The organism is Polaromonas sp. P4_F4 (assembly GCF_056401355.1).
The window spans coordinates 451,676-508,075 of sequence record NZ_JBFUJO010000001.1 but is presented as its reverse complement, the minus strand read 5'-3'; the positions used below and the strand labels follow the sequence as shown (position 1 = coordinate 508,075).

Genomic DNA, 56,400 nt, shown 5'->3' with positions numbered 1-56,400 from the left:
TGATAAAGATGTCATCCAGGCTGTTGTTGATGCTGTAAGTACCGATGCAGCAGAAAAAGAGAATCGCCGGAAACAGTACGGTGTAGGGAATCTTGAATATCGAAAGCCAGTAGCGCACCAGGGGCACGTTGAGGACGACCAGGAAGCAATTGCCCACCCACATGCTGGCCACCAGACCCCAGAACAAATCGGGGTGGCTGGCGATCATGTTGGGGCCGGGCTGGATGCCCTTGACGACGAAGGCGGCCATCATCAGGGCCATGACTGCGTTTTCGGGGATGCCAATGGCCATGAGCGGGATGAAGCTGGTACGTGCCGCCGCCTCGTCGGCAGCCGCTTGTCCGGCCACGCCCTCGATGCATCCGGTGCCGATCTCGTGCTTGTATTTGCTGAATTTCTTGTCAGCTGCATAGGCTGCGAACTGGGCGATCGTGGGGCCGCCGCCGGGCAGGATGCCGAGGATCGAGCCAATCACGCTGCCGCGCAAGGCACTGGGAATGATGCGCTTGAACTCGGGCCAGGTTGGCATGAGCTTGATCTTGCCGTTGAACGGGGTGAGCACGTTTTTGTTGTCGAGATTTTTCACGACCTCGGCAATGCCGAAGCACCCCAGGGCGATACTGATCAGGCCAATCCCGTCCATCAGAAACGGCAGGTTCATCGTATAGCGTGCCACACCGCTGTTCACGTCGGTACCGACCATCCCAAGCAGCACGCCGATCATGGCCATGGCCAGGCCGTTGAGCAAGCTGCCGCTGCTGACAAAGCTCACACAGAAAAAACCCAGCAGCATGAGGGCACAGTAGTCGGCCGGTCCAAACAGGAAGCCCACCTCCCCCAGTGCTGGCGCCATCGTCGACAGGACCACAATGGCCACGGTGCCGCCAATGAAGCTGGAAATGCCCGCGGTAAAGAGTGCAAGGCCTGTTTTACCCTTGAGGGTCATCTGATAGCCATCGATGCAGGCGACGATGCTGCTCGCGTGCGGAATCTTCATGGTGATGGCGCTCACGCTATCGCCGTATTGCGCCCCGTAATAAATCCCGGCCAGCATGATGAGCGCGCCACCGGTGGGAATGGAATAGGTCAAGGGCAGCAACAAGCTGATGGTGGACAAAGGGCCCAGTCCAGGCAGCAGTCCGATGAGCGTGCCCACCGTGCAGCCAAGAGCGCAATAAAGGAGGTTCTGCAGCGTCAGTGCCTGATCGAAACCAAGCGAGAGGTTGTGAAGGAGTTCCATATCAGTAGAGCGGCAGGCTAAGGCCGAGCAGGTATTTAAAGGCAAAGGCCACGGCGATCAGGCCGGCGGAGATCTTGATATTGCGGACCACGGAATACGAGGTACCGGCCAAGGTGGAGCAAAACACCAAAAATACGATGGCCAGAATCATGTTGATGTACAGGGATATCACCGCAAATCCGACAAGGCTCAGCAAAATGAGGGCGATGTTTTTGACGCTGTAGTCCAGGGGGACGGGATCGACGAAGTGCGAACGCACCACCGAGAGCAGGCCGATCACAAAAAGACAGGAGCTCACCATCAGGGGAAACAGGCCGGGCCCGGACCTGCTTAATTCGCCCATCGTGTAATTCAGCGATACCAGGCCAAAGAGCAGGGCAACCGCCATGAGGCACAGGCCTCTGACGAAATTTCGGTTATTGATGTTCATATCAAGCGACTCCGGGGCTGCGCCGGGTGGGGCGTTGTCATTAACTGGGGATGCGTCATCCAGGTCTCCTTGTGGTTTGTCCCGTGCTGTCCGGTCATGCAACTGCGCAGCCGGCGAGGCGTTTGGGTTGGAGGGGGATGTTAGGGAGCGAGGCTTCCAATCGGCTTTCGTTTTGCGCGCCACACCTCAAAATACGTGTTATCACTAACGGGCAGCGACGGTGCTGCAAGCCGCCATCCTGCAGCCCGCCATGGCTTGGCGGGCAGGTTTGCGATTGCTGCGTGCAGGTGCTGTGTGGTACCGGGCGGCACCCGTGAGGCAGGCCTCAGTGGTCCAGCCGCGAGCGCTCAGCTCTGGCGGTTGGATGCCAGTGGCAGGCGCAGGATGGCACGCAAGCCGGTGGTGCTTGAGGCTGTGCCCGCGCTATTGGCAGGGATGGCAGGGATGGCAGGGAGGGCAGGGAGGGCAGGAAGGTCTGCAAGCTCGATATCGCCGCCGTTACGCCTGGCATAAGCGCGTGCGATGGCCAGGCCCAGTCCGGCCCCGCGCGGGCCTTTGTCAGGGCCCGGGCCGGCTTGGTGGAAGCGTTCGAAGACCTCTACCCGCCGCGTCCTGGCAATGCCTGGGCCGTCGTCGCGAACTTCGGCCAGAGCCATGTCATCCTGGGTGCTCACCATCACGGTAATGTGTCCGCCTGGTGGCGTGTACACAATCGCGTTGTGCACCAGGTTGGCAAGCGCCTCGTGCAACTCGGGGCTCCTGGCCAGCACCGGAACCGCGGGCGCCGCCGCAGGCAGCCCGGCTGGAGAAAATGCATGATCCAGGACGTCCTCGGCCGGCATTGGCGTGGCCGGCAGTTCTTCCCGGGCGTCCACCCAGCCCAGATCCTGATTTTTCTCGTGGGCCAGTGTCAGGTACTGCAGCACGACGTCTCTTGCAATGGCGTTGAGGTCCACAATACCCGGCGCGTCGGTGGGCGGTGTGTAGTCACTCGCATGGGCCAGCGACAGCAGCTGCTCACACAGGCGCCTGCTGCGCGAGATTTGGGTGACGATGGCTCGCAAGGTCTCGTGAAGCTGTGCGGGATCTTTTTCGCGCAGCGCGACGCCTGCCTGGGTCAGCATGATGGCCAGCGGCGTGCGCAACTGGTGCGATGCATCGGCCAGAAACTGTGACTGCTGGTCCAGCAAGTCCCGGTAGCTGGCAATGTGCTGGTTGACGGCATCGACCAGCGGCGCCACTTCATGGGGAACACTGCTGGTGTCCAGCGGCTTGAGATCATTGCCCTTGCTGTGCAGCACAGACTTGCGGAGCCGCTCCAGCGGCTGCAGAGACCAGATCACTCCCAGCCAGACCAGCAGAATCACCACCAGCACCATTCGCGCATCGCGTATCAGCTCCTGCCGCAGAGACGCCGCTTGCGCCTGATCCCGCGGCCCGGTGCTTTCCGCCGCCTGAATCAGCAAGTCAAAGGGCTGGCCACGCCCGTCAACGACCTGGCTTTGGAGTGCCACCACACGGACCGGGTAGCTCCGGTAGTAACTGTCGTACCAGACTGTGGATGAGGACCCGGCAGGGGAGGAGTCAGGCGGCGCAGGCAGGTCTGCTTCGCCCAGCAAAGTCAGTTTGCGCAGGGGCGCTGCCGTGTCGACCTGTGCAGTCCCACGGGGTGTCAGACCAACGTGCAGGTGCTTGTGCAGTGGACTGGTGGCGTCGAACATCGTTTGCACCACAGACGGTGCATTCAACCGGAGCGAGCCGTCCTGCGCAAGTGACAGGCTGCTTCGCAGGGCGGTCACTGCCTCGAACATGGGCTGGTCGTAGGCGTCCTGTACCAGGTTTCTCAATGCACGGTAGTCGTTCCAGCTGTCAAGGGCCAGCAGGCCCAGGATTCCCGGGAGCAGCAGCGTCAGCAGGCGCGCGCGAATACCGAATCGGTCGGGGTCAGTCCGCAGCGTCTTCATGCACGGTGCTTTCCAGCATATAGCCAAGGCCGCGCACGGTGACAATGCGCACGTCGCCACCGGCCAGCTTGCGGCGCAGCCGGTGAAGTACCAGTTCGATGGCATCCGGACCCGCGTTGCTGTCTGTCGGAAAGACCTTGCCCGAGAGCTGTGACTTCTCTACCGGCGAACCGCTGCGTGCCAGCAATACCGACAGGGCCGCGCTCTCGCGTGGTGTGAGCTGAAGCAGCGAGCCGGCCAGGGTGAAGGCCCGGCTGTCATGGGCGCATGACAACGAGCCGCACTGCAGCGGCGTATGGGAGCGCCCCCGGCTGCGCCGAACCAGCGCAGCGAGGCGGGCTTCCAGTTCTTCGATCGCGAAGGGCTTGGTCAGAAAGTCGTCTGCCCCGACGTTCAGGCCTTTCACCCGGTCCTGCAGCGAGCCCTGTGCGGTCAGCACCAGCACGGGTGTGCGATTGCCGGCTTTGCGCATGTCTGCCAGCAGGGCCAGCCCGTGTTTGTCGGGCAGTCGCAGGTCGAGCACCACAGCGTCATAGTCGTTACCGGCCAGCAGCGACTCGGCTGTGGCGGCATCCGGCGCATGATCCGGCACGAAGCCGGTCTGCTTGAATGCACGCACCAGCCAGGACGCCATCTCGGCTTCGTCTTCAATAAGCAGCAGACGCATGTCAGTGCAGGTTTGCGGGGAACTCAGCGCAGAATATCCCCAAGGCACAGGTACTTCATTTCCACATACTCTTCCATGCCGTGGCTGGAGCCCTCGCGGCCCAGGCCCGACTGCTTCACGCCGCCGAAAGGCACGTGTTCGGAGGCGATCACACCCACGTTGATGCCGACCATGCCGTACTCCAGCGCTTCGGCCACACGGTAGATGCGGCCGATGTCGCGGCTGTAGAAATAGCTGGCCAGGCCAAATTCGGTGTTGTTGGCCGCGTCAATGGCTTCCTGCTCGGTCTTGAAGCGGAACACCGGTGCAAACGGCCCAAAGGTTTCTTCCCGGGCGCACAGCATGTCGGCGGTGGCTTCCGAAATCACCGTCGGTTCGAAAAACTGGCCTTCCAGCTTGTGGCCGCCCACCTGCAGCTTGCCGCCCTTGGCTATCGCGTCGGCCACATGGCGTTGCACCTTGTCTACGGCAGAGTCCTCAATCAGCGGGCCCTGAACCACACCGTCTTCAAAGCCGTTGCCGACTTTGAGGGTTTTGACTTTGGCAGAGAATTTTTCAACAAACTGGTCATACACGCCATCCTGCACATAGATGCGGTTGGCGCAGACGCAGGTCTGGCCGGCGTTGCGGTACTTGCTGGCAATGGCGCCTTCGACAGCCGAGTCCACGTCGGCATCGTCAAACACGATGAAGGGCGCGTTGCCGCCCAGTTCGAGGGAGAGTTTTTTGACGGACGGGGCGCTTTGGGCCATCAGGATGCGGCCGACTTCGGTGGAGCCGGTGAAGCTGATGTGACGCACCACATCGCTGGCGCAGAACACCTTGCCGACGGCAATTGAATTGGCGCTGTCGGCAGTCAGCACGTTGAGCACACCCGCCGGAATGCCGGCGCGCACGGCCAGCTCGGCAGCCGCCAGTGCGGTCAGCGGCGTGAGTTCGGCGGGTTTGATGACCACCGGGCAGCCTGCGGCCAGGGCCGGGGCGACTTTGCGCGTGATCATGGCCAGCGGAAAGTTCCAGGGTGTGATGGCGGCGCACACGCCGATGGGCTGCTTGATGACCATCAGGCGGCGGTTGTTGTCAAACTGGGGCAGGGTTTCGCCGTTGACGCGCTTGGCTTCTTCGGCAAACCACTCGACAAAGCTCGCACCATAGGCTACTTCGCCTTTGGCCTCGGCAAAAGGCTTGCCCTGCTCGGCCGTCATGATGCGACCCAGGTCTTCCTGGTTGGCCATCAGCAGCTGGTACCACTTCAGCAAAATGGCGTGGCGCTCCTTGCCGGTTTTGCTGCGCCAGGCGGGCCAGGCAGCGTTGGCTGCGGCAATGGCGGCCTCGGCGTCTTTTGGCCCCAGGTTCGCCACGTCGGCGAGTTTTCGCCCGTTGGACGGGTCGCTGACGTCGAAACGCGAGGTGCCTGCCACCCATTGGCCGTTGATCAGTGCGTCGGTCTTGAAGAGGCTCGGGTCTTTGAGAAGGGAGATGGGAGAGGTTTTCATGTCCATGGGTAAATTCCTGCAAAAAGGGGCGGGTGATGGGACGATTTTGACTGTTTTCAGGTCGGGTTGTTTTCAGGGGCTTTTCGACGGCCCAGGGGTGTTTTGTTCTTCCCAATTCACAATCCGTGCGACCTTGCGATCGAGCACCATGTTGCGCACTAGTGCCAGATCACCTGGGTACTCTACGCCGCAGACCTGCGTTCGCTGTTGGTGGGGGAAAAGTTTGAGAAATGCCTCTTTCTGTGCCTTGCCATTTGCCCTGCCGCAGCGAGAAGTAAGCCTGCACGGAGAGTCGTCTCAGCTCCGGCGTCCGCGCAGCCATTCCAGCAGCACGAGCAAGGTGGTGGTAAACAAAATAAGCAGGGTGGCCACGGCCGCGATCGTGGGCGAGATATTTTCCCGGATGCCGGTGAACATTTGCCTGGGCAGGGTTGCCTGTTCGGCGCCGGCCAGAAAAAGTGTGACGACCACTTCATCAAACGAGGTGGCAAACGCGAACAGCGCACCCGAGATGACACCGGGCGCAATGACCGGCAAGGTGATCCTGAAAAATGTATTGACCGGCGTCTCACCCAGGCTCAGTGAGGCGCGCACCAGGTTATGGTTGAAGCCCGACAGGGTCGCCAGCACCGTGGTCAAGACAAAAGGGGCTCCCAGCGCGGCGTGTACGGCGATCAGTCCGATGTAGCTGTCTGTGAGTCCGAGCGGTGCAAAGTACAGGTAGGTCGCGACGCCCACCACCACAATCGGAACCACCATGGGCGCGATGAGAATGCCCATGAGCAGGCTTTTAAAGCGGAAGTTGGTTCTGGACAGACCCACGGCGGCCAGCGTGCCCAGCGCAGTGGCAATCACGGTTGCCGCGGGTGCCACGATGAAACTGTTTTTGGCGGCCCTTACCCACTCCGGTGACTCCAACAGGTTGCGATACCACTTCAATGACCAGCCCGGTATGGGGTAAGTCAAAAAAGAGCTGTCGGAAAATGACAGCGGCACCATGACCAGCACGGGTGCCAGCAGGAAGGCGAGTGTGGCAACGCAGGCGGCGCGCAGCAGCCACCAGCCGGCCTTGTCCGGCAAGGTGGCATAGCGCGGGAACACGGGCCCTTTGATTTTGAACATGATGTATTGACGCCTGTAAGAGGATATCAACCGAGGTTGAGTTCGGATTTGCCGATGCGCCGGTAAACGCCGTAAAGAATCATGGTGGCCGTCAACAGCAGTGCCCCCAGGGCGCAGGCCATGCCCCAGTTGACTTCCACGTTGGTGTAGCGGGCGATGTAGTAGCTCAGCATCTGGTCGTCGGCGCCGCCCAGCAGCGCGGGGGTGACGTAGTAGCCAATCGACAAAATGAAGACCAGCAAGGCGCCGGCGCTGATGCCGGGATAGGTTTGCGGCACGTACACACGAAAGAACGCTGACAGGGGCGCGCTTCCCAATGACACCGCGGCGCGAATGTAGGTCGCGGGCACGTTCTTCATCACGCTGTAAAGCGGCAAAATCATGAAGGGGAGCAGGATGTGCACCATGGCAATCACCACGCCGGCGCGATTGAACAGCAGGGGCAGTGGGCTGTCGATGAGGCCTATGCCCATCAGCCCGCGGTTCACCAGACCTTCGGATTGCAGGAGAACGATCCAGGCCGCGACACGAACCAGGATTGATGTCCAGAAGGGCACCAGCACGAGGATCATCAGCAGGTTCGCTTTGCGTGCCGGCAATGACGCCAGCCACCAGGCCAGCGGGTAAGCCAGCACCAGGCAAAACAGCGTGACGACAAAGCTGATGTAAAAAGTGCGTAGCAAGATGGTGCCAAACGCGCGCTGGTCTTCGGGCATGCGTTCCACCGCACCCTGGCTGCCGCGTCGCAGGTCGACCGAAGCGAGCAAATAATCGGGCGTCCAGCGCGAGCTGTTTTTGGCGATGGCCTGCCAGAAGGGTTGTTCTCCCCAGCGCTGATCGAGCTGGAGAAGTTTTGCCTGAATCTCCTCCGGAGAACCCGTGACGGGCAGCGCACGGTACGCCCCCATCACCAGGGAGCGCGCTCCCGCCACTTCGGAGTTGAGCCGCCGCGCCAGCGCACCGGCATCCGCGCTGTCTGAAAGGTGGCCGAGGTCTTCCACCAGCGCCGCGTAACTTGCCGGTGCCGGTGGAGTCTGAGGGTTCCAGCCCTGGAGGCTTTGCACCGTCCGCGGCAGGGCTGCCACGACCTCGGGGTTTTCAACGGCGCGCTGCAGCAGGGCGGCAATCGGAATCAGCAAGGTCAGCAGCAGAAACACCAGCAAGGGCATCGTAAGCGCAAAGGCGCGCCATTTTCGGCGGGCATCGGCGCGCGACAGTGCCCGGCGCAACGCCCAGGGGTCGCCAACCTGAAGGACGGTGCTGGTGATACTGCTCATGGGGTGTTGCTCCTGCGGCTTATTGCGTGGCCCAGGCGGCAAAGCGTTTTTCAAGCGCCTCACCCTGATCGGCCCAGAAGCCGACATTCATCTGGATGGCCTCTTTCGCATTGGCCGGTGATGTAGGCAAGTCGTCCAGCACCTTTTTGTCGAGCTTGCTCAGGGCCTTGGTGTTGACCGGGCCATAGGCAATGTTCTGGGCATACACGGCCTGCGTGGCGGGCTGGCTGGCAAAAGCGATGAACTTCATGGCAGCGTCCTTGTTTGGCGTGCCTTTGGGGATGACCCAGTAATCCAGGTCATAAATGCCGCCTGGCCAGTAAATCTTCAGGTTGCGGCCTTCCCGGTTGGCGGCGTCAATGCGGCCGTTGTACACGGTGCTGAGTGCCACGTCGCCAGCCACCAGAAATTGCGCGGGTTGGGCGCCGGCTTCCCACCACTGGATGTTGGGCTTGAGCTCGGTCAGCTTGCGAAATGCGCGGTCGGCGCCGTCCTTGGTAGCCAGGACCTTGTAGACGTCAGCGGGTTTGACACCATCGGCCATCAGGGCGAACTCCAGGTTGTAGCGGGCTCCCTTGCGCATACCGCGCTTGCCCGGAATCTTTTTGACATCCCAGAAATCGGCCCAACTGGTGGGGGCGGTTTTGGTTTTTTCAGCATTCCAGGCCATCACGGTGGACCAGACAAACACGCCCACGCCACATTCCGTCACGGCGGCGGGCAAAAAGTCAGCCTTGGGGCCGATTTTGCTGAAATCCATCTTTTCAAACAAACCTTCGTCACAGCCCCTCTGAGCATCAGGAGCTTCGACCTCGACAACGTCCCAGGTGACTTTCTTTGTCTCGACCATGGCCTTGATCTTGGCCTGTTCACCGTTGTATTCGACGGCAACAACTTTGGTGCCTGCTTTTTCATAGGGCTCGTAGTAGGCTTTTTTCTGCGCATTGGCGTTGGCGCCGCCAAAGTTGACGACGGTAATTTGCTGCTGCGCCAATGCGGGCAGCGCCAGGCACAAAGCCGCGCTGACGACAATGATGTGTTTCTTCATGGTGCTATTTCCTCGGTGGTTGATGAAAAGTGAAAGTGAAGGTGAGCGAGAACGTGAAGGTCGAAAACCCGTGAAGGGAGAAAGCGGTTACACCGCATAGATCCGCGTAAACGCAGCCGGAAATTCGAGATGAACGGCATCGCCGGACTGCGGTGGCGCCAAACCGTTCAGGAGGGTCAGGGGCAGCTTGACCGTGGCTTCTGCCTGGCCGGGGCCGACTTCGCACAGCAGGCGCAGGTGATCGCCAAAGTAAATCACGCGTGCCACGCGTGCAGGCAGCACATCGGCAGATGAGGCGGGCGTCTGGCGGTGCAGCACAATGCGCTCCGGCCGGATGTAAGCTTCTACCTGCGCACCGGCGTTCGGGTGATTGACGTTGATGCCGTGGAGCACGCGGCCATCCGGCAATTCAATGCCGGCCCGGCTCTCGCGGCCGGGCTGCCCGCCAAAAAGTTTTCCTTTGAGCAGGGTGCTGTCGCCCACGAAACCGGCGACGAAACGGTTTGAGGGTGCTTCATACAGTTCTTCCACGGGGGCCAGTTGCTGGATCGCGCCGTCGTTGAAGACGGCCACCCGGTCGCTCATCGTCAGGGCCTCGCCCTGGTCGTGGGTGACATAGACAAAAGTCACGCCCAGCTGCCGGTGCAGTTCCTTCAGCTCAATCTGCATGTGCTCGCGCAACTGCTTGTCCAGCGCACCCAGCGGCTCATCCATCAGCACCAGCTGGGGTTCAAATACCAGTGCCCGTGCCAGTGCGACCCGCTGCTGCTGGCCGCCGGAAAGCTGTCCGGGCAGCCGGTCTGACATCCCGGCGAGGCGAACCATGTCCAGGGCGCGCTGCACACGACGATCCTGATCGGCCCGGGATACCTTGCGCACCGTGAGCGGGTAGGCCACGTTCTGCCCCACCGTGAGATGCGGGAACAGCGCATAGTTCTGGAACACCATGCCGAAATTGCGTTTGTGGGGTGGCGTGCCCGTGATCTGCGAGCCGTTCAGGAAAATCTCGCCCGCCGTCGGGGATTCAAAACCGGCCAGCATCATCAGCGTAGTGGTTTTTCCGGAGCCGGATGGCCCAAGCAGGCTCAGGAATTCCCCGCGATGAATGTCGAGATCGAGCTGCTGCACAACAAGCTGCTCGCCGTCATAGGTTTTTTGCACGCTTGAAAAGCGTACGAGGAAATCGTTTTTAGTCATCGTCGTTCCCGGGCTGGCCATGCACGCCGGTCATGCACATGAGCGCAATGCGGAAAAGCTGTCCGCCAGAATGTCCAGGCCCTCGTCCAGCAAGGCGTCGGTTGCGGTGAGGGGAACCAGAATCCGGATCACATTGCCGTAGATGCCGCACGACAACAGGATCAGCCCGCGCCGCGCTGCCTCGGTCACCACGCGTTTGGTCAGTGCCGCGTCGGGACGGGTGGGGTCCCCGTTTTCGAAGAGCTCTATGGCCACCATGGCGCCCAGGCCGCGCACGTCGCCAATGGCCGCTTCTTTCTCCGCGATGGCGAGCAGACCTCTGACCAGATGGGCACCAAGGGTCTTGCTGCGCTCCAGGAGTTTTTCATCCTTGAAAACCTTGAGCACGGCCAAGGCTGCCGCGCAGCCAATGGGGCTGCCTGCGTAGGTGCCGCCCAGCCCGCCGGGGCCGGGTGCATCCATGACCTCGGCGCGGCCGACCAGGCCTGATAGGGGGAAACCACCCGCCATGGATTTGGCGATGGCAATCAGGTCGGGCGCCACGGGCCACTGTTCGCTGGCAAACCAGGTGCCTGTGCGGCCTGCGCCGGTCTGGACCTCGTCGGCGATCAGCAGGATGCCGTGCCGGTCGGCCAGCGCCTTCAGGCGGCTGATGAATTCGGGCGGGGCAATGTAAAAGCCTCCTTCGCCCTGCACCGGTTCAATGATGAAGGCCGCCACGCGCTCGGGTTCGACGTCGTTTTTGAGGATCTGCTCGACCGAATGCAGCGCTTGGTCGATGCTCACGCCGTGCAGCGCGTTGGGGTATTCCGCATGAAACACTTCGCCGGGGAAGGGGCCGAACCCCAGCTTATAGGGCGCGACCTTGCCGGTCATGCCCAGCGTCATGTTGGTCCGGCCGTGGTAGCCACCCGTGAAGGCGATGATTCCGGGGCGCTTGGTGTAGGCCCGCGCCACCTTGACCGCGTTCTCGACCGCCTCGGCGCCGGTGGTCAGCAGCAGGGTCTTTTTGGCGAAATTGCCGGGCGCCAGGGCATTGAGCTTTTCCGCCAGTTCAACGTAGGGCTCATAGGCGACCACCTGAAAGCAGGTGTGCGTGTAGAGGTCGAGCTGGGCCTTGACCGCGGCAATGACTTCGGCATGCCGGTGGCCGGTGTTGAGTACGGCGATGCCGCCGGCGAAGTCGATGTAGCGGCGGCCTTCGACGTCCCACAGTTCGGCATTTTTCGCCCGGCTGACAAAAATCTCGTGTGCCTGGCCTACGCCACGGGTCACGGCGGCTAGGCGGCGCGCCATCAGGGCGGCATTGCTGGGGGTCTGGGTTGGCTGCATGTTCAGGTGATTTCAGGTTGTAGGAAGGAGATGGGTGGACTTTAGAAGTCGAGGGCAGGCCCGTCCATGTACACCGCCGCGCTGTTTTCAACACACTGTGCGGGTCTAGAATCCTGTACATGGATTCCCCAACCCGGTGCATGAGGTTCGCGATGCACAATCTGCCTTTTTTGATTTTTTGATGCTCACACTTCGCCCGGAACTACAGACCCCACTGGTGAGCCAGATCGTTGACGGCCTGCGGGGCATGATTGCCGGGCAGGCGCTGAAACCGGGCGTCAAGCTGCCTTCCATCCGCGGTTTTGCCGCGATGCATGGCGTCAGTGTCTTCACGGTGGTGGAGGCTTACGACCGCCTTGTGGCCCAGGGCTGGTTGGTTTCCCGGGCCAATGCCGGGTTTTTCGTCAAACGCAGGGGCGATGATGGTGCATCCGGTGCGCCATATGCGCAGCCCCCGCAGCCGAAATTTGACGCGCGCTGGTACCTCAAGCAGATTTTCGAGAACCGCAACCTGCCGATGAAGCCTGGTTGCGGCTGGTTGCCGCATGATTTCCTGTTCGGGGACGCGCTTCGCCGTAGCATGCGGCACCTGTCGGCAGACGGCTCCTCCCTCGAGGGTTACGGCCTGCCCTGTGGGCATATGGCTCTGCGCATGGTCATTGCGGAGGCGCTGGCCGAAAACCAGATATCGGTCGAGGTGGACCAGGTGCTGCTGACGCAAGGGTCCAGCCAGGCACTGGACCTGGTGGCCCGGCAATTGATCAAGCCGGGTGACACCGTGCTGGTGGACAGCCCCGGTTATCCCAACCTGATGTTCATGCTGCGTTTTCTGGGCGCCAACCTTGTCGGTGTGCCGCGTACCCCCACCGGGTACGACCTGGCTGCACTGGAGGCGCTGCTGGCCGTGCACAAGCCCAAGGCTTTCTTTACACAGCCCCGTCTGCAAAGCCCGACCTGCTCGATTGCCTCGGCGGCCCATCTGCACCGCTTGCTGCAGCTGGCCGAGACGCACGGGTTCACGCTGGTGGAGAACGATATTTACGCCGACATGGACCCGGTGTCGCGGTCCACGCTGGCCAGCCTGGACCAGCTGCGGCGCGTGGTCTACATCGGCAGCTATTCCAAAACCATTTCGCCCAATTTGCGTGTGGGCTACCTGCTTGCGCGAGGCGACCTGATCGAGGACCTGGCCCAGCTCAAGATGATTTCGGGGCTCACATCCTCGGACATCGCCGAGCGGCTCACTTTTGGGGTGGTCACCGATGGCCGCTGGCGCAAGCACCTCAAGTCGCTTCGCGAGCGCCTGGCCCAGGCACACCGAAAGACAGAGAAAAGCCTGACCGGTCTTGGGTTTGAGCTCTTTCATGAGCCGGGGGCCGGCATGTACCTGTGGGCCCGGCACCCTGATCTCCCCGATAGCGCCGTGCTTTCCCAGGACGCGACGACCGAGGGCATCATGCTCGGGCCGGGGCAACTGTTTTTGCTTGAACCCCATCCCACGGGCTGGCTTCGCTTTAACGTGGCTTTCAGCGACGACGAGCGTTTATGGCGGTTTTTGTCCCGACGAATTGATCTGGGCCGGCAAGCTGCCCAGTAACTGCTGGGGCCGAGCCAAAGCGCGGCCAGCCAGGTGGTCGTCCACCATGCCAGTAGTTTCACCGGTTTTCGAATAAGGCGTCACCCCGGAACTGCCGCAACTGTGGTTTTCAGTTGTCAATCACGCGCCGGGCAAACCGTTCAAGGTAGTCCATCAGTTGGTCGGCGCCGCGCATGGCCGCTGTCTCGTCGCCCGTGGCGATACCCTGGGCCAGTTCCATGTGATAGCGGGCGCCTTCGGTAATTTCCCCTTCGTGCTGGTAGGCATACCAGAATCGCCGGCATTGCACGACTAGCGGCACCACGCATTTGACCGCCGAATGATTCTGGCTGGCATGGTGATTGACCTCGTCGAGTTCATGGTCGGCCCGCATGTAGTCTTCGAGGTGGCCGCGTGCCGCCGCCTTCACCATTTTTTCGGCGCAGCGCACGATCGCCAGGCGCTGCGGGGCCGTTGCGCGGCGCGCAGAACACGCGGCGATGAGGCGTTCGAGCGCGCGTCGCGTCTGGATCACATCCAGATGGTCCGCCAGATCGATGTGAGAGACCAGCAGTCCACGTCGCGGCTGCTGGTCGATGAGTCCGATCGACACCATGCGCAGCAGCGCCTCGCGCACTGGCGTGCGGCCGAGTTGGGTCAGCTCTACCAGTTCCGCTTCGACCACCGGGCTGCCCGGCTCGAGCCGGAGCGTGGAGATCAGCGCCTCGATCGCATCGTAGGCGAGATCAGCGGCGCGACGCTTTGGCGGAGAAAGGAGTCTAGGCATCGAGGGCTATGACATGGTGGCGTTTGCGTTTGAATTGGCGGCGCTGCAGCAGAGCTTGCCACTCACCGACCAAGCCTCTTCGGAAGAACGAGACGCATACGATGAAGGTCAGGCCTATGATAATTGTAACGACACCACCGAGCTGGGCCAGGTGGTTTTGCAGGCTGACGACCAGCGTGGCGCCGACCACCGGCCCCCAACCCGTGGCAAGGCCGCCGAGCAGCGTCATCAGCAGTACTTCGGTCGAAGTCGAGAGCATGACATCGTTGAGCGCCGAGAGCTGGAGTACCAGGGCCTTGAGCGAACCCGCCAGACCGGCGAGCGCGGCCGACAGCATGAAGGCGTAGAGCTTGCAGCGGTCGGTGTCGTAGCCTAGCGAGATGGCGCGCGGCGCGTTGTCGCGCAAGGCCTTCAGCACCTGGCCGAACGGGGAATGCACGATGCGGTGAATCAGCAGGAATGCCAGCACGAATACGCCGAGCGTGAAGTAGTACATGTGGTTGTCGGCGGACAGATCGACGAGCCCGAGCAGCTTGCCGCGCGGGATGCCCTGCATGCCGTCTTCGCCGCCGGTCCAGGGAATTTGCACGGCGAGAAAGTAGGCCACTTGCGAGAGCGCGAGCGTGATCATCGAGAAATAGATGCCGGTGCGCCGGATGGCCAGCTTGCCAATCACCCAGCCGATGCCGGTGGCGACCACCACACCTGCAAGGATTGCGAGTTCGACCGGAAAGCCTTTGTCCGCAAATCGGATCATGAGGATGCCGGTGGTGTAGCCCGCCCAGCCGAAAAAGGCGGCATGACCGAACGACACCAGGCCGGTGAAACCGATCAGCAGGTTGAAGGCCAGTGCGAACAGCGCATAGCACAGCACTTTCATGATGAAGACCGGGTAGGCGATCTCCGGGAAGGCCGGCACCAGCAAGGCCGGTACCAGCAACACGAGCAGGAAGCGGATGGAGGTGGGAATCGTCCGGAGGCGTGAGGCGAAGAGTGTGGATGGAGTCGATGGGTTCATTCAGTTCTCCTTGCCGAAAAGGCCGGCGGGCCGGCTGAGCAACACCAGCGCCATGATGACGAACACCACCACGGTGGCGGCTTCCGGGTAGAACACCTTGGTCAGTCCTTCCAGCAGGCCCAGGCCGAGCCCGGTGAAGATCGCACCGAAGATCGAGCCCAGCCCGCCGATGACCACCACCGCGAACACGATGTTGAGGAGGTTGGCGCCCATCAGCGGATTCACCTGCATGATGGGCGCAGCCATCACCCCTGCAATGCCCGCCAGCGCCACGCCGAATCCGTAGGTCAGCGTGATCATCAGGGGAATGTTCACGCCAAACGCCTGCAGTAGCTTGGGGTTTTCGGTGCCGGCGCGCAGCAGCGCGCCGAGCTTGGTTTTCTCGAACAGGTACCAGGTCACCGCGCAGATCACGAGTGAAGCCACGACCACGAAGCCGCGGTAGACCGGCAGATACATGAAACCGAGATCCACGCCCCCCTTGAGCAGGTCCGGCGGGTCATAGCTGGCGCCCGAGATGCCGTAGAAATGGCGCAGCGCACCTTCGAGCACCAGCGCCACGCCAAAGGTCAGCAGCAGCCCGTAAAGATGGTCAAGGTGATACAGGCGTTTGAGCAGCGTCTTTTCCAGCAGCACGCCCAGCGCCCCGACGATCAGCGGCGCCAGGATCAGCGCCGCCCAGAAGTTGATCCTGAATTCCGGACCGAGCAACAGGGGCAGTTGCGAGAACCCCATCCACGCCAGGAACGCAGCCACCATGAACTGCGCGCCATGCGCGAAGTTGATGATGTTGAGCAGGCCGAAGATGATGGCCAGCCCCATGCTGAGCAGTGCGTAAAAGCAGCCGTTGATGAGCCCGACCAGCAATTGGGCCAGAAGGGCTTGTGAGGAAATATCAAACATGGTGTGTGCGTTAGAGCTGGAGGCGCGGCAGCCGCACTCTTGTTGGAGGGGCGGCTGCACGCAGTGCCTGGTAGTGCTTGGTTAGTGGCTGATAGCGCAGGCCGGATTGACGGGCGGAAATACATCAGCGCCTTTGAGCACCGCCTTGACCTTGTAGTAGTCCCAGGGTGCCTTGGATTCGGCCGGACTCTTCACCTGCAGCAGCAGCATGTCGTGCACCAGCGCGCCGTCTTCACGCAGTTTGCCGTTGCGAATCACGGCGTCGTTGATCGTCATTTTGCGCAGTTGCGTCATCACCGCCTTGGCTTCGTCGGTGCCGGCGGCCTGTACGGCCTTCAGGTAGTTGAGTGTGGCCGAGTAGACGCCAGCCTGGGCGGCCGTCGGCATGCGCTTGTGTTTGTCGAAGAACTTGCGCGACCAGGCGCGCGATTTGTCGTCCAGGTCCCAGTAAAAGGCTTCGCTCAGGTACATGCCCTGGGCCTTGTCCAGGCCGATGCTGTGCACATCTGAAATGTAGGTCAGCAGCGGCGCCACGACCTGCTTGCGCGTGATGCCGTATTCGTTGGCCTGTTTGATGGCGTTGATCGTGTCGTTGCCGGCATTGGCCAATGCAATCACATCTGCCTTGGATGCCTGCGCCTTGAGCAGGAAGGAGGAGAAATCATTGCCCGGGAAGGGATGGCGCGAGCTGCCGACGACGCTGCCACCACTGGCTTTGATGACCTCGGTGGCGTCCTTCTCCAGCGAGTGCCCGAAGGTGTAGTCGGCGGTGATGAAGTACCACGACTTCTTGCCTTCCTTGACCAGCGCGCGCGCCGTGCCTGCCGCAAGCGCATAGGTGTTGGTGGTCCACTGTGCGTTGAGTGGCGAGCATTTCTCACCCAGAATCGCCGTGGCGAGCCCCGAGGAGGGCATGCTCACACGATTTTTCTGCTTGGCAATTTCCATGACCGCCAGCGCGGTCGAAGAGGTCGGGAAATCGGTCACCATGTCCACCTTGCCCTGGTCGAACCAGCCGCGCGCAAGGTTGGCTGCCACGTCCGGCTTGTTCTGGTGGTCGGCGAAGACGAGTTCGACGGGCTTGCCGAGCACCTTGCCGCCCATTTCCTCGATGGCCAGACGAGCGGCAACGACCGAGCCCTGGCCCGAGAGGTCGGAGTAGACGCCCGACAGATCGTTGAGCACGCCGATCTTGACCACGTCGTCGCTGACCTGGGCGTGTGCCGCGAAGCCCATGCAGGCGACGAGGCAGGTGGTGAGTTTGTTGAGATTCATGAGGAACTCCATTGAGGATTGAAAGGAGAGGGGTGGGGGAGGGAACTGGGAAGGAAATGGGAGAAATGGGCCAGGTCAAATGCCCAGCAACTCATTGAGACGGTCCTGCTTGGCATCGACTTCGCTGCGCTCGATCATCTCGACAACCCGGCCGTGTTCGATCACGTAGTGGCGGTCGGCCAGGTGTTTGGCGAAGCGAAAGTTCTGCTCGACCAGCACCACCGTGAAACCTTGCGCCTTGAGGTCGCGGATGACCTGGCCGAGCTTTTGCACGATCACGGGTGCGAGCCCTTCGGTGATTTCGTCCAGCAGCAAGAGCTTGGCGCCGGTGCGCAGAATGCGGGCCATGGCGAGCATCTGCTGCTCGCCGCCCGACAGGCGTGTCCCGGGGCTGTGGGCGCGTTCCTTGAGGTTGGGAAACATGGCGTAGATCTGTTCGAGCGTCATGCCGTTGTCGCCGACCTTGGGCAGCAGCGTCAGGTTCTCCTCGGCAGTCAGTGATGCGTAGATGCCGCGCTCTTCCGGGCAGTAGCCGATCCCGAGGCGTGCGATGCGGTGCGGCGGCAGGGCGATGACTTCCTTGCCTGCCACATGGATAGAGCCCGCGCGCTTGTCAATCAGGCCCAGGATCGCGCGCAGTGTCGAGGTGCGTCCGGCGCCGTTGCGGCCCAGCAGTGTCACGCATTCACCGGCGCGGACTTCCAGGTTGATGCCTTGCAGCACATGCGACTCCCCGTACCACGCATGCAGGTCGCGGATGGACAGCATGGTTTGACTTGAATCAGACATCTTCTTCGGTCCCCATATAGGCTTCCCGCACCGCAGGATCGACCGACACAGCGGCATACGGTCCTTCGGCCAGGATTTCGCCGCGTTGCAGCACGGTGATCGTGTCGCTGATGTCGGCCACGACTTTCATGTTGTGTTCGACCATGAGGATGGTGCGGTGTGCCGACACTTGTCTGATCAGGTCCTTCACCCGGTCCACGTCCTCATGCCCCATGCCTTGCGTGGGTTCGTCAAGCAGCAGCAGCTCGGGGTCGAGCGCCAGCGTGGTGGCGATCTCCAGCGTGCGCTTGCGCCCATAGGGCAGGTCGCCGGCCAGAAATGAGGCGAAGGATGCGAGCCCCACCTGCTCCAGCAAGGCCATCGCGGGCGCATCGAGTCTATGCAGCGAGGCGCTGGACTGCCAGAACCGGTAGTCAACCCCCAGCTTGCGCTGCAAGGCGATTTTCACGTTTTCCAGCGCAGTGAACTGCGGAAAAACAGCCGATATCTGGAACGATCGCACGATGCCGCGGCGCGCGGTCTGTGCCGGCTTTTCCTGCGTGATGTTCGTGTCGTTGAACAGGATGTGTCCTTCGGTCGGGATGTGGAACTTGGTCAGCAGGTTAAAGACGGTCGTCTTGCCGGCGCCGTTCGGCCCGATCAGCGCATGAATGGTTCCGCGTCTGACGCGCAGGTTGACGTTGCGCACGGCGACGAAGCCGCGGAACTCCTTGGTCAGTCCCCTGGTTTCAAGAATGATGTCTTTGTTCATGTGGATGGTTGAAGTTCTGGCGCGTTAGTGAGGTTGCGTGGAGGCGTGACGCGTCAGCGTGGCAATGCGCGCAGGCGAGATCGGCATGCGTGGTGCGGGCTGTGGCCAGCCAAACAGGAATTGCGTGGCGCCGCCACAGACGCGGCCCTGGCAGGCGCCCATGCCGCAGCGGCTGTGCAGTTTCGCGGCGGTCCAGCTATCGAAGCCGCACAATTGCTCATGGCTCACGTCTTCACAGCGGCACACCAGCGTGTCGGGCATGGCCAGTTGTTTCAAGCCTGGATGGAGCGCGAAGCGGTTGTGCAAAGCCGCAGCAAAGGCCTCCCAGCGCTGCCGCTGGGGCCACAGCCGCCGGGCCAGATCCAGCTGCCCCATGGCCGCGTGGCCGGCAATGGCTCCTTGCACCAGTGCGCGCTCGCTGCCGCCGAAGCCGGTGCATTCACCGGCGGCGTAATGGTCGGGCAGGCTGGTGGTCTGCCAGGGGTCGACCGCAATGGCATGTTGCGCATTCAGGCTGCAGCCCAGGGCCTGGCCGAGCTGGGTGTTGGGAATCAGGCCGAAGCCGCAGGCCAGGCGGTCGCAGGTGATGTCCAGTGTGCGAGAGCCTTGCTGAAGGCGCACCGATTCCACGCGGCCCTGGCCCGAAGCCGCCACGACGTGGCTGGACAGGCGGTAGCCCGGATGCAGGAGCGTCAAGGCCTGCAGGGCCTTGCCGGGCCAGCGCACCAGCGAAGCGGCAAAAGCGGCCACCGCGCTGATGGACGCCTGTTCGGCCACCCGCAGCACCTGCGCACCGGCGGCCTGGGCCGCGGCCGCAACTGCCAGCAACAGCGGGCCGCTGCCCGCCACCACGATGCGCTCGCCACGCACCGGTAGGCCACCCTTGATCAGGGCCTGCAGTCCGCCAGCACCGGTGACGCCGGGCAAGGTCCAGCCCGGAAACGGCAGCAGCAGTTCGCGCGCGCCAGTGCACACAATCAGCTTGTGGTAACCCAACTGCCAGCCTCGATCGGCGTCTTCCAGCAGCAACTGCTTGGGCTGCGGCACCGCCACGATGCGGGTGCCGGACAGCAGCCGCACATTGGGGTGACGGGCCAGGGCTTCACGCCGCTGCAAGGCGGCCCGGGGCAGATGGGCGCCTGGGCCGTCGCGCCAGATCTGGCCGCCGGGGGCTGGGTTGTCGTCGATCAACGTGATGGCCGCGCCCGTGGGGGCCGCAGCCAGCGCCGCAGCCATGCCCGCCGGGCCGGCGCCTACGATCAACAGATCGCAATGCTCCGGGGATGTGGTGGCCATGGTTCAGGCTCCCGTCAAGGCTTCAGCTGCGGCTGCGGTCTGTACCGCCATGCCCTCAACGCACAACGTCTGGCAGGCCAGGCGGCGCTGGCCGTTAATCAGCACCCGGCACTCCTGGCAGATGCCCATGCCGCAGAACGCTGCGCGCCGCTCGCCGCTGACGGAAATGCGCGTGATGCCGTCGCCCGCGATGTACAGCGCTGCGGCCACGGTGACACCCGCGGGCACACGTTGTGGCTGGCCGTTAAGGCTGAATTCAATCGAGCTGTTGAGGCTGTTCATTGGGTAACCTTCGCGCGATGCGCTGCGGTGCTATGAGCCTTGGGAGCGGCCCTGCGGCTCATGCTGCTCATGCGGCCATTCCAAAGCGCTGCGGCAGGTAGGGCGTTAGGTCGAGTTCGGCCCGGCTCCCGGTGATCTGTGCGGCCAGCAGGCGGGCGCTGGCCGGGGCCGTCGTCACGCCCAGGCCTTCGTGGCCCACGGCCAGCCAGAGCCCGGGGCGCTGCGGATGCGGCCCCAGCAGCGGCAGGCTGTCGGGGGTGGCGGCGCGCAGGCCGGTCCAGCAGCGGATGGCGTTGAGATCGGCCAGGGCGGGCATATAGCTCACCGCGCGCTCCAGCATCTGCGCCAGCATGTCGGCATCCACTTCGGGGGTGCTGTCATCGAACTGGCGCGATGAGCCGATCAGCAGTTGCCCGGTCGGGCGCGGCTGCAGGTTGAATGCCACCGAGGGGCCAGTGCTGTGGTGTGCGCTGGTGACATAGCCCAGTTCCACCAGCTGGTGACGGACCTGGCCCGGGTAGCGGTCGGTAATCAGCAGATGGCCCTTCTTCGGTCGGATCGGCAGTTCGGGGCACAGTTGTGTGGCATGGATGCCGTTGGCCAGCAGCACGGCGTTGGCGTCAAGCCAGCTGTTGCCGGCCAGCCGCACGCGCGGGCCCTCAATTTCCAGCACTTCGGCGTGTTGCATGCGGATCTGCTTCGGGTATTGCGCCAGCAGCCAACGCGCTGCGTTGGGCGCATAGACCACGCTGTCGCCTGGCACCTGCAGGGCACCACACAGGCCGGGGCGCAGAGCCGGCTCCAGGGCCTGCAGTGTTTGCGCATCAATGAGATCACAGGCCACGCCGTGTGCGCGCAGCCGCTCCTGCTTGTCGTGAGCCGCCGCCATTTCCTCGTCGTTCGCGGCCAGCCACAGCGTGCCGCAGGGGTGCCAGGCACAGTCCGCGGCCATCGCGTCGGCCCACTGCCGCCACACGCCAAGCGAATGGCGGCTGAGTGCGAGTTCGGCGGGGTTGTCGTCCATGATCACCAGATGGCCCATGCCCGCCGCCGTGGCGCCGCCCCGGTGGTCGTCGAGCACCAGCACGTCCAGTCCGGCACGCGCCAGCTCGTGCGCGCAGGCCGCGCCGACGATGCCGGCACCAATGACGATGACGTCCGCATCCATGGTCAAGTTTGAAGCCGGATGCCCCAGCCAAAGGGGTCGTCGGCCTCGATCAGCAGCGTGGCTTCTGCGCTCATATGGGCGCGCCCGCGCAGCGTAGGGATGATGTGGTCGCCATCGCGCTCAAAGCTGGCTTCGAATTGGCTGCCGATCACGCTGGCCTGGCGCCAGATTTCACCCGGCGCGAGCTTGCCGTCGGCCGCCAGGCAGGCGATCTTGGCGCTGGTGCCGGTGCCGCAGGGTGAGCGGTCGTAGGCCTTGCCGGGGCACAACACGAAATTGCGGCTATCCGGAATTTGGGCCCCCACGCTTGTCGCTTCGCGTACTGCGCTGCCCCCCGAGGGGGCTAATTTTCCTAGGGGCGGCCCGTCGGAAAATTGGCTGCTACCCACGCTGGCCTTCGGCGATGGGTTGCCGGCGGAGGGCGACCCTTCTGCAAACAGTTCGATGTGGTCGATCTCGGCACCCTCCGCACCGGTGATGCCCTGCGCCGCCAATGCTTCGCGCAGCGCCCAGCTGTAGGCGGTGAGGGCGTCGAGGTTGTCGCTGGCCACGCGCTGGCCATGTTCGCTGACCAGGAAGAACCAGTTGCCGCCCCAGGCCACGTCGCCGCGCACTGTTCCGTGGCCCGGCACGGTCACGGCGACCTGGTGCAGATGGCGCCAGGCGGGCACGTTGCGCACGCTGACCGAGCGGTCCGCATGCAGCGTGGCTTCGACCGTGCCCACTGGCGTCTCGATGCGGTGTACGCCCGGCTGAATGCGGCCCATGTGGGCCAGCGTGGCCACCAGCCCGATGGTGCCGTGGCCGCACATGCCCAGATAGCCGGTGTTGTTGAAAAAAATCACGCCGGCACTGGCATCGGCGGCGACCGGCGTACACAGCAAGGCACCCACGATGACATCGCTGCCGCGCGGCTCCAGCACCGTGGCGGCGCGCCAGGCATCATGCTGCTGCGCCAGCACGGTGCGGCGCTCGGCCATGCTGCCGCTTCCCAAATCGGGGAAGCCATCAATGACCAGGCGCGTGGGTTCGCCGCCCGTGTGGGAGTCGATGATCTGGATGCGTTTCATGGGTGTTTCAGTCATGCCGTTGAAGATTCGTGCCGTGAGATGCATAAGAAAACATTGAAAACAACAGGGCAGGTGAGATTGCCCTATTGCTTCAATTCAGCGGCTCAAGAAAACAGGCCGCATCAATAACTTGCCAGTGGAACCGGCAAAGCATTCTTGAAGGTGAAAACCGTTACAGGAGCCTGTTTCATATTGCCTTTTTCGTCGTAGGCATACGTGCCGGCGACTCCCTTGTAACTTGATTTATAGATTTCTGCGCCGACTTTGTTCGGGTCTGTCGAGTTGGCTTTTTGCATGGCCTCGCCAATGAACAAGGTCTGGTCGTAAAACGAAGCCGCATAGGCATCCGCATCAAGATTGAAACGTTTTTTGTATTTCGCTTTGAATGCGGGGCCATCCGTGGCTTTTTCAAGAATCGAACCGCCTTGCGCGCAGAAAACGGTATCGTTGACAGCGTCCGCTGCAAGTTTTCCCATTTCCGGGCTGCACAGCGTATCGCCGCCCAATAACTTTGCGGGCATCGCCAGTTGCTTCATTTGCCGCGTTAGCGGTGCAGCTTGCGGTGCATAGCCACCAAAGAAAATAACTTCGGGCTGTTTGGATTTCAGGTTGGTCAATATCGATGAGAAGTCAACCGATTTGTCCGTGGTGAACTCTTGCCCCACGACGGTGAGGCCCAGATTCTTGGCTTCCTTGACGAATTCATCCGCCACACCCTGGCCAAACGCGGTGCGGTCATCAATCACGCCAACTTTTTTGGCCTTGAGCACTTTGGCCGCATAGACCGCCATGCTGGAGCCAATTTGGTTGTCAGCGGCAACGATGCGGAACAGGTTTTTGTAGCCGCCCTGGGTGACTTTGGGATTGGTGCCGACCGTGGACATCATGGCGCCACCCTCGCTATAGACTCGCGACGCAGGAATGGCAACGCCTGAACAATAGGGGCCCATGACAAATTTGACGCCGCTGTCCACCAGTTTCTGGGCGGCGCTAACGCCTGACTTGGCGTCGCACTGGTCATCTTCGGAGTGCAGTTCAAATTTGAGCGCTTTGCCCGCAACCATGATTTTCCTGGCATTGAGTTCTTCAATCGCCAGGCGCACGCCATTTTCATTGTCTTTCCCTGCAAACGCGTTGGCGCCTGACAGCGGACCGGTGTGGCCTATTTTTACCACCTGCTCCTGGGCATTCGCATGGCCTGCAAGTGCAATCGCCATCACGCCAAGAAGCGGAATCATGCTTGGGTTGATTGTCATACCTGTCTCCTAAAGTTTCGGGTCGTTAAAAGGGCTGCCGTCAGGCAACCGACTGGTATTGAGCCGGTCGTGTCGCCAGCGCTTTGTTCACGATCGTTTCAATGGCTTCGCGCTCCGCACCTATCAGGGGCAGGCGCGGACGGCGCATGTGCTCGGTGCTCACGCCGGCCAGTACGTCGATCAATTTGAGGTTCTGCACCAGCTTGGTGGACACGTCCAGGTGCAGCATCGGCGTCATCCACTGGTAGAGCTTGAGTGCCTCGGCGAACTTGCCGGCTTTCATCAAGTCGTACAGCGCCACGGTTTCGCGCGGGAAGGTGCAGCCGACGCCGGCGAGCAGGCCGTCGCAGCCCAGCGCCAGGCCTTCGTAAGCCAGGTCATCCACGCCCAGGAAGAGCTGATAGCGGTTGCCCACCGTGTTGCGCAGGTCGGTGATGCGGCGTATGTTGTCGGAGCTTTCCTTGATGGCGACAATCCATTCGCAATCGGCCAGCTCGACCATGTGTTCGGGCTTGAGGTCCACGCGGTAGGCGACCGGGTTGTTGTAGACCATGATGGGCTTTTTAGCGGCCTCGGCCATGGTGCGCACATTCAGCATCGCCTCGCGAGCGTCGGCCACGTAGATGACCGAGGGCATGACCATAAACCCGTCCACGCCAAGTTCGTTGGCGCCATGGATGTAGCGCAGCGCTTCGCGGGTGCTGGTTTCCGACACGTTGGCGAGCACCGGGACGCGGCCCTTGCTGGCTTTGATGGCGATGTTGGCGACCTGGAGTTTTTCTTCGAGCGTCAGCGTGCTGGCTTCGCCCAGCGAACCGCAGGTTACGAGGCCGTGAATGCCGTTGCGGATCTGGAAGTCGATATGCTTGGCCGTGCCTTCGGCGTCAATGCTTTCGTCGGCGTGGAATTTGGTGGTGATGGCGGGAAAAATACCTTGCCAGAGGGGGTTTTTCAAGGGTGACTCCTAAGTGAGAGGGTTGAAACCGAATGGGGCAGTTGGTTGAAATTAGCAACTGGTAAATATATTAATAAGATATTTAAAATATCTTATTAGGGTATTAAGCAGATTGCGTGCCAGCCTTTTTTACGGTAATGGAAGGGATTTGCAGCGTCAGAATGCAGCGCACAGTCCGGTTTGGTGCCAATGGGGCGCATCAGGCACCTCAGTGGCGCGCATGCCGCCCACGGAGGCCATGCTAGAGGGCCGTCGGGGGCGGGGCAAGCCGGTGGGACCCAAGTCCATAAATTGAATGTTCAGGCAAATCAGGCATTTAGGGTTCGACGCAATGGGTACGACCGAGGTCGCCGGTGGCCAGGGAACTGCTGGCCGATGTCTACGCCGGCCAGCAAGCGGTGGGCTACCCGTCTACATTGATGACGACGAGGCTCACGACATCTGGAATGAGCTCGCTGCAGGCGCTGCCAGCAACGCGGCCCGGGTGCTGGACCCTGCTGAAAAGCGGCCTCCGCGCCAGGCCTGCCGCTTGCAGGTGGTGCAAACTTATAATCAACGGTCCGATGCAACAGCGCCAGCGCTGACTGCGCGCAAGCCCGATCAAGTCCGATCAAGGGGGAGCCGGATACCTTTCAGCCATTGAGTCCACACCTCGCCTATGACCACGCCTCATTTCACCGTTGCCGACATCCGCAAAAGCTTTCTTGACTTCTTCGCGTCCAAGGGCCACACCGTGGTGCCGTCCAGCTCGCTGGTGCCGGGCAACGACCCGACGCTGATGTTCACCAACTCGGGCATGGTGCAGTTCAAGGACGTGTTCCTGGGCACCGACAAGCGCAGCTACGTGCGTGCCGCGAGCGTGCAGGCCTGCCTGCGCGCCGGCGGCAAGCACAACGACCTGGAAAACGTCGGCTACACCGCGCGCCACCATACTTTCTTCGAGATGCTGGGTAACTGGAGCTTTGGCGACTACTTCAAGCGCGAGTCGCTGAAATGGGCCTGGGAACTGCTGACCGACGTCTACAAGCTGCCGGCCGACAAGCTGTGGGCTACCGTCTACATTGATGACGACGAGGCTTACGACATCTGGACCAAGGAGATTGGCCTGCCGCCCGAACGCGTGGTGCGCATCGGCGACAACAAGGGCGCCAAGTACGCCAGCGACAATTTCTGGATGATGGCCGACACCGGCCCCTGCGGGCCCTGCAGCGAGATCTTTTACGACCACGGCCCCGAGATTGCCGGAGGCCCGCCGGGCTCGCCCGAGCAGGACGGCGACCGCTATATCGAGATCTGGAACAACGTGTTCATGCAGTTCGACATGCAGCCCGACGGCTCGGTCAAACCTCTGCCCGCACCCTGCGTGGACACGGGCATGGGGCTGGAGCGCCTTGCCGCCATCCTGCAGCATGTGCACAGCAACTATGAGATCGATGTTTTCGATGCGCTGATCAAGGCCGCCGCCCGCGAAACGGGTGAGAAAGACCTGAACAACAAGTCGCTGCGCGTGATTGCCGACCACATCCGGGCCACGGCGTTTCTGGTGAGCGACGGCGTCAACCCTTCCAACGAAGGCCGCGGCTATGTGCAGCGCCGCATCGTGCGCCGCGCGATCCGCCATGGCTACAAGCTGGGCAATAAGACGCCGTTTTTCCACAAGCTGGTGGCCGACCTGGCCAGGCTGATGGGCGATGCCTATCCCAAGCTCAAGACCGATGAGGCGCGCATCACTGCCGTTCTCAAGGCCGAGGAAGAGCGCTTCTTCGAGACGCTGGAAATCGGCATGCAGATTCTGGACACGGCGCTCGCCGGAGGCGCCAAGGTATTGCCCGGCGATGTCGCCTTCAAGCTGCATGACACCTATGGCTTCCCGCTTGACTTGTCGGCCGACGTTTGCCGCGAGCGCGGCGTGGACGTGGACGAGGCCGGCTTCAACGCGGCAATGGACAGGCAGAAAAACCAGGCGCGCGCCGCCGGCAAGTTCAAGATGGACCGCGCGCTCGAGTACACCGGCAGCGGCAATACCTTCACCGGTTACGAGCGTCTGGAAGAAACCGCAAAAATCGTGGCGCTGTACGCAGACGGCGTGCCCGTCGCGGCCCTGACAGCAGGGCAAAGCGGCGTGGTGGTGCTGGACACCACCCCGTTCTATGCGGAAAGCGGCGGTCAGGTCGGTGATGAGGGCGAGCTGATCAGCGGCTCGGCGCATTTTGCCGTGGGCGACACGCTCAAGATCAAGTCGGACGTGTACGGTCACCATGGCACGGTGGAGCAGGGCACACTGAATGTGGGTGATCATGTCAACGCGCGTGTCAATCTGGCCGTGCGCGCCGCCACCGTGCGCAACCACAGCGCCACCCACCTGATGCACAAGGCCTTGCGCGAAGTGCTGGGCGAGCATGTGCAGCAAAAGGGCAGCCTGGTGAATGCCGAGCGCACGCGCTTCGACTTTGCGCACAACGCACCCGTGACCGACGAGCAGATTCGCGAGATCGAAGCGCGCGTCAATGCCGAGATCCTGTCCAACGTGGCGACCGACGCCACCGTGATGGATATGGAAGCCGCGCAGAAAAGCGGCGCCATGATGCTGTTTGGCGAGAAATACGGCGACAAGGTGCGTGTGCTGAGCATTGGCTCGAGCAAGGAGCTGTGCGGCGGCACCCACGTGACGCGTACCGGTGACATCGGCCTGTTCAAAATTGTGGCCGAGGGCGGCGTGGCCGCCGGGGTGCGCCGTGTCGAGGCCGTCACCGGCGAGAACGCGCTGGCTTACCTGCAGTCGCTCGAATCCACGGTTCAGGCCGCCGCTAGCTCGCTGAAGGCCAGCCCGTCCGAGCTGCAAAACCGCGTTGGCCAGGTGCTGGACCAGGTCAAGTCGCTGGAGAAAGAAATCGCCGCCCTCAAGGGCAAGCTGGCGTCATCGCAGGGCGATGAGCTGATGGCGCAGGCGATCGACGTCAAGGGCCTGAAGGTTCTGGCGGCCCGGCTGGAGGGCGCCGATGCCAGGACGCTGCGCGAGACCATGGACAAGCTCAAGGACAAACTCAAAACGGCCGTTATCGTGCTGGCCGCGGTAGAGGGCGACAAGGTCCAGATCGCTGCGGGCGTCACGCCTGACAGCGTGGGCAAAGTCAAGGCCGGTGAGCTCGTCAACTTTGTGGCCCAGCAAGTGGGCGGCAAGGGCGGCGGCAAGGCTGACATGGCCATGGCAGGCGGCACGGACGCGTCCAAGCTGGGTGATGCGCTCAAATCGGTGCAAGCCTGGGTGACTGAGCGCGTCTGAGCGCACCTGGCCAGGACCGGGTTCAGGCAGCGGGGTGGCTCGCTATCTTATGGGTAGCTTGCTCCCCTTGTCATGAATGGCTTACAGGCCAATAACGAGCCAAGCCTTAAACCGCTGCCCAGAACACGGCAAACCAGTGCTTCGGGTCGCTCCAGTGCTCCACATGCCTGAACCCGGCCTGGTGCAGCAGTGCCGTCATGCCCTCCAGCGTGTATTTGTAGGAGTTTTCGGTGTGGATGCGCTCACCGGCGCTGAACCGGCGCTCATGACCCGGCCAGCGAACGGTCAGGTCGCAGCTTGCTTTCAGATGCATTTCAATGCGTGATTGGGCCACATTGAACAGCGCCACATGCCGCCATTGGCGCACCTCAAAATCCGACTGCAGCAGTGTGTTGACGTTGAGCAGCAGGTTTTTATTGAAAGCCGCCGTCACGCCCAGCGCATCGTCGTAAGCAGCTTCCAGTGTGGCGATGTCCTTGACCAGGTCAATCCCCAGCAGCAGGCCGCGTGCCTTGCCCCGTGCGGGGTCGGCCATGTGCTGTAAAAACTGCAAAGCCTGATCCGGCGAGAAGTTGCCCAGGCTGGAGCCCGGGTAGAAAAATACCCGGTCGTGGCTTTGAATGGTGTCGGGCAAAGCCAGGTCGGCTGAAAAGTCCATGCCCAGCCCGACGATGTCCAGCGTGGGGAAACTGGTTTGCACCCGTTCGGCCGAAATCCGTAAAAAATCCACCGAAATATCCACCGGCACGTATTGATTTGGCGTCAGATGCGGAATCAGTGCCATCGCCTTGGCGCAGTTGCCCGCGCCCAGGTCAATCAAGCACGGCTTGGTGATGCCAGCCTCAGCAAGGGCGTTGGCCATCAGCGTGTAAGACACTTCAAAAATACCCGCCTCGGTACGGGTGGGGTAGTACTCGTCCAGCTCGGTGATGGCTTCAAACAGTTTGGAGCCCAGCGCGTTGTAGAAAAATTTTGGCGCAATACTGGCCGCTGCCGCACACAGCCCTGAGGTCAATTCTTGCGCCGTGCTGAGGCTTCGCCCCGGCTGCAGTTCGGCTTGACGGCCATAGAGGCTGTAGAGGTCGATGAACTGCGGGGACGCTGGCTGCAGTGCAAGCGACAGGTCGGGAGTGTTGAGTGGGAGTTTCAAAATCGACTTCGAAGCTGAAAATGACTATAGATTTGAAAGCGGTTTGGCTGCTGCGTTTGTAGGACTTAATCGCTTTGAGCGCAAGAGGGCGGGCCGCTCCACGCCCCCTTTTATCAGCCCGTGAGCGTGCTGTTCAGTGCGCAAAGGGTCAAACACCAGGGGCAGCTGCGGCAACTGCGGCAGCATCGCGCAGGCATTGCGCCAGCTGGCTGACCATCGGCTGGCTGGCTTTTGCGGTTCGCTGGAGTATGCCGACCTCACGATAAAACGTGTGTTCTCCGAGTGAAATGGCCCGCACATTCCCGGGCAGCGGAAGATGGGCTTCGACCATCGGTATCAATGCCACCCCCAGGCCATTGGATACCAGCTGGATCAGGCCCTGAATTTCGTCGAGTTCGATCGATTCGTGTACGGGCAGCTGCATGTCGCGCAAAAACCGCTCAACCATGCGCCCCCCGAAAGACTTTCGTTCATAACGGAGAAAGGGGTGTTTCTGTATCAGCTTGCGCCAGTCATTGCCTCTGAGGGCGGCAGGCACGACCAGCATGAAAGGCTCATGGATCAGCGCCTCCCAGGTCAATTCGGGCAACATGCCGAACGGCGGCCGGATCGTAATGGCCACATCGATCTCCCCGGCGTCGAGCTGGTCCATCAGATGCATGGACACACCCGGCGCCAGGTTCAGGCGCAGCTTGGGATACTTCTGCCGCATCGGCGCAAGCGCGCGAGGCAACAGCGAAGATTGAACCGAAGCGATGGCCCCGATGCGCAGCAGGCCATCGGCGCTGTCATCGTCCGGCAGGTCACCGAGTTTCGAGAACAGGGCAACGATTTCTTCGGCTCGCGCCAGCGTCATGGCTCCGGCCGCGTTGAGCGTCGCAGCGCGCCGGGTGCGGTCAAAAAGCTCAAAGCCTAGAGATTCCTCGAGGCGCTTGATCTGGCTGCTGACGGCGGACTGGGTCAGGCCAATACGCTCGCCCGCCGCAGCAAACGTACCGTGGCGGACAACCGCGATAAAGGTGCGTAGTTCTGTGATCACGTTCGAATCATCGATTATTTTGTTTCTCAGTGCAAATATATATCGCTTTTCATGATCAGTTAACGCTTCTACAGTGCAGACATCTTTTCAAACCCGCCTTAAAGGCCCCAACATGACGACACCCCACGCTGCCAATCCACCGTTTCATCTTGCATTTCCCGTCCATGACATCGCCGTGGCGCGCCAGTTCTATGGCGACTTGCTAGGCTGTCCCGAAGGCCGCAGCTCGACGGAATGGGTGGACTTCAACTTTTATGGCCACCAGATCGTGGCTCATCTCGCACCGGATGAGTGCGGCCACAAACAAACGAGCGCGGTCGACGGTCATGAGGTTCCCGTGCGTCACTTCGGCGCGGTGCTGTCGATGTCGCAATGGCAGGCGCTGGCCGACAAACTCACCGCCGCGGCCACCCGCTTCGTGATCGAGCCCAATATCCGCTTCAAGGGCGAGCCTGGCGAGCAGGCCACCATGTTCTTTCTCGACCCGTCCGGCAATGCCCTGGAGTTCAAGGCCTTCGCGACGCTCGACAACCTGTTCGCCAAATAAGATACAGGAGCCATTGATGAACAAAACCATGTCTCTCAAAGCCGCTGCCCTGGCCGCAGCGACGCTCGCGATCGCTTGCGCTCATGCCGAACCGGTGAACATCCTCAAAAAGATCAGGGAAACCGGAACCATCACCATGGGGGTGCGCGAGGCCTCGGGTGCGATGTCTTACTCGCTGGGCGACGGCCAGTACGCCGGCTTTCACCATGATGTCTGCAAAAAGGTTCTTGCCGATATCCAGAAACAGGCTGGCTTGAAAAAGCTTGACATCAAGTACCAGCTCGTCACGGCGCAAAACCGTATTCCGCTGGTGCAAAACGGCACCGTCGATATCGAGTGCGGGACAACGACCAACAACGCCACCAGGCAAAAAGATGTCGCGTTCGCACCCACGCTTTACATCGAGGAAGTACGCATCGCGGTAAAAAGCAGTTCAGGCATCACCAGCATTGCCCAGCTGGCGAATAAATCGGTCTCGACAACGTCGGGGGCTACTTCCGTCCAGTTGCTGCGCAAACATGAGCGCACCTCAGGCATTGATTTCAGGGAGTTGTTTGGCAAGGACAACAGTGAGGGCTTCCTGCTGCTCGAGAGCGGCCGTGCCGACGCTTTTGTTGCCGACGGCCAGATACTCGCGACCCTGATTTCGCAGTCCAAGCAGCCGGGCAACTACCGCATCCTGAACGAAGTGCTGAGCGTCGAGCCGATTGCCATCATGCTGCCCAAGGATGACCCACTTTTTAAACAGGCGGTCGATGCCAGCATCAGGGCCCTGGCCAAAAGCGGCGAGGTTGCGGCGCTGTACGACAAATGGTTTGTGCAGGCGATTCCGCCCAACAATACCCGGGTCGGGCTGCCGGCATCCACGTTGACCAAGGCGGCCTGGGCCAATCCGAGCGACAAGCCGCTTGAGGACTATGTGAAGAAATGAGGCAGGCAAAACCTCATGCGGCCATTGGCTGCCGCGTTTGTGGGAGTTAATGGTCTTGAAGGCAAGTGGTGATCGGTTTTGTTACGCTCTGGGGACGCAACCTTCTTTTTTGGCGCTTTTCTGCCAAATTTGGTACCCGATTTTTCGTGACCCAGTCTGCCATGTCCACAGCCATCTTTTCCCGCCGCGTTTTTCTGCGAAGTACGCTAGTGGCCGCCGCCGGCGCAGCCCTTGTGCCTGTGGCCGATGCCCAGGGCCTCACTGGACCGGCCTATGAGGTCAGCACATGGGCCGGCCCGGTGTCTGCGTTCGGCCTGCTGGACACCACCGGCAAAACCTGGCAATTGGCCGATTTGCGCGGCCGGGCGGTGCTGCTGAATTTCTGGGCCAGCTGGTGCGAGCCTTGCCGTGCCGAAATGCCCACGCTGCAGCAGGTGGCAGACCTCTATGGCCCTGACAAGCTGCTGGTGCTGGCCATCAACTTCAAGGAACCCGCCGCACGCGCGATTCAGTTTGCCAAAACCACGGGGGTGACCATGCCGGTTTTGCTGGACAGCGACGGCCGGACGGCGCGCCAGTGGGGCGTGAAAGTGTTTCCCACCACCCTGATGCTGGACAGCCGGGGGCAGCCCCGGCTGCGCGTGCGGGGCGAGGTGGACTGGACCAGCAGCGCAGCCGAGAAGCTGATTGCCGGGCTGATGAAACCCTGATGCTGTCCGGGGTGACTCTTGTGGGTTGCCTTGTCTTTCGCGCCAGCGATAATTGGCGGGCTGCTCGCGCCGCTTGCCAAACTGGCCAGGGCTCGACCCTGAACATCTCGGGGCACCTTTACCTGCCCCGATGCACGTTACCCTTTTTCATCCGGAGATCTCTTCATGACCACCGTACGCCGTACCTTCCTCAAAAACACCGCGGCTGCCGCCATGGCCGCAGCGCTGCCCAGCCTCAATTTTGCGCAAACGCCTGCGCAGCGCAGCCACTTTGCGCCACAAAGCGGTGCCTGGCGCACCTTTGAAGTGACCACCCGGGTGGACATCCTCAAACCCCAGGGGGTGACCAAGGTCTGGCTGCCGATTCCCTCGGTCAACAGCGACTACCAGCGTAGCTTTGAAAGCAGCTTTTCAAGCAACGGCACGACCGACCTGACCGACGACGGCAAGGACGGCGCCAAGATGCTTTATGCCGAGTTTGCAGAAGGCGAAGCCAGGCCCTTCATCGAGCTGACCAGCCGCGTGCAGACCCAGGGCCGCGCCGTGGACTGGTCGCAAAAAACCGCCAGGCCAGAAGACGCCGACACGCTGCGTTATTTCACACGCCCCACCAAATTCCTGCCGACCGACGGCATCGTGCGCAAGACGGCACTCGACGCCACCAAGGGCGCCAAAACCGATGTGGAAAAAACCCGGCTGATTTACGACTGGATCGTGGCCAACACCTACCGCGACCCCAAGGTGCGCGGCTGCGGCGAAGGCGACATCAAGACCATGCTGGAAACCGGCAACCTGGGCGGCAAATGCGCCGACCTGAACGCGCTGTTTGTCGGCCTCTGCCGCTCGGTGGGCATCCCCGCACGCGACGTGTATGGCATCCGCCTGGTGCCGTCGGCCTTTGGCTACAAGGAGCTGTCAGGCAACCCGGCCAGCCTGAAGGGCGCGCAGCACTGCCGCTCCGAGGCTTACCTGAAAGGCTACGGCTGGGTGGCGATGGACCCGGCCGACGTGGCCAAGGTCATGCGTCTGGAAACCGCCGACTGGATCAAAACCACGGTCAACCCGGTGGTGGCCCCGGTCAACAAGGCGCTGTTTGGCGGTTGGGAAGGCAACTGGATGGCCTACAACACCGCCCATGATCTGGCTTTGCCCCATTCCACGGGTGAGAAGCTCGGCTTTTTCATGTACCCGACAGCAGAAAACCCAGCCGGGCGCTTTGACTCGTATGCACCGGATGATTTCAAGTACCAGATCACGGCCAAGGAAATCAGGGCTTGAGGCTGATACTGCGAACTGGCTTGTAGCCCGAAATCGCTCAAATGGCTGCTCACACGGCGTCGACGACGCGCCCCGGATTGAGTATCTGTCCCGGATCGAGCAGTTGCTTGAGTTGCCGCATGACATGGAGCTCTGCTGCGTCGCGACTGTGGTGAAGAAAAGGCTTCTTCACCACACCGATGCCATGCTCTGCAGAGATGCTGCCGTCCGCGAGCCCTACAGCCTGATAGACCAATTCCTCGAGTGCTTCGAGTTGCGTCGCGTCCGGGATCGGCCCACTGATCAAATGCAGGTTGCCGTCGCCGAGATGTCCGAAAAAGAGATGCTGCTGAGTCGGGTACTTCTGCTCCAGCAACGCGCGCAACTGGCAGACCAGGTCGTCCATTTTGGGGACGGCAACGCTGACGTCAAATGCGGCACACGGGCGCAAATGCGATAGCAGTTCACTGATTCCTTCGCGAAATGCCCAGAGCTGCGTCGCCTGCTCGACGGATTGCGCCACGACTGCATCGGCCACCAGCCCGTTCTCCATCTCCGTTTCCAGGAAGCGCTCGATGGCAGCAGTGCTCGCGTCAGGGTCGCCGCCCAGTGTTTCGATCAGTACATAGAGCGGATACGGCTGGGTGAAGGGCGACGTCCTGTGGATGGCCTTCGCGCTGGCCTCGAAGAAATCGCTCCACATGAGTTCGAACGCCGACAGCTCTGGAAGTTTGCGCCTGGCCTCTCGCAGCAGCTGCGTTGCGGCCGTGAAATCCTTGACCGCGCACAGCACCGTGCAACTGGACAGCGGCGCCGGCGCCAGCTTGAGAGACAAGCGGGTGATGATGCCGAGCGTTCCTTCTGTTCCGACGAACAGATGCTTCAAATCAAAGCCCGCGTTGTTCTTGATCACCCGGTCGAGCATGGTCAGCAGGGTTCCATCGGCCAGTACAACTTCCAGTCCCAGCACTGATTCGCGCATCATGCCGTAGCGCAGGACGCGATTGCCGCCTGCATTGGTGGCCGCATTGCCACCGAGCTGGCAAGAGCCGCGGGCACCCAGGTCGAGCGGAAAGAACCAGCCTTGTTGAGTGGCGGCTGTTTGCAGCTGCTCAAGCGTGACGCCTGCCTGAACCACCACGGTACCGCCCACCGAATCGAAATCCTCGATGGCGTTCAGGCGTTGCAGTGACAGGATGATCTCGCCGTGTTGCGGGTTTGCACCGCCGGCCAGCCCCGTCAAGCCACCCTGGACGCAGAGCGGCTGACCCAAGCGCATGCACATGCGCACCGCTTGAGCCACTTGTGCAGGTGTGCGGGGCAGCAGCAGCGCAGCCGGCGTCAACGCCGATGCTGCACCACTCCAGTCCGCAGTCTGGCGCTCAAGCACCGCAGCGCCCGTCAGCACGCAGTCTGCACCGAGTTCGGCGATCAGCGCGGCAATGGCATCACCGCCCGCAAGCTGCTGGCGATGTCCTTGTTGCGCGTGGATATTTGTGGGTGTGTTCATGGCTTTAAGGGCGTTGCTGGGGGGTGTTGTCAGGGGGTGTTGTCAGGGCTGAACGTAGGCGGTCTTGACCGTTGTGTAGAACTCCGCCGCGTAGCGCCCCTGCTCGCGCGAACCATGGCTGGACCCCTTGCGCCCGCCAAAGGGCACATGGGGATCGACGCCAGCGGTCGGGGCATTCACCATCACCATGCCAGCCTGCAGCTGACGCTTGAAGTGCGCGGCATGGCGCAGCGAGGTGGTACATACCCCGGCGGACAGGCCGAACTCGGTGTCGTTGGCCACCGCCAGGGCTTCTTCGGCGTCCTTGACCCGGATGACACTGGCCACCGGGCCAAATATCTCTTCGCGGTTCAGGCGCATCGCGTTGCTGGTTTCGGTGAACAGCGTGGGTTGCAGGTAATGCCCGGGCTCGCCCTGGGCATTGACTTCAAACGCCGCGCCGCCAAAAGCGAGCCGCGCGCCTTCGTCCTGGCCGATGGCGATATAGGCCAGGTCCTGCGCCAACTGGCTGGCATCGACCACGGGGCCGATGTGCGTGGCGCTGTGGCGTGCGTTGCCCACCACCAGGCCGTGCAGCCTGTCCACCATGGCGCTGACGAAGCGGTCGTGAATGCCCTGGGTCACCACCAGGCGCGAGGACGCGGTGCAGCGTTGTCCGGTGCCGTAGAAGGCGCCGTTGATGGCGACGTTCACCGCCACGTCCAGATCGGCATCGTCCAGCACCACCAGCGGATTCTTGCCGCCCATTTCCAGCTGGAACTTGGCCATGGGGCCTTTGCGGCCCACACAGGCCTGGGCCACCTTGCGCCCGGTGGCGTCGGATCCGGTGAAGGTCACGGCTGCCACGCGTGCATCGTTGAGCAAGGTGTTGCCGACGTCGCGGCCGCGGCCCATGACCAGGTTGAAGGTGCCGGCGGGCAGCCCGGCCCTGCTCAGTATCTCGGCCAGCGCCCAGGCGCTGCCTGGCACCAGATCCGCCGGTTTGAACACCACCGTGTTGCCATAGGCCAGGGCCGGCGCAATCTTCCAGGCCGGAATCGCCATCGGGAAGTTCCACGGCGTGATGATGCTGATCACGCCGACCGGTTCGCGCGTGATCTCAACGCTCATGCCCGGCCGCACCGAGGGCAGCAGTTCGCCGCCGGGGCGCAGCACTTCACCGGCGAAGAACTTGAAGATGTGGCCGGCGCGCACCACCTCGCCGACGGCTTCGGCCAGGGTCTTGCCTTCCTCGCGGGCCAGCAGTTCGCCCAGCTCGGCGCGGCGCGCCAGGATTTCAATGCCCACGGCCTCCAGCGCCTCGGCACGCTGTTGCACGGGAAAGGCGGCCCAGGCGGGGGCGGCCGCATGGGCGGCCGCAATCGCCATTTCGGCCTGTGCGGTGGTGGCGCGGGTGTAGCGGCCGATCAGGTCGCGCGTGTCGCTGGGGTTGATGTTGTCCCCGGCGCCGTCGCCCGCCAGCCATTCGCCCGCGATGAAGTTGAGTTTCATGCCGGTTCCTCGGGATAGAGTTTGTGAACGCGGCCAAACAGCCGTGCCAGCCCCAGCAGCGCATCGATACTCGGCGTGGGGACGTTCAGGCGCAGGCCTATCTCGTGCACCGCGGTGACGATGCTGTCGAGCTCGATGGCACGCCCGGCTTCTGCGTCTTGCAGCATGGAGGTTTTGAATGCTCCCAGCCTGGCCGTGATCGCGTGGCGGTCCTCCGGGTTTTGCGTGATGTCGCAGCCGATGTGCCGACCGATCGCGGCGGCCTCGCGCATGGCGCTGGAGCAGAACTCGCGAACCAGCGGGTCGGCCAGCAGGCGGTCGATGCTGGCCCCGGTGATGGCTGACACCGGGTTCATGGTCAGGTTGCCCCAGAGCTTGTACCAGATGTCGTAGCGCACGTTCGGGGACACGGTCACATCGAAGCCCGCGCCGCTGAGCAACGCGCCCACGCGCGTGGCCCGCGTCGATTCGCCGCCGGCCGCCTCGCCCAGGATCAGGCCCTGGCCCATGATGTGCTTCACGATGCCGGGGGCGCCGCGGCTGGCGCTGGCATGGACCACACAGCCCAGCACGTGTTGCAAGGGAATGAAACTGGCAATGGTGCCGCCGGGGTCTACGCTTTGCAGCGGCGCGTCGCCGATGGCCGTGCCCATGCCAAACCACCACGGCACGCCGTTCATGGCGGGCAGCACCACGGTGTCAGGACCGATCAGCGCCGCAATGGAGGGCGCGACGCTCGATAGAACCGGCCCCTTGAGCGCAACGATCACCAGATCCTGCGGACCCAGCTCGCCCGCCTGGTCTGACGCCCTGGCCGGCGTTTGCAGCAATTTTCCGCCCTGATTCAGGCGCCAGCCGTGCTCGCGCAGGGCTGCGAGTGTGGCGCCCTGCGCGAGGGCGCTGACATCGCATTGCCCGGCGGCGGCCAGACGCGCACCGATGAAGCCGCCTATGGCGCCGGCGCCCACGATGGTGACTTTCATGTGTTTTTCTCGGCAGCGATCCGGTAGTTGTCCTTGAAGCGTTCCGGCACCCGTTCATCAAAACCAAAGGCCACGCGTCGTACCTCGGGGCTGTCGGTGGGCTGATGCCCCACACCCAGGGCCGATGCGCGTGGCGCGGGGATGGCCACCACCGTGCCGGCCAGGCGGCCCAGCCCGGTGATCTCGCACTCCACCAGATCGCCGGGATCGACCGAGCGCGAGTGGCAGGGTGTACCCATCAGGATGACGTCGCCCGGCAGCAGGGTGATGTGGCGGGCAATGTCGGCAATCACGTAGTGCGGACCCCAGATGGTCTCGTCGCCGATGTGGGCTTCCTGCACCACCAGGCCGTTGCGGTAGGTGCGCAGGGTCTGCTCGAACAGGTTCACGCCCTTGACGATGCCGGGGCCGATCGGCAGCAGGGTGTCGGCGCCCTTGACGCGCAGCATGCTGCCCTGGTCGGTATCGCGGTAGTTTTGCAGGCCCATGTCCAGCGCCGGGCAAAAGCCTTCAATATAGTCCCAGGCCTCGTCGGGCAGCACGTTGCGGCAGGTCTTGCCGATCACCACGGCGTACTCGCCCTCGTAGTTCAGGTACAGGCTGTCGGCGGGCTTCAGAATTTCGCAGCCATGGCCGTTGATCGAGGTCGGCGGCTTGGTGAAGTAGGTGGGGGTCTCGGTCGGTTTGGGCTGCTTGCGCGTCTCGAAGCTGCGCGAGCTGTAGGAGATGTGCACGGCGATGATCTTGCTGGGCGCGACCGGCGGCAGGTGCTGCACCGTGGCGGGGTCGACCACGCGGCTGTCGTCCAGGCGCAGCAGGCCTTGCCCGGGGCCGTCTTCGATGATGGTGCCCCAGTAGGCGCTGCCGCCCACCAGCACGCGGCGGCGCTCCACGCGCGGGCCGCGCATCACGGCAGGGAGTTCTTTTAAGGGGAATTCAAAGTTCATGCTGCCTCCTGGTCAAACCACATATGGATATTCCCTGTGCCGCGGGCGTTTTCATAGGCCGACAAAGGCTCGCCCTTGGCCCGGCAGGCCGCCCCGCCCATGGCGCCCAGCATCTGCAGGTAGTGCGCACCAAAAGCCTCCCACGGTTTTTTGCGGTACTCGTCGTCCCAGCGCTCCAGCACGCTGTCGTGGCGGCCTTGCTCCATCAATGCGATGGCCCCCTTGTCGCTGGCGATGTTCTCGGGCCGCGAGACATTGCTCTCGTGGAAGATGCGCGGATGGTTCGGCTTCCAGTCAATCGGGTTGAACTTGTGGCTGAGGGCGCCGGAGGCCAGCAAGACCACCTTCAGGTCGCTGCGACGCACGGCCTCGCCAATCGCCTCGCCCGATTTCAGGAAGTGCTTCCAGTCGCAGTTCTGGCAGGAACTGACGGTCACCACCGGAATATCGGCCAGCTCCAGCCGCAGGTGCTTGACCAGGTTGATGGTGGCATATTGCTTGCCCAGCTCGGGGTGGTTGATGACGCGGTTGTAGCCGCCTTGCTCGCGCGACACGGCTTCAATCGCGAGCGCCAGTTCGGGGTGGCCGCGGTAGTCGTAGGGCACGCCGTGCAAATACCAGGGCATTTCGTCCGAGATGTAGTTGCCCTGGTAGCGCGCCGCGCCGTCCACCATGTGGTAGCCGGTGGTGAACCAGTGGCTGTCAAAGACCACCACCACATCAGGCTTGGCTGCAGTGATCTTCTCGCGTAGCCGGGCATAGCCGGGGATGAGGTCTGAATCCGAGCCCGCGCCCTGCAGCACGCGAAACTCTTCGCACTGCATCAGGCCGGGGTGGTGCGAGACGAGGGCGGCGCCCACGATATGTCCCATGGTATGTTTCCTTTGAAATTAACGGTGGCTGAAGCTGGCGCGGAAGGGCTTTTTCGGCACCACCACGTCCTTGATGTCGCAGAAGAATTCAAAGCTCCAGTTGCCGCCTTCGCGGCCAATGCCTGAGCGCTTGATGCCGCCAAAGGGCGCGGCCAGGTCGCGGATGCCGAAGCTGTTGACCCAGATGAAGCCGGTGCGCACCTGCTGCGCAATCGCCGTGGCGTGTTCGGTCTCGCCGTAGCAGACGCCGCCCAGGCCGTAGTCGGTGCCGTTGGCCAGCTCGATCAGTTCCTCGTCGCTGTCGAAGGTCTGCAAGGTCAGCACCGGGCCGAACACCTCGTTCTGCACGATCTCGCTGTCCTGGCGCACATTCGTCAGCATGGTGGGCTGGTAGTACTGGGCACCGAAGGGATGCGGCGCGCCGCCCCACAGCAGCTCGGCGCCGTCGGCCAGCGCGCGTTCGACAAAGCCTTGCACGCGCTCGACCTGGCGCGGGTGGATGATGGGGCCGACCTCGGTGGCGGCGTCGCGCGGGTCGCCCACCGTGAGCTTGTCCACATAGCCGCGCATGGCGGCGACAAAGGCATCGCGAATCTTGCTGTGCACCAGAAAACGCGTGCCCGCCAGGCAGACCTGGCCGGCGTTGCGGTACATCAGCGCGCCGGTGGCGGCGGCGTTGTCGATGTCGGCGTCTGCCAGCACGATGAAGGGCGACTTGCCGCCCAGCTCCAGGCTGCAGGGCACGAGATTCGCGCCGGCGGCCTGGGCAATCCGTTTGGCGGTGGGCACCGAGCCGGTGAAGGACACGCGCGCCAGGCGCGGGTCGCTGACCAGCGCGGCGCCGGTGCTCGCGCCGCTGCCTTGCACGATGTTGAACACGCCCGGCGGCAGGCCGGCGGCGTGGGCGCAATCGGCCAGCAGGCTGCTGGTCAGCGGCGCCCACTCGGGCGGCTTGACGATCACCGTGTTGCCGGCTGCCAGCGCCGGGCCGAGCTTCCAGGTGGCCAGCATCAGCGGTGCGTTCCAGGGCGTGATGATGACGACCACGCCGGCCGGGTCGTGGCGCACGATGTGGTGTGCCTGCTCGGTGTCAATCGGATGGTCTTGCAAGGTGAGCGCGTGCTCGGCAAACCAGCTGATGTTGAGCATGGCGCGCGGCACCACGCCGTGCTGCATGCGCGACAGCAGTACGCCGGCGTCGGTCGATTCAAGCTGGCAAAAGGCCTCGGCACGCTGGCCGATCTCGGCAGCAAAGCGGTCCAGATAGGGCTTGCGCTCGGCCGCCGTCAGGGCCGCCCAGGCCGGGAAGGCGTTTTGCGCGGCCTGAATTGCGGCGTCCACATGCGCCGGCCTGCCTTCCGATATTTGCCCCAGCAGGCTTTGGTCGATTGGGCTGTGCAGGTCGAACAGCAGGTCGGACGCGACGCGCTGGCCATTGATGTAGTGATGCGGCGAGACGCTGTGGCCCGCTACGGTGAGGGTTTCTGTAGACACGGTTTACTCCTGAATTAATAGCTGCTTGTGCAGGCGGTATGAGGGCTAGAGGCTAATTTCATTGAAATTTCAGGACCTTGCCGGGGTTCATCAGCCCTTGCGGGTCCAGCGCCTGTTTGACGCGGCGCATCAGCTGCAGCTCCAGCGGCGACTTGTAACGCGCCGACTCGTCGCGGCGCAGCACGCCCAGGCCGTGCTCGGCCGAAATTGATCCGTCGAACGCGTGTACCGCGTCATGCACCAGCTGGTTCAATGGGCCTTCGAGCGCCAGAAATTCGGCTACCTGTTGCGGTCCGCTGCCAGGCAGCGGCGAGGCGTTGTAGTGCAGGTTGCCGTCGCCCAGATGGCCGAAAGTGACCTGGCGCACCTGCGGGTACCGGGCGGCGATCAGCGCGTCGGTGCTGGAGATGAAGGCCGGGATGCTGGAAATCGGCAGCGAAATGTCGTGCTTGATGGTTTTGCCTTCTGCCCCTTGCGCTTCGGAGATGTTCTCGCGCAGCGCCCACAGCGCCTCGAACTGAGCCAGGCTGGTGGAAAGCGCGGCATCCAGCACCCATTCGCTTTCCATGGCGGCCTCTAACAGGCCTTCCATGGCTTGTGCCGCCTGTGTTTCGTCCGTGGTGGCAGACAGCTCCAGCAGCGCATACCAGGGCGAAGCCTCTGCCAGCGGGCGGCGCGTGCCGGGGATGTGCTGCAGCACCAGCTCAACGCAGGTGTCGCTGAGGATTTCAAAGGCCGTCAGGCCCGCGCCGAGGCGCGCTTGCGCCAGGGTCAGCAGATTCAAGGCTTCCTGCGGACTGGGTACGGCCACCAACGCCACCACCTGCGCGGCAGGCAACGGGAACAGCTTGAGCGCGGCGGCGGTGATCACGCCCAGCGTGCCCTCCGAGCCGATGTAGAGGTCGCGCAGGTCGTAGCCGGTGTTGTCCTTGCGCAGGGGGCGCAGGCCGCTCCACAGTTCGCCTTCCGCCGTGACCACTTCCAGCCCCAGGCACAGCTCGCGCGCATTGCCGTAGCGCAGCACTTGCACGCCGCCGGCATTGGTGGCCAGGTTGCCGCCAATGGTGCAAGTGCCCTCGGCGGCCAGACTCAAAGGGAACAGACGCCCGGCTTCTTTCGCCGCCTCTTGCACCTGCAGCAGGGTCACGCCGGCCTCGACCAGCATGGTGTTGTTCAGCGGATCAATGGCGCGGATTTTGTTGAGGCGCGTGAGCGATAGCAACACCGGCAAGGCCTGGGGCAGGGCCTCCGGAACCGAGCCGCCGGACAAGCCCGTGTTGCCGCCCTGCGGCACCACCGGCACGCCGTGCGCATGGCACCAGGCGACGATGTTCGCCACCTCTGCGGCATTGTCGGGCTGCGCCACGGCCAGCGCCTGGCCGGTCCACTTGCCGCGAAAGTCGGTCAAAAAGGGCGCAGCGTCAACACCGGTGAGCAGGCGGCCACGAAAGGCGGCGCGAAGGGAATCGAGCAGCATGTCAGTACACCCCGCTACTGGAGGCCGGTGCGGACACCGCGGTTTTGAATTGCGCCGCCAGCGCTGCGGTGGCGCGCACCAGGAGCGTGGTGTCCACGCCGACTGCGATAAAGCGCGCCCCCACGTCGAGGTAGTGCCGGGCCAGGGTTTCGTCGGCACACAGAATGCCGGGCGCCTTGCCGGCGCGCAGGATGCAGCCAATGGCCTGGTCGATGGCAGCCCGCACCTCGGGGTGCGCGGGCTGGCCCAGGTAGCCCATGGAGGCCGACAAATCCGCCGGGCCGATGAACACGCCGTCCACCCCGTCTACCGCCGCAATCGCCTCGATGTTCTGCAAAGCGGCCAGCGACTCGACCTGCACCAGCAGGCAGACGCGCTCATTGGCTTCCTGCAGATAGTTGGGGTAGCGCGACCAGCGCGCCGAGCGGGCGATGGCACTGCCGACGCCGCGCACGCCCTGCGGCGGGTAGCGCATGGCGCGCACCAGCGCGGCGGCCTGCTCGGCCGACTCGACCATGGGCACCAGCACGGTGGTCGCGCCGATGTCCAGCACCTGCTTGATGAGGGCCGCGTCGCCGTGCGGCACACGCACCACCGGATGCGTCGGGTAGGCCGCCACGCTTTGCAAGGCGCCCAGCAAAGTGCGTAAGTCATTGGGCGCGTGCTCGCCGTCGAGCAGCAGCCAGTCGAAGCCGCTGCCGGCGCAGAGTTCAGCGGCATACGGGTCGGCCAGGGCCTGCCACAGGCCGATTTGAACTTCGCCCCAGGCCAGGGCTTGTTTGAATAGATTGTCAGGAGTTTGCATGGACCAAAGCCTCACATGAAGCGAAAGGAGATCGCACCCAAAGGGCCGTAATCGGCGTGAAAGGTATCGCCCGCCGCGCCGGCCACCGGGCGGGTGAAGGAGCCGCCCAGCACCACCTCGCCGGCGGCCAGGCCTTCGCCATGAAGCGCCAGTTTGTTGGCCAGCCAGGCGACGCCGTTGGCCGGGTGGTTCAGCACGGCGGCGGCCAGGCCGCTTTCTTCGATCACGCCGTTTTTGTAGAGCAGGGCGCCGCTCCAGCGCAGGTCGACCGCATCGGGTTTGACCGGACGGCCGCCCATCACGATGCCGGCATTGGCGGCGTTGTCGGCAATGGTGTCCAGCACCTTGCGCGGCGCCTTGGTGACGCGGTCGAGCTGCTCGATGCGGGCGTCGATGATCTCCAGCGCGGGCACAACGTAGTCCGTGGCGGCCAGCACGTCAAAAATCGTCACGTTCGGGCCGTGCAGGTCCTTACCCAGGATGAAGGCCAGCTCGACCTCGACGCGCGGCAGGATGAAACGCTGCACCGGGATGTCGGCGCCCTCGGGGAACAGCATGTCATCAAGCATGGCACCGTAGTCCGGCTCGGTGATCTGCGACGAAATTTGCATGGCGCGCGAGGTCAGGCCGATCTTGTGGCCCAGGATGCTGCGGCCCTCGTCCAGCTTGATCTGCACCCAGGCACGCTGGATGGCGTAGCTGTCGGCCATCTCCATGCCGGGGTAGCGTTTGGAGAAATGCTCGACCTGCACGCGGGTTTTTTCCGCCTGGTGCAGTTCGCGCGCCAGGGCCTGGTGGATGTCGGGGGTCAGCATGCCGGTGTCTCCTTGCTTGTCTTGGGTGAGTCTGGGCCTGGTGTGCTGCCTCGCTCTATCTGGAACATAAAACCGCGTCTTTTCACCCAGGATGTCGTTACAAATCCGCGCAATAGCGGAGCTATTGCTGTGGTTTGCGCCTAATCCTGGGCAAAAATCCATCGGTTTTATTTGTTCCATCAAGAGCGATGCAGCACACTAGGATTCGGCGGTGAAACCAATCGCTTTCACGATCGGGCCCCACTTCTCGGTGTCGGCCTTGAGCATGGCGGCCAGTTCCGCCGGACTGGACGATCGGGCTTCCAGGCCCATGGCGGCCAGGCCCTCGATCACTTCCTTGTTGGCCAGGGCGGTGCGAATGGCGGCGTTGGCTTTTGACACCACGTCCGCAGGCGCTTTTCCCGGCAGGTAAAAACCAAACCATTCACCGAAGACCAGGTCCTTGAGCCCTTGTTCCACCAAGGTGCTGGTGCCGGGGGTGAATCTATTGCGGCTGGCCCCCGAGGTGGCCAGCAGGCGGACCTTGCCACCGCTCAAATGCGGCAAGAACTCGCCCACCGGCGCCGACACGGCGGCGATCTGCCCACCCATCATGTCCAGGATGGCGGGCTGAGAACCGCGGAAACCGATGTGCTGCAAGTTGACCTTGCCGGCCCGGCCGATCAGCTCGCCAACAAAATGCGGTACGGAGCCCGGCGCCGGCGAGCCGAAGTTGGCGCTGGCGGGGTGGGCTTTGCACCACTCCAGGAATTCGGGGACGGTCTTGACCGATGCCGGAACTTGGGGGCCCACGGCGAAACCCATGTCGAACACCACGCCCAGCGATACGGGCGTCAAGTCAGCCACCGGGTCGTACTGCAGCTTTCTGTAGGTGTGCGGGTAGATGCCCAGCATCGACATCGGCGTCGCCAGCAAGGTGGCGCCGTCCGGAGCCGAGGCTTTCAGCGCCAATATGGCGATCTGCCCGCCCGCACCGGTGCGGGTGTCGACGACCGCCGCCTTGGCGTAGCTGCCGTTCAGTTGGGTGGCGGCCCGGCGGGCCAGCGTGTCCACCGTGCCGCCGGCCGCGAAGCCTGTCAGGATTTTCGCGGTTTCGATGGTTTGCGCCCGGCTGACCAGGGGCAGGCTGCCGGCGGCGGTGGCCAGGGCGAGGTGCAACAGTTCGCGGCGAGAAGTTTTCATGGGAGGTCTCCTGTCTGGTTGGTGGAACAAAGTGAAGGATCTGGCGAGAGATCAACTTCAGAGGCAGGCAGTTTGCAAGAGTGAACGCGCAACAACAAACGATAAATATTGGTGTATTGCTTAGGTTTTCTTCATAATCAACCCATGTCCTTGCCCCGCTATACCCTGCGCCAGCTCGATGCCTTCGTGACCGTGGCCGAGCTGCTGAGCTTCACCGCCGCCGCTGACCGGCTGGCGCTGAGCCCTTCGGCGGTGAGCCAACTGGTGGTCGAGCTGGAGTCCAGCCTGGACTTCAGGCTGTTCGAGCGCAGCACGCGCAAAGTGGCCCTGTCGGCGGCTGGCAAGGAGTTTTTCAGTTCGGCCCAGACCGTGCTCAAACACCTGCGCCTGGCCGAAGTGGCCGCTACCGACCTGCGCAACCGGGCAGCCGGGCTGGTGCGGGTGGCGGCCCCCATGGTGATCGCCAGCGCCATCCTGCCGCCCATCATTCGGGCCCACAGCCAGGACCGCCCCAAGCTCGTTGTGCGCATTCGGGACGCGGCGGTGGAGCAACTCACCGACATGGTGGCCAGCGGCGAGGTCGATCTGGCCGTCGGCCCCGACCGCCAGAGCAGCGACAACGTGCTGCGCATCAGCCTGTTCAGCAGCCCCTGGGTGTTGTGGTGCGCCAAAGACCATGCGCTGGCGGCCAAACGGGTGCTGCAATGGAGCGATTTACGTTCTCACGCATTGGTAACGGCGGGGCGTGACCACGAACTTAGCGTGGCGCAAATGGGCGCGGCTTTGCCAGAGGATGAGCGCATCAGCCCGCACGATGTGGTGGACAACATCTCCACCGCGCTCGGCCTGGCTGCAGCAGGCCTGGCCGCCACGGTGTCGCCCGCCTACGTGGCGCCCTGGGCCAAACGGCAGGGCCTGGTGATGCGCCGCATCGTGGAGCCCGAAGTCATGCGCCAGGTCTGCCTGTACCGGCCCGCCTATCGGATAGCGTCGCCCGCGACCGAAAGCTTTGCGGAATACCTGATGGAACGGCTCATGAAGGTACGCCAGGCCGCGACCCATGTTTCGTAACTTGTGTGTTTACGTATTAGGCTCTAACAAGTTATGGTTTAACTTGGCAGCATTGAACTGCCGCCGCCGATTTGCAGCCGACGCCTTCCTGGTCCGGCAGGCCCAGAACCCGGTTCAGGCCAATGACAAACAGAGCCTGCTCTGAAACTGCCTGGCCTGCCCGGTCACCGGGTCGGTAAAGGCAATCGATTTGGCCAGCAGTTGCAGGGGCAGGCCGTAGTCGTCCTCGGGTGTGGTTTCGACGGGCGGGTACATCCGGTCGTTCATGATGGGCAGACCCAGCGCGTTCATGTGCACACGCAACTGATGCTTTTTGCCGGTGACCGGGCTGAGCGCATAACGCGCCTTGTCGCCTTTGATTTCCAGCACATCAATACAGGTTTCGCTGTTGGGCTCGCCCGGCACTTCGCGCTGGCGAAAGAACGGCTCGTCCTCCACGATGCGGCTTTTGCGGGTGATGGGGAATGACAAATCATCGCGCCACGGCGCAATGGCTTCGTAGTGTTTGCTGACGCTGCGATGCCTGAACAAGGCCTGGTAGGCATTGCGCTCGGCGGGCTGAACTGAAAACAGCACCAGGCCCGCGGTTTCCCGGTCAATGCGGTGAATCGGGATCAGGCTGTCAATGCCCAAGCTGTTTTTAAGCCGCACCAGCAGTGTTTCTTGCAGGTAGGGGCCCGAAGGTGTGACAGGCAAGAAATGCGGCTTGTCGGCGACCACCAGGTGTTCGTCCTGGTAGAGCAGGATTTCTTCAAACGGAATGCGGGGCTCGTCGTCCAGGGCGCGGTAATAGTACAGCCGCATGTGGCCGCGGTAGGGGCGCCCGGGCGTGACGGCAACGCCAAATTCATCGACGACCAGGCCATCCCGCATGCGCTGAAGCCAGACCTCGCGCGTGATGGCGGGGAAGCGCTCAAGCAGAAAATCAGTGATGGTCGGCCAGTGACCCGCAGGCAAACCGACACAACTTGGGCTGACACCATCGCGGGTTGGCAGTCCATGCGGGGGCAGTCTGTTTACATCGTCGGACACAGAGGGCTCAAATACGCGTGAACACCACATCCCAGACACCATGCCCGAGCTTGATGCCGCGGTTTTCAAACTTGGTCAGGGGGCGGTAGTCGGGCTTGGGGGCGTAACCGTCACCCGACGTGTCAGCCGTGTTTTTCAGCAGGGCTTCGGCGCTCAGCACTTCGAGAATCTGCTCGGCATAGGGCTGCCAGTCGGTGGCGCAGTGCAGGTAGCCACCGGGTTTCAGCCTGGCCGCCAGCTTGGCAATCAGGGGCGCCTGGATCAGGCGGCGCTTGTTGTGTTTCTTTTTATGCCAGGGGTCTGGAAAGAAGATGTGAACGCCGTCCAGGCTGCCGGCTGGCAACATGTTGTCAATGACTTCGACGGCATCGTGCTGAAGGATGCGGATGTTGCCCAGGGCCTGCTCCTGGATACGCTTGAGCAGCGCGCCGACGCCGGGGGTGTGCACTTCGCAGCAGAGGAAATTTTTGTCGGGACTCAGTGCCGCAATGTGCGCCGTGGCCTCGCCCATGCCGAAGCCGATCTCCAGGATGGTGGGAGCCACCCGTTCAAAGGCGGCGGCGAAATTCAGGGGCGCAGGCGTGTAGGGCAGTAAAAACCGGGGGCCCACGTCTGTAAACGCCTTGGCCTGGCCGGCGGTCGTGCGGCCGGTGCGCCGGACAAAACTCCGGATGTTGCGGGGATGGCTCGCGTCGGTGGACGGGCCCTCGGGGAAGTCGGTGGCGTTGGGGGCGGGGTTTTCAATCACAACGCGATTTTAGTGCGCCGCGTCTGGATGACGGCTTGCCCATTGGGGCACCGCCTGCTGCAGCCATGCTGCCGGTGTGCCGGCTGCGGCATTGCCCTGCAGGCCCAGCAATTGACCGGCCTGCTGAAGCACGGCAAGCGGGTGGCTGGTGTCCAGCGGCTGGGCGCCGTTTTGTTTGGACAGCTTTTCGCCGTTGCGCCCCAGCACCAGGGGGGTGTGCAGATAACGCGGCTGGGGCAGGGCGAGTGCGCGTTGCAACAGGATTTGCCGCGCCGTGTTGTCGGCCAGATCCTGGCCGCGCACGATGTCGGTCACGCCCTGGGCTGCGTCGTCCACCACCACGGCCAACTGGTAGGCCCAGAGGCCATCTGCGCGCTTGAGCACAAAATCGCCGACTTCGCGGCTCACGTTTTGCGCCTGGCTGCCCAGCAGCCGGTCTTGCCACACCACGTCGCCACCTTCTTTTGCGATGGCTATTGATGGAACAGCGCGTTGTGTCTGAGGGGATCCTGCCAGCGGCATGTTTTCCCGAGGTGTTTCCGTGAGGAAGCGCCAGGCGCGGGCAGGACGGCCGTTCAGGCCCTGTCGGCAGGTGCCCGGATAAACCAGCTCGCCGTGGCGTGCCCGCGCTTGTCCGCTGGCCGCAAGTGCGCGTGCAATGTCCTGCCGCGTGCAGGCGCAGGGGTAGGCCAGGCGCCGTGCCACGAGCTGATCCAGCGCGCTTTGGTACAAGGCGCTGCGCTGTGACTGGTATACCGGTGCTTCATCGGGCAGCAGCCCGCAGGTTGCGAGCTGCGCAAGAATGGTCTGGTCCGCACCCGGCACACAACGGGGCGTATCGACATCTTCGATGCGCACCAGCCACTGCCCGTGGTGAGCGCGGGCATCGAGCCAGCTCGCCAATGCCGCTACGAGCGAACCTGCATGCAGCGGGCCGGTTGGCGAAGGCGCGAACCGGCCAATGTAGGGGGCTCCCACGCCGGGTCACTCCGCGTGCTGCGCTGTGCCGGCCATGGGTATCGGCTAGGCGATAGCCAGGGCCATTTCCAGGCCTGACAGGAAGCCGTCTTCAACCCGGTGGCCCAGGCACCAGTCGCCGCAGGCGCCAATGCGGGATTTCGGGTCCCAGGCATGGCTCTTTCCCAGGGGCTCGATGGTTTGGGCATGGCGCCAGCGGTGCACCACGGCGTGTGGCGGCTGCGCCCGTATGCCGGTGACTTCCGTGAAGGCCTTGAGCAGTTTGGCTTTCACGCGTTCGGCGTCGTCTTCCAGATGGCGTTCCGACCATTCCGGGCTGGCCTGGACGGTCCAGCGTTCGATCGGGCTGCGCCCGGGCTTGGAGGACTCGCGGGCCAGCCAGGCGATGCGGTGGTGGGTGCTGCGCGCCGCATTCCAGTGCGGGCCCAGATGCGACAGTGTGGGCTGGAGGGCTTGCGGAAAAGCCAGCATCAGGCTCCAGCAGGGCGCCACGCTGACGTCGGCCATCGCCGCCCTCAGCGGTTTGCCCTGTTGTGAGTTCAGCAGCAAGCCATCGGCCTGCGATGAGGGCACGGCCAAAACCACAGCGTCAAAGCCCGAGTGAACCCGGTTGCTGGCGCCAGGGCCGTCGGTCTGCAGCTGCCAGCGCTCCGGGTGCAGCCTGTCGGCTTCCAGCCGGACCACTTCGGTTTCAAGCACCAGTTTACCGGCCGCTGCCAGGGGCTCGGCCCACCGGCGAACCAGCGCGTTCATGCCGGGGGTGGCAACCCAGTGGGCTTCCTTGGGCGGCAGCGAAGAGGCCACGACGCGGCCCAGCTCATCGAGAATGCGAACGGTATTGGCGCTCCAGGGGCGTACCAGCCCGGGGACTGTGGCCAATGCTTTTTCAAAGCGCGCGTCACGCACCGTGAAGTACTGGGTGCCGTGGTCGAATCCACCAAACTCGCTGTCCCGGGTGGCCATGCGTCCACCCGCCCCCTTGCTTTTCTCGAAGACAGTAACCTGGTGCCCGGCTTGTGTCAGCGTGCGCGCACAGGCGATGCCGGCGATGCCGGCACCCACCACGGCGATGTGGCGCTGTTTGAATTTTTCAGGTGAAGCAGTGCGGGATTTCTTTGTCATGTCTCTCTACTTTTTCTGGTTGGGTGAAAGGGGTGTTTGACTCGTCCATCCATCGGTTCAAAAATTCATTTACAGCGCAACCATAAACGAAATCCATAAGCGCACTCTACACGCAGGCGCGGCCAGCCGGCCTGCAGGGCACGGTTTTACAACGGTTTTAAATGGATTGCTCGCGTTCCAGCAATGCTTTGCGGGTGGTGGGATGGTCCAGTTGCCCCAGCCACCACTGCAGGGCACGTCCTTCGCTGCCGGTGGTGCGGCGCCAGGCGTAGCTCACAGGCACCAGGCGCGCCGCCCGCTGCATCCTCTTTTCCACCAGCCGGCCCGTGGCGATGTGGGGCCGCGCCAGGTATTCCGGCAAAAACCCTCCGCCCAGGCCGCGCAGCTGTGCGTCGAGTTTTTCCTGCATGCCCGGCACGGTAAATATGTCCTGGCCGCCTAGCAGGCCCATTGTCACGCCGCTGCCCCGCTGCACCGAGTCGGCGACAGCCACGGCGCGGTGCGGCATGAGCATCGCGTCCGTGATGGGTTCCGCGGCCTGGGCCAGCGGATGATGGGGTGCCACGGCGTAGACGAAATGGATGGTGCCCAGTGGCCTGCTCTGCAGCGCCTTGCTCGGCGCCGGCTTGGTATCCACGTTGATCGCGACACCGATGGCCAGGTCGGCCTGGCCTGAGGTCAGGGCTTCCAGTGTGCCGGACAAAGCCTCTTCACGTATCCGCAAGCGGGTGGGCGGGTCCAGCGCAAAAAATGCCTCGCACAGCTCCATCACGGTGGTGCGCGAAATCACGCTATCGACAGCCAGCGTGAGCTCCGGTTCCCAGCCCGTTGCCACGCGCTTGACGCGATTGGCCACCGCATCGAGTTCAGCCAGCAGGCGGTTGCCTTCGCGCAGCAGTTCCTTGCCGGCTTCGGTCAGTCTGGCCTGTCGCGACGAGCGGTCAAACAGCAGCACATCGAGCGCATCTTCCACCTGGCGAATCCGGTAGGTCAGGGCGCTGGGCACCACGCCCAACTCCCGGGCGGCGGCGGCCATGCTTCCGGTGCGGTGCACGGCACCGATCAGTCCGATGGCTTCGGGGGTGAGGGCATCACGGACCGCAGTGTTAATCATTGGGCTCTAAAGGTTCAAATAATTTGAATGATGCCATCAAATGAAAGCAATTGCCAGGAGGGTTCTGGCTCTTACATTGGAGTCATTGCAACGCACTCAACGCACCTTGAAAGGAGCACGGGATGATGACCTTAAGAACTTCCAGCGAACGAGGCTATGCCGACCACGGATGGCTTAAATCGTTTCATTCCTTTTCGTTTGYCGGCTACTACGACCCGGCCCACATGGGTTTTGGCAACCTGCGCGTCATCAATGAGGACCGCATTGCGGCGGGCAGGGGCTTTGGCACGCACGGCCACAAGGACATGGAAATCATCAGCTATGTGCTGAGCGGCGAGCTGGCGCACAAGGACAGCATCGGTAACGTGAAGGGCATCCCGCCCGGTGATGTGCAGCGCATGAGTGCCGGCACCGGCGTGCAGCACAGCGAATTCAACCATGCCGAAGGCCAGACCACGCACTTCCTGCAAATCTGGATCGAACCGAACGTGACAGGGATTGTCCCCAGCTATGAGCAAAAAACTTTCCCGGAGGCCGAGAAGCGCGGCGCACTGCGCCTGGTGGCCTCGCCGGACGGCGCGCAGGGCTCTGTCATGATCCATGCAGATGCCAGCATTCGTGCGGGCCTGTTTGACGGTGACGAAGCTGCCACACTGGCGCTGGATCCGTCGCGTAAAACCTATGTGCACCTGATCCGGGGGCAGCTTGAGGTGAACGGCCAGCTGCTTCGCTCGGGTGATGCTGCCGCCCTGCAATCGGAAAGCCAGTTGCGGCTGGGCCGGGGGCAATCGGCCGAAGTTCTGGTCTTTGATTTGGCGCCTTGAGACGCTGCAAGACTAAAAGTATCAAAGGCAAGGTTCAATGTGATAGCGCTTGCCTATCATGATTTTTTGATCCATCATTTTCTTCATTTTTCTTCATTTGCTTTTCTAATTAAATAAGGACTCACCATGTTTGCATCTCTCCAAAATCCTTTGTCGCTGATTGGCCGCGTCTTGCTGGCGTTGCTGTTCGTGCCTGCGGGTTTCAGCAAAATCGGCGGCTTCGCCGGCACGACTGGCTTCATCGCATCCCAGGGCGTTCCTTTTCCCGAAGTGGCCACCGCGGCAGCGATTGGTGTCGAGCTGGGCCTGGGGCTGCTGCTGCTGGTGGGCCTGCAAACCCGCTGGGCGGCGCTTGGCATGGCCCTGTTCACGGTCGTGATCACCTTTGTCTTTCACAAGTACTGGGCGGTGCCGGCTGATCAGGTCATGATGCAGCAGCAAGCCTTCTTCAAGAATATTGCCGTGGTGGGTGGCTTGCTCACGGTGGCAGCATGGGGTGCGGGTGCCTGGAGCCTGGACGCCAAGCGCGCGGACTAGTCATGGCCCCTGCCACGGCGGGTGTAGAGCCCCGCCATGGCAGTTGATTTCCGGATTCTTCCTGATTTATTCACCTGCTTTCTTCAACGAGGACAAGAATGCCGAAAGTCGTAGTGCTCTACCACTCCGGGTATGGCCATACCCAGCGCATGGCGCAGTCGGTGGCGGAAGGTGCCGGGGCTGAACTCCTGGCCATCGACGCCGATGGCAACCTGCCCGACGGTGGCTGGGAAATCCTCGATGCGGCAGATGCCATCATCATGGGCTCTCCCACCTACATGGGAAGTGTCAGCTGGCAGTTCAAGAAATTTGCTGATGCTTCTTCCAGGCCCTGGTACACGCAGGCCTGGAAAGACAAGCTGTTTGCCGGCTTCACCAACAGCGCAGCCCTCGATGGTGACAAGATGTCGACACTCCATTACCTCTTTACCCTGGCCATGCAGCATGGGGGTATCTGGGTGAGCCATGGCATCTTGCCCAGTACCGGCAAGGCCGCACAGCGCAACGATGCCAATTACCTGGGCTCCTACAGCGGCGCCATTGCCCAGACACCGTCGGATGCCGGCGCCGGCGAGATGTTTCCGGGTGACCTGGAAACGGCCCGGAGCCTGGGCAGGCGCGTGGCCGAGGTGGCGCTAAAGTTTCAGCGTTAAAGTCAGGTACGCATCAGCTTTTTTGGCGCTGGCCTTTCGTTTTCAGCTTACCTTTCATTCGTACAGGAATTCCTCATGTCCATCGAACTGCAACGCGACCGCTCGGCGGCAATGGCCCAGAAACTCAGCATCCGCAGCCATGCGCTGATGGTCGATGGGAGCGTGGCCGAAGGCGGCGCCGACATCGGCCCCAGCCCGCACGATTTGTACGATGCAGCGCTGGGCGCCTGCAAATCCGTTACCCTCATGTGGTACGCCCGCAAGAAAGGGATTCCGGTCGACGACATCCATACGCTGGTAGAGCGCGACGACTCCGGTGAACGCAGCGGTGTGTACCGCCTGGCGACCACCTTGCGGATCCGGGGTGATCTGACGGAAGCCCAGTTGCAGGAGTTGCAGGCCGTTGCGCAAAAATGTCCCGTCCATAAACTCATGACCACCGTCACCACTGAAATCACAACCGCTGTGGAGAGACTGTCATGAGCGTGCAACTCAAGCTGACCGGGCACAACAAGGACCTGGGCGGAGGCTTCCTGGTGCGGCGCCTGCTGCCCGCGGGGCGGCGGCAGTCCGTGGGACCGTTCATCTTTTTTGATCACTTCGGCCCGGTCACGGTACAGCCGGGCGCCGGCCATGATGTGCGGCCGCATCCGCATATCGGGCTGGCCACGGTCACTTACCTGTTTGAAGGCGCGATGATGCACCGCGACAGCGTGGGCTCTGTTCAGCGCATTGAGCCGGGTGCGATCAACTGGATGACGGCCGGTCGCGGCATTGTGCACTCCGAGCGCGCTCCCGAGGATTTGCGGAGCAAGACCTACGTGAACCACGGCCTGCAGCTGTGGGCCGCCTTGCCCCAGGCGTATGAAGAAGCGGCCCCGGACTTCTCGCACACGCCTGCGTCGGCCATTCCTGCGGTGTCGGTCGATGGGGCTGACGTGCGGGTGCTGATTGGCGAGGCGTTTGGTGCAACATCGCCGGTCAGGACATTTTCCAAAACCATTTACCTGGATATCCAGCTCGCGGCAAATGCGACACTGCAATTGCCGGCGCTGGCCGAGGAGCTTGCGATTTATCCTGTGGATGGTGATGTGACGGTGGACGGCGAGCCGGTTGCGGCGGGTACTCTGGCCACGCTGGCGGCGGGTGCTGGCGCGACCATCAGCAGCGGCGCGCCGGCGAGGTTGGTCGTGATAGGCGGGGAGCCGCTCGATGCCCCCCGGTTTATCTGGTGGAACTTTGTCTCCAGCCAGAAGGCGCGCATTGTGCAAGCCAGTGATGACTGGGAGGCTCAAGCCATGGGTCATGTGGGCGGGGAAACCGAATTCATTCCCCTGCCTGAACGAAAATTCGCCGCCAGTTAGGCGCTGCCTTTTCGCGGCTTTTTTTGCATGTACCTTGCACGTACTTTGCGCGTATCTTGCACGTAAGATGGCGCGATGAAAATCTTCGCGCTGCTTCCCTGGGGTGACTGGCTGGCCATCGTCTGGTTTTTCTCGGGCTGGATAGGCTATGCCTGGTTTGCCCGGCATTACGGCGTGCAACGGCCTTCGCTGCTGCAGACCACCAACCGCTACCGGCACTACTGGCTGTTGCAGGCCACCGCCCGCGACCCGCGGGTCATCGACGGAATCATCACGCAAAACCTGTCGAGCACGCCGGCCTTTTTTTCCTCAACCACCATCATCATCATCGGCGGCCTGTTCGCGCTGCTGGGTACGACCGACAAGGCGACGGAGCTGGTGCGGGAGATCCCGTTTGCGGTCCGGACCTCTGTGCTGATTTTTGACCTCAAGGTCATCATGATGGTGGGCGTGTTTGTGTACGCTTTTTTCCGCTTCAGCTGGTCCATGCGCCAGTACACCTTTGTCGCGCTGGTGATTGGCTCCATGCCGTCGCCGCAGGAGTTTGAACAGGGCAAGTTTGACCGTGAAATGTTTGCCCTGCGGGCCAGTCGCCTGGTGGGGCTGGCCGCCGAGACCTTCAACGACGGGCTGCGCGCCTATTACCTCAGCTTTGCCATCATGGCGTGGTTTTTCTCCACCATTGCCTTTGCATTGGCCACGGCTGTGGTGCTGCTGATTCTCTACAACCGTGAATTTGACTCCGACGTGCTGGGCGTTTTGCGGGAATAAGTAGCCCCCACGCTTGCCACTTCGTGTGCTGCGCTGCCCCCCGAGGGGGCTGTGCTTGCTTGGGGCGGCCCTGCGCGGCGCACGGCCCGGCGGAGAATTTTCTCTTCGTTGAAACTCTCAGGTGATGTCGCGCGCCAGCCGCAGGCCGCTGAACTGCCATTGGGCATCGGGCGGGAAAAAGTTGCGGTAGCTCGCGCGAATATGGCTTTGCGGCGTGGCGCACGAGCCGCCGCGCAGCACAAACTGGTTGCACATGAACTTGCCGTTGTATTCGCCCACCAGCCCCTCCCAGGGTTTGTAGCCGGGGTAGGGGTTGTAGTTGGACTGCGTCCACTCCCAGACATCGCCAAACATCTGCGCGGGAGCGCCCTGGCTGGGCTGCTGCAGTGGCAAGGGGTGGTAGGCCGCATTCTCGACAAAGTTCCCCGGCCGTTCGCCTGGCGGCGCGGGGAGGGCGCGGGCCGCCGCTTCCCATTCAAACTCGGTGGGAAGCCGCGCGCCAGCCCAGCGCGCAAACGCATCGGCCTCAAAGTAGCTCAGATGGCACGCGGGGGTATTCGAGTCTACTTCCACCAGCCCTTGCAGCGTGAAGTTGCGGTAGTTGGCATCCGCGTGGGTATCGGGGAGATCGCCCTGCCAGTAAAGCGGTAAACGGCGCTGACCGGCTTCCACCCAGTCCCATCCCATGGACAGCCATAACTCGGGCCGCTGATAGCCGCCATCGGCGATGAAGGCCATCATTTCCCCATTGGTCACCAGCCTGCTCGCCAGCTCAAAGGGGGCAACATGGACGC

The 56,400-nt window shown here is 62.7% G+C and carries 53 protein-coding genes (2 of these 53 only partly in view); 13 read left to right on the top strand and 40 right to left on the bottom strand.

Annotated elements, in window-relative coordinates; genetic code table 11:
• The 10 genes from AC1DUR_RS02380 to gabT form a co-directional block, all read right to left on the bottom strand.
• Positions 1-1,240: the 5' portion of a tripartite tricarboxylate transporter permease gene (locus AC1DUR_RS02380; protein ID WP_477717184.1), read on the bottom strand. The gene continues 317 nt to the left of window position 1, outside the view; 1,240 of the gene's 1,557 nt are visible here — the first part of the coding sequence; the start codon lies at positions 1,238-1,240; its stop codon lies off the left edge, out of view.
• Between the two features lies 1 nt (position 1,241).
• A complete protein-coding gene (locus tag AC1DUR_RS02375) occupies positions 1,242-1,670 on the bottom strand; it encodes a tripartite tricarboxylate transporter TctB family protein (protein ID WP_477717183.1) in 429 nt (142 codons plus the stop codon).
• A 347-nt stretch (positions 1,671-2,017) separates the two neighbouring features.
• Entirely contained in the window at positions 2,018-3,634 is a 1,617-nt protein-coding gene (locus AC1DUR_RS02370) for a sensor histidine kinase (RefSeq protein WP_477717182.1), read from the bottom strand.
• Positions 3,615-4,301 carry a response regulator gene (locus AC1DUR_RS02365; protein WP_477717181.1) on the bottom strand — a complete coding sequence of 229 codons (687 nt, stop codon included), beginning with the start codon at positions 4,299-4,301 and terminating at the stop codon, positions 3,615-3,617. Before AC1DUR_RS02365 ends, AC1DUR_RS02370 begins: the two co-directional genes overlap by 20 nt.
• Positions 4,302-4,324: 23 nt before the next feature.
• Positions 4,325-5,803: an NAD-dependent succinate-semialdehyde dehydrogenase gene (locus AC1DUR_RS02360; protein ID WP_477717180.1), complete on the bottom strand. Its 1,479-nt coding sequence runs from the start codon at positions 5,801-5,803 to the stop codon at positions 4,325-4,327.
• A gap of 291 nt (positions 5,804-6,094) precedes the next feature.
• Positions 6,095-6,919: an ABC transporter permease gene (locus tag AC1DUR_RS02355; RefSeq protein ID WP_477717179.1), complete on the bottom strand. Its 825-nt coding sequence runs from the start codon at positions 6,917-6,919 to the stop codon at positions 6,095-6,097.
• Positions 6,920-6,945: 26 nt separating this feature from the next.
• The gene (locus tag AC1DUR_RS02350) at positions 6,946-8,196 is read right to left on the bottom strand and encodes an ABC transporter permease (RefSeq protein WP_477717178.1); all 1,251 of its coding nucleotides are present in this window, start codon (positions 8,194-8,196) and stop codon (positions 6,946-6,948) included.
• A 19-nt stretch (positions 8,197-8,215) separates the two neighbouring features.
• A complete protein-coding gene (locus AC1DUR_RS02345; RefSeq protein ID WP_477717177.1) occupies positions 8,216-9,244 on the bottom strand; it encodes an ABC transporter substrate-binding protein in 1,029 nt (342 codons plus the stop codon).
• A gap of 87 nt (positions 9,245-9,331) precedes the next feature.
• Positions 9,332-10,441 carry an ABC transporter ATP-binding protein gene (locus tag AC1DUR_RS02340; protein WP_477717176.1) on the bottom strand — a complete coding sequence of 370 codons (1,110 nt, stop codon included), beginning with the start codon at positions 10,439-10,441 and terminating at the stop codon, positions 9,332-9,334.
• 30 nt (positions 10,442-10,471) lie between these two features.
• On the bottom strand, positions 10,472-11,773 hold the full coding sequence (gene gabT / locus AC1DUR_RS02335) for a 4-aminobutyrate--2-oxoglutarate transaminase (protein ID WP_477717175.1): 1,302 nt from the start codon (positions 11,771-11,773) through the stop codon (positions 10,472-10,474).
• Positions 11,774-11,954: 181 nt separating this feature from the next.
• Between gabT and AC1DUR_RS02330 the strand changes: the two genes are divergently transcribed.
• Complete coding sequence (locus AC1DUR_RS02330) at positions 11,955-13,370, top strand: aminotransferase-like domain-containing protein (RefSeq protein WP_477717174.1); 1,416 nt, start codon at positions 11,955-11,957, stop codon at positions 13,368-13,370.
• Between the two features lie 109 nt (positions 13,371-13,479).
• Here the strand turns inward: AC1DUR_RS02330 and AC1DUR_RS02325 are convergent, their stop codons facing one another.
• The 12 genes from AC1DUR_RS02325 to AC1DUR_RS02270 all read right to left on the bottom strand — a co-directional run bounded on the left by AC1DUR_RS02325 (position 13,480) and on the right by AC1DUR_RS02270 (position 24,899).
• Positions 13,480-14,136: a GntR family transcriptional regulator gene (locus AC1DUR_RS02325; protein WP_477717173.1), complete on the bottom strand. Its 657-nt coding sequence runs from the start codon at positions 14,134-14,136 to the stop codon at positions 13,480-13,482.
• Positions 14,129-15,154: a branched-chain amino acid ABC transporter permease gene (locus AC1DUR_RS02320; protein WP_477717172.1), complete on the bottom strand. Its 1,026-nt coding sequence runs from the start codon at positions 15,152-15,154 to the stop codon at positions 14,129-14,131. Before AC1DUR_RS02320 ends, AC1DUR_RS02325 begins: the two co-directional genes overlap by 8 nt.
• On the bottom strand, positions 15,155-16,057 hold the full coding sequence (locus AC1DUR_RS02315; protein ID WP_477717171.1) for a branched-chain amino acid ABC transporter permease: 903 nt from the start codon (positions 16,055-16,057) through the stop codon (positions 15,155-15,157).
• An 81-nt stretch (positions 16,058-16,138) separates the two neighbouring features.
• Complete coding sequence (locus tag AC1DUR_RS02310; protein WP_477717170.1) at positions 16,139-17,332, bottom strand: ABC transporter substrate-binding protein; 1,194 nt, start codon at positions 17,330-17,332, stop codon at positions 16,139-16,141.
• 75 nt (positions 17,333-17,407) lie between these two features.
• Positions 17,408-18,121 carry an ABC transporter ATP-binding protein gene (locus AC1DUR_RS02305; protein ID WP_477717169.1) on the bottom strand — a complete coding sequence of 238 codons (714 nt, stop codon included), beginning with the start codon at positions 18,119-18,121 and terminating at the stop codon, positions 17,408-17,410.
• The gene (locus AC1DUR_RS02300; RefSeq protein ID WP_477717168.1) at positions 18,114-18,872 is read right to left on the bottom strand and encodes an ABC transporter ATP-binding protein; all 759 of its coding nucleotides are present in this window, start codon (positions 18,870-18,872) and stop codon (positions 18,114-18,116) included. Before AC1DUR_RS02300 ends, AC1DUR_RS02305 begins: the two co-directional genes overlap by 8 nt.
• Positions 18,873-18,896: 24 nt before the next feature.
• Entirely contained in the window at positions 18,897-20,168 is a 1,272-nt protein-coding gene (locus tag AC1DUR_RS02295) for an FAD-dependent oxidoreductase (RefSeq protein ID WP_477717167.1), read from the bottom strand.
• Between the two features lie 3 nt (positions 20,169-20,171).
• Positions 20,172-20,450 (bottom strand): (2Fe-2S)-binding protein, encoded by a 279-nt coding sequence (locus AC1DUR_RS02290; protein ID WP_477717166.1) that lies wholly within the window; start codon positions 20,448-20,450, stop codon positions 20,172-20,174.
• Between the two features lie 67 nt (positions 20,451-20,517).
• Positions 20,518-21,618: an NAD(P)/FAD-dependent oxidoreductase gene (locus AC1DUR_RS02285; protein ID WP_477717165.1), complete on the bottom strand. Its 1,101-nt coding sequence runs from the start codon at positions 21,616-21,618 to the stop codon at positions 20,518-20,520.
• Positions 21,619-21,620: 2 nt separating this feature from the next.
• Positions 21,621-22,688, bottom strand: a complete 1,068-nt coding sequence (locus AC1DUR_RS02280) for a proline racemase family protein (protein ID WP_477717164.1) — start codon at positions 22,686-22,688, stop codon at positions 21,621-21,623.
• Between the two features lie 122 nt (positions 22,689-22,810).
• Positions 22,811-23,944: a branched-chain amino acid ABC transporter substrate-binding protein gene (locus tag AC1DUR_RS02275; RefSeq protein ID WP_477717163.1), complete on the bottom strand. Its 1,134-nt coding sequence runs from the start codon at positions 23,942-23,944 to the stop codon at positions 22,811-22,813.
• A gap of 40 nt (positions 23,945-23,984) precedes the next feature.
• A complete protein-coding gene (locus AC1DUR_RS02270; RefSeq protein ID WP_477717162.1) occupies positions 23,985-24,899 on the bottom strand; it encodes a dihydrodipicolinate synthase family protein in 915 nt (304 codons plus the stop codon).
• A gap of 658 nt (positions 24,900-25,557) precedes the next feature.
• Here AC1DUR_RS02270 and alaS point away from each other — a divergent pair.
• Positions 25,558-28,182 carry an alanine--tRNA ligase gene (gene alaS, locus AC1DUR_RS02265; RefSeq protein WP_477717161.1) on the top strand — a complete coding sequence of 875 codons (2,625 nt, stop codon included), beginning with the start codon at positions 25,558-25,560 and terminating at the stop codon, positions 28,180-28,182.
• Positions 28,183-28,288: 106 nt separating this feature from the next.
• Here alaS and egtD read toward each other — a convergent pair whose 3' ends face one another.
• Both egtD and AC1DUR_RS02255 read right to left on the bottom strand, forming a co-directional pair.
• Entirely contained in the window at positions 28,289-29,332 is a 1,044-nt protein-coding gene (gene egtD, locus AC1DUR_RS02260; protein WP_477717160.1) for an L-histidine N(alpha)-methyltransferase, read from the bottom strand.
• Positions 29,333-29,480: 148 nt separating this feature from the next.
• Positions 29,481-30,371 (bottom strand): LysR family transcriptional regulator, encoded by an 891-nt coding sequence (locus AC1DUR_RS02255; RefSeq protein WP_477717159.1) that lies wholly within the window; start codon positions 30,369-30,371, stop codon positions 29,481-29,483.
• Positions 30,372-30,483: 112 nt separating this feature from the next.
• On the opposite strand from AC1DUR_RS02255, the gene AC1DUR_RS02250 reads away from it, so the two are divergent.
• From AC1DUR_RS02250 to AC1DUR_RS02235, 4 genes are all read left to right on the top strand, one after another.
• Positions 30,484-30,918, top strand: a complete 435-nt coding sequence (locus tag AC1DUR_RS02250) for a VOC family protein (RefSeq protein WP_477717158.1) — start codon at positions 30,484-30,486, stop codon at positions 30,916-30,918.
• A 16-nt stretch (positions 30,919-30,934) separates the two neighbouring features.
• Positions 30,935-31,849: an amino acid ABC transporter substrate-binding protein gene (locus AC1DUR_RS02245; protein WP_477717157.1), complete on the top strand. Its 915-nt coding sequence runs from the start codon at positions 30,935-30,937 to the stop codon at positions 31,847-31,849.
• A 161-nt stretch (positions 31,850-32,010) separates the two neighbouring features.
• A complete protein-coding gene (locus tag AC1DUR_RS02240; RefSeq protein ID WP_477717156.1) occupies positions 32,011-32,559 on the top strand; it encodes a TlpA disulfide reductase family protein in 549 nt (182 codons plus the stop codon).
• 165 nt (positions 32,560-32,724) lie between these two features.
• Positions 32,725-33,837 carry a transglutaminase-like domain-containing protein gene (locus AC1DUR_RS02235; RefSeq protein ID WP_477717155.1) on the top strand — a complete coding sequence of 371 codons (1,113 nt, stop codon included), beginning with the start codon at positions 32,725-32,727 and terminating at the stop codon, positions 33,835-33,837.
• 49 nt (positions 33,838-33,886) lie between these two features.
• Here the strand turns inward: AC1DUR_RS02235 and AC1DUR_RS02230 are convergent, their stop codons facing one another.
• The 10 genes from AC1DUR_RS02230 to AC1DUR_RS02185 form a co-directional block, all read right to left on the bottom strand.
• Positions 33,887-35,326 (bottom strand): FAD-binding oxidoreductase, encoded by a 1,440-nt coding sequence (locus AC1DUR_RS02230; protein ID WP_477717154.1) that lies wholly within the window; start codon positions 35,324-35,326, stop codon positions 33,887-33,889.
• A 42-nt stretch (positions 35,327-35,368) separates the two neighbouring features.
• Positions 35,369-36,817, bottom strand: coding sequence for an aldehyde dehydrogenase family protein (locus AC1DUR_RS02225; RefSeq protein ID WP_477717153.1), 1,449 nt, complete (start codon positions 36,815-36,817; stop codon positions 35,369-35,371).
• Complete coding sequence (locus tag AC1DUR_RS02220; RefSeq protein WP_477717152.1) at positions 36,814-37,800, bottom strand: 2-dehydropantoate 2-reductase; 987 nt, start codon at positions 37,798-37,800, stop codon at positions 36,814-36,816. Before AC1DUR_RS02220 ends, AC1DUR_RS02225 begins: the two co-directional genes overlap by 4 nt.
• A complete protein-coding gene (locus tag AC1DUR_RS02215) occupies positions 37,797-38,747 on the bottom strand; it encodes a fumarylacetoacetate hydrolase family protein (protein WP_477717151.1) in 951 nt (316 codons plus the stop codon). Before AC1DUR_RS02215 ends, AC1DUR_RS02220 begins: the two co-directional genes overlap by 4 nt.
• Positions 38,744-39,619 (bottom strand): DODA-type extradiol aromatic ring-opening family dioxygenase, encoded by an 876-nt coding sequence (locus AC1DUR_RS02210; RefSeq protein WP_477717150.1) that lies wholly within the window; start codon positions 39,617-39,619, stop codon positions 38,744-38,746. The genes AC1DUR_RS02215 and AC1DUR_RS02210 overlap by 4 nt, the downstream gene beginning before the upstream one ends.
• Positions 39,620-39,637: 18 nt before the next feature.
• Positions 39,638-41,113, bottom strand: coding sequence for an aldehyde dehydrogenase family protein (locus AC1DUR_RS02205; protein ID WP_477717149.1), 1,476 nt, complete (start codon positions 41,111-41,113; stop codon positions 39,638-39,640).
• Between the two features lie 58 nt (positions 41,114-41,171).
• A complete protein-coding gene (locus AC1DUR_RS02200) occupies positions 41,172-42,590 on the bottom strand; it encodes an FAD-binding oxidoreductase (protein WP_477717148.1) in 1,419 nt (472 codons plus the stop codon).
• Between the two features lies 1 nt (position 42,591).
• Positions 42,592-43,395 (bottom strand): 4-hydroxy-2-oxoheptanedioate aldolase, encoded by an 804-nt coding sequence (hpaI, locus tag AC1DUR_RS02195; RefSeq protein ID WP_477717147.1) that lies wholly within the window; start codon positions 43,393-43,395, stop codon positions 42,592-42,594.
• 11 nt (positions 43,396-43,406) lie between these two features.
• Entirely contained in the window at positions 43,407-44,210 is an 804-nt protein-coding gene (hpaH, locus tag AC1DUR_RS02190) for a 2-oxo-hept-4-ene-1,7-dioate hydratase (RefSeq protein ID WP_477717146.1), read from the bottom strand.
• 198 nt (positions 44,211-44,408) lie between these two features.
• On the bottom strand, positions 44,409-45,392 hold the full coding sequence (locus AC1DUR_RS02185; protein WP_477717145.1) for a Bug family tripartite tricarboxylate transporter substrate binding protein: 984 nt from the start codon (positions 45,390-45,392) through the stop codon (positions 44,409-44,411).
• Positions 45,393-45,536: 144 nt separating this feature from the next.
• Here AC1DUR_RS02185 and AC1DUR_RS02180 point away from each other — a divergent pair, with 144 nt between their 5' ends.
• Positions 45,537-46,463, top strand: a complete 927-nt coding sequence (locus AC1DUR_RS02180; RefSeq protein ID WP_477717144.1) for a LysR family transcriptional regulator — start codon at positions 45,537-45,539, stop codon at positions 46,461-46,463.
• A gap of 114 nt (positions 46,464-46,577) precedes the next feature.
• Here the strand turns inward: AC1DUR_RS02180 and AC1DUR_RS02175 are convergent, their stop codons facing one another.
• The 5 genes from AC1DUR_RS02175 to AC1DUR_RS02155 form a co-directional block, all read right to left on the bottom strand.
• The gene (locus tag AC1DUR_RS02175; protein ID WP_477717143.1) at positions 46,578-47,495 is read right to left on the bottom strand and encodes an RluA family pseudouridine synthase; all 918 of its coding nucleotides are present in this window, start codon (positions 47,493-47,495) and stop codon (positions 46,578-46,580) included.
• A 7-nt stretch (positions 47,496-47,502) separates the two neighbouring features.
• On the bottom strand, positions 47,503-48,243 hold the full coding sequence (gene trmB, locus AC1DUR_RS02170; protein WP_477717142.1) for a tRNA (guanosine(46)-N7)-methyltransferase TrmB: 741 nt from the start codon (positions 48,241-48,243) through the stop codon (positions 47,503-47,505).
• Positions 48,244-48,252: 9 nt separating this feature from the next.
• Positions 48,253-49,221: a tRNA glutamyl-Q(34) synthetase GluQRS gene (gene gluQRS, locus AC1DUR_RS02165; RefSeq protein WP_477717141.1), complete on the bottom strand. Its 969-nt coding sequence runs from the start codon at positions 49,219-49,221 to the stop codon at positions 48,253-48,255.
• 45 nt (positions 49,222-49,266) lie between these two features.
• Positions 49,267-50,343, bottom strand: a complete 1,077-nt coding sequence (locus AC1DUR_RS02160; RefSeq protein ID WP_477717140.1) for an NAD(P)/FAD-dependent oxidoreductase — start codon at positions 50,341-50,343, stop codon at positions 49,267-49,269.
• 157 nt (positions 50,344-50,500) lie between these two features.
• Positions 50,501-51,457 (bottom strand): LysR family transcriptional regulator, encoded by a 957-nt coding sequence (locus AC1DUR_RS02155; protein WP_477717139.1) that lies wholly within the window; start codon positions 51,455-51,457, stop codon positions 50,501-50,503.
• Between the two features lie 122 nt (positions 51,458-51,579).
• On the opposite strand from AC1DUR_RS02155, the gene AC1DUR_RS02150 reads away from it, so the two are divergent.
• The 6 genes from AC1DUR_RS02150 (at position 51,580) to AC1DUR_RS02125 (ending at position 55,606) form a co-directional block, all read left to right on the top strand.
• Complete coding sequence (locus AC1DUR_RS02150; protein ID WP_477721092.1) at positions 51,580-52,281, top strand: pirin family protein; 702 nt, start codon at positions 51,580-51,582, stop codon at positions 52,279-52,281.
• A gap of 126 nt (positions 52,282-52,407) precedes the next feature.
• Complete coding sequence (locus tag AC1DUR_RS02145; protein ID WP_477717137.1) at positions 52,408-52,818, top strand: DoxX family protein; 411 nt, start codon at positions 52,408-52,410, stop codon at positions 52,816-52,818.
• Between the two features lie 98 nt (positions 52,819-52,916).
• Complete coding sequence (locus tag AC1DUR_RS02140; RefSeq protein WP_477717136.1) at positions 52,917-53,471, top strand: flavodoxin family protein; 555 nt, start codon at positions 52,917-52,919, stop codon at positions 53,469-53,471.
• A gap of 75 nt (positions 53,472-53,546) precedes the next feature.
• On the top strand, positions 53,547-53,954 hold the full coding sequence (locus tag AC1DUR_RS02135; RefSeq protein WP_477717135.1) for an OsmC family protein: 408 nt from the start codon (positions 53,547-53,549) through the stop codon (positions 53,952-53,954).
• A complete protein-coding gene (locus AC1DUR_RS02130; protein WP_477717134.1) occupies positions 53,951-54,835 on the top strand; it encodes a pirin family protein in 885 nt (294 codons plus the stop codon). Before AC1DUR_RS02135 ends, AC1DUR_RS02130 begins: the two co-directional genes overlap by 4 nt.
• A gap of 75 nt (positions 54,836-54,910) precedes the next feature.
• Positions 54,911-55,606, top strand: a complete 696-nt coding sequence (locus tag AC1DUR_RS02125) for a DUF599 domain-containing protein (RefSeq protein WP_477717133.1) — start codon at positions 54,911-54,913, stop codon at positions 55,604-55,606.
• Between the two features lie 117 nt (positions 55,607-55,723).
• Here the strand turns inward: AC1DUR_RS02125 and egtB are convergent, their stop codons facing one another.
• A protein-coding gene (gene egtB, locus AC1DUR_RS02120) for an ergothioneine biosynthesis protein EgtB (RefSeq protein WP_477717132.1) crosses the window boundary here: on the bottom strand, positions 55,724-56,400 show its 3' portion. 655 nt of this gene lie beyond the right edge of the window; the window shows 677 of its 1,332 coding nt (coding positions 656-1,332); its start codon lies beyond the right edge, outside the window — the gene reads right to left on this strand; it ends in the stop codon at positions 55,724-55,726.

Coding starts and splice junctions, on each gene's coding strand:
- AC1DUR_RS02215 (WP_477717151.1), bottom strand. CDS start 38,747: ATGAACTTTGAATTCCCCTTAAAAGAACTCCCTGCCGTGATGCGCGGC.
- AC1DUR_RS02370 (WP_477717182.1), bottom strand. CDS start 3,634: ATGAAGACGCTGCGGACTGACCCCGACCGATTCGGTATTCGCGCGCGC.
- AC1DUR_RS02350 (WP_477717178.1), bottom strand. CDS start 8,196: ATGAGCAGTATCACCAGCACCGTCCTTCAGGTTGGCGACCCCTGGGCG.
- AC1DUR_RS02240 (WP_477717156.1), top strand. CDS start 32,011: ATGTCCACAGCCATCTTTTCCCGCCGCGTTTTTCTGCGAAGTACGCTA.
- AC1DUR_RS02300 (WP_477717168.1), bottom strand. CDS start 18,872: ATGAACAAAGACATCATTCTTGAAACCAGGGGACTGACCAAGGAGTTC.
- AC1DUR_RS02235 (WP_477717155.1), top strand. CDS start 32,725: ATGACCACCGTACGCCGTACCTTCCTCAAAAACACCGCGGCTGCCGCC.
- AC1DUR_RS02355 (WP_477717179.1), bottom strand. CDS start 6,919: ATGTTCAAAATCAAAGGGCCCGTGTTCCCGCGCTATGCCACCTTGCCG.
- AC1DUR_RS02275 (WP_477717163.1), bottom strand. CDS start 23,944: ATGACAATCAACCCAAGCATGATTCCGCTTCTTGGCGTGATGGCGATT.
- AC1DUR_RS02375 (WP_477717183.1), bottom strand. CDS start 1,670: ATGAACATCAATAACCGAAATTTCGTCAGAGGCCTGTGCCTCATGGCG.
- AC1DUR_RS02125 (WP_477717133.1), top strand. CDS start 54,911: ATGAAAATCTTCGCGCTGCTTCCCTGGGGTGACTGGCTGGCCATCGTC.
- AC1DUR_RS02345 (WP_477717177.1), bottom strand. CDS start 9,244: ATGAAGAAACACATCATTGTCGTCAGCGCGGCTTTGTGCCTGGCGCTG.
- AC1DUR_RS02325 (WP_477717173.1), bottom strand. CDS start 14,136: ATGCCTAGACTCCTTTCTCCGCCAAAGCGTCGCGCCGCTGATCTCGCC.
- AC1DUR_RS02160 (WP_477717140.1), bottom strand. CDS start 50,343: ATGACAAAGAAATCCCGCACTGCTTCACCTGAAAAATTCAAACAGCGC.
- AC1DUR_RS02305 (WP_477717169.1), bottom strand. CDS start 18,121: ATGTCTGATTCAAGTCAAACCATGCTGTCCATCCGCGACCTGCATGCG.
- AC1DUR_RS02340 (WP_477717176.1), bottom strand. CDS start 10,441: ATGACTAAAAACGATTTCCTCGTACGCTTTTCAAGCGTGCAAAAAACC.
- AC1DUR_RS02245 (WP_477717157.1), top strand. CDS start 30,935: ATGAACAAAACCATGTCTCTCAAAGCCGCTGCCCTGGCCGCAGCGACG.
- AC1DUR_RS02320 (WP_477717172.1), bottom strand. CDS start 15,154: ATGAACCCATCGACTCCATCCACACTCTTCGCCTCACGCCTCCGGACG.
- AC1DUR_RS02155 (WP_477717139.1), bottom strand. CDS start 51,457: ATGATTAACACTGCGGTCCGTGATGCCCTCACCCCCGAAGCCATCGGA.
- AC1DUR_RS02360 (WP_477717180.1), bottom strand. CDS start 5,803: ATGGACATGAAAACCTCTCCCATCTCCCTTCTCAAAGACCCGAGCCTC.
- AC1DUR_RS02200 (WP_477717148.1), bottom strand. CDS start 42,590: ATGCTGCTCGATTCCCTTCGCGCCGCCTTTCGTGGCCGCCTGCTCACC.
- AC1DUR_RS02210 (WP_477717150.1), bottom strand. CDS start 39,619: ATGGGACATATCGTGGGCGCCGCCCTCGTCTCGCACCACCCCGGCCTG.
- AC1DUR_RS02185 (WP_477717145.1), bottom strand. CDS start 45,392: ATGAAAACTTCTCGCCGCGAACTGTTGCACCTCGCCCTGGCCACCGCC.
- AC1DUR_RS02285 (WP_477717165.1), bottom strand. CDS start 21,618: ATGGATGCGGACGTCATCGTCATTGGTGCCGGCATCGTCGGCGCGGCC.
- AC1DUR_RS02290 (WP_477717166.1), bottom strand. CDS start 20,450: ATGAACAGCCTCAACAGCTCGATTGAATTCAGCCTTAACGGCCAGCCA.
- AC1DUR_RS02280 (WP_477717164.1), bottom strand. CDS start 22,688: ATGAAACGCATCCAGATCATCGACTCCCACACGGGCGGCGAACCCACG.
- AC1DUR_RS02295 (WP_477717167.1), bottom strand. CDS start 20,168: ATGGCCACCACATCCCCGGAGCATTGCGATCTGTTGATCGTAGGCGCC.
- AC1DUR_RS02145 (WP_477717137.1), top strand. CDS start 52,408: ATGTTTGCATCTCTCCAAAATCCTTTGTCGCTGATTGGCCGCGTCTTG.
- gabT (WP_477717175.1), bottom strand. CDS start 11,773: ATGCAGCCAACCCAGACCCCCAGCAATGCCGCCCTGATGGCGCGCCGC.
- AC1DUR_RS02180 (WP_477717144.1), top strand. CDS start 45,537: ATGTCCTTGCCCCGCTATACCCTGCGCCAGCTCGATGCCTTCGTGACC.
- AC1DUR_RS02315 (WP_477717171.1), bottom strand. CDS start 16,057: ATGTTTGATATTTCCTCACAAGCCCTTCTGGCCCAATTGCTGGTCGGG.
- hpaI (WP_477717147.1), bottom strand. CDS start 43,395: ATGCAAACTCCTGACAATCTATTCAAACAAGCCCTGGCCTGGGGCGAA.
- AC1DUR_RS02250 (WP_477717158.1), top strand. CDS start 30,484: ATGACGACACCCCACGCTGCCAATCCACCGTTTCATCTTGCATTTCCC.
- hpaH (WP_477717146.1), bottom strand. CDS start 44,210: ATGCTGACCCCCGACATCCACCAGGCCCTGGCGCGCGAACTGCACCAG.
- AC1DUR_RS02365 (WP_477717181.1), bottom strand. CDS start 4,301: ATGCGTCTGCTGCTTATTGAAGACGAAGCCGAGATGGCGTCCTGGCTG.
- AC1DUR_RS02140 (WP_477717136.1), top strand. CDS start 52,917: ATGCCGAAAGTCGTAGTGCTCTACCACTCCGGGTATGGCCATACCCAG.
- AC1DUR_RS02220 (WP_477717152.1), bottom strand. CDS start 37,800: ATGAAAGTCACCATCGTGGGCGCCGGCGCCATAGGCGGCTTCATCGGT.
- AC1DUR_RS02310 (WP_477717170.1), bottom strand. CDS start 17,332: ATGAATCTCAACAAACTCACCACCTGCCTCGTCGCCTGCATGGGCTTC.
- AC1DUR_RS02225 (WP_477717153.1), bottom strand. CDS start 36,817: ATGAAACTCAACTTCATCGCGGGCGAATGGCTGGCGGGCGACGGCGCC.
- AC1DUR_RS02230 (WP_477717154.1), bottom strand. CDS start 35,326: ATGAACACACCCACAAATATCCACGCGCAACAAGGACATCGCCAGCAG.
- AC1DUR_RS02130 (WP_477717134.1), top strand. CDS start 53,951: ATGAGCGTGCAACTCAAGCTGACCGGGCACAACAAGGACCTGGGCGGA.
- AC1DUR_RS02135 (WP_477717135.1), top strand. CDS start 53,547: ATGTCCATCGAACTGCAACGCGACCGCTCGGCGGCAATGGCCCAGAAA.
- AC1DUR_RS02330 (WP_477717174.1), top strand. CDS start 11,955: ATGCTCACACTTCGCCCGGAACTACAGACCCCACTGGTGAGCCAGATC.
- alaS (WP_477717161.1), top strand. CDS start 25,558: ATGACCACGCCTCATTTCACCGTTGCCGACATCCGCAAAAGCTTTCTT.